The sequence below is a fragment of the Lyngbya confervoides BDU141951 genome, from assembly GCF_000817775.3.
In the GTDB taxonomy this organism is placed as follows: domain Bacteria; phylum Cyanobacteriota; class Cyanobacteriia; order Thermosynechococcales; family Thermosynechococcaceae; genus Lyngbya; species Lyngbya confervoides.
In genome coordinates this window covers 1-47833 of the sequence record NZ_JTHE03000047.1, presented here as the reverse complement: position 1 = coordinate 47833, position 47833 = coordinate 1, and the positions used below count along the sequence as shown (strand labels likewise).

Below are 47833 nucleotides of genomic sequence, written 5' to 3'. Positions count from 1 at the left end.
CGCACCTTGCGGGCGACTCTAGACATCAGAACATCGTGGTTCACGGTGTCGAAGAACTTTTCCAAGTCCAAATCCACCACCCCGCGATATCTTTGCTTGACGTATTCTTTGACCTTTTCTGTTCGTCAGCTCACAGGGTTGCCTCTGGCTTCCTCTAAACCTTTCCTCGCGGAAACGCCCTTGCCTTATGCTAGTCGTGATCCATCTCTCGGCTCCAAGACTTTCGAGCATTTGGATGGTGATTCTCCTACAGAGGACTTGCCCCCCATGAGTTCACGCCCATGCTGGGCGTACACAAGCGGATGCAGTTTCTTAACGCTAGACCCCGCCCCCAGCGTCACCTTTATCATTCCAGCATTACTTTTCAGTGTTGCCACTGCGATCCCGTTATGGCTGAGTTGCAGAGGCTTTTTAACTTATTATTGCGTTTTTCTCTAGGATGGGGGGGTTCTCGCGATACTTTGGGAGTTCCTATTCCTTGAGAGGAGCGATCGCCCCCAGCATCCAGTTTATGCCACAGCATCCAGTGTATGGCGGCGATCGATTGCTGCCTGCGTCGGGTGCTATTATCGGCAGAAGGAAATCCGGTCGCCCAAGGGGCTCACTGGAGCCGCGTCATCCCAGGCGTCGTTTCGACCATCAGACACCTCTACTTTCTGCGTTCGCAAGGTCTAAATGTGGCAACTGACCTCACCCACCACCCAAAGGGGGGTACTTAATTTCTCCGCCTCTGGGCAATCTCCGATGACGGTCAATCAGTTATATGACGGCCGTACTCAACTCATCAATGCCGTTGAGTGTGTAAACTGGGGAGAAGCGACTCTTCAGTTCATAGTTTGTGAAGCCTGTGGCTATCCCGGATGCCAGTCGCAGGGTTGGGTCGCCCTTAGACGAGCGGGATCACTGGCCTTCATTATGCCGGCCTTTCAGGCAATGGAGGATGATCACCAAGAGTACGGTCCTCCGCCATACCTTCTGGAGCAAGGCGTCCTCTTCCTGGAGCAGGAAATCTATACGCAGACGCTTTGCAATCTCATTGCCTGTCCAGACTTTGATTCCATCGCTCCATTATCTAGGTGGGAAGCCGCTAAAATTTTTCAATTTGAAGCGCCAGGTCGCATTCTGGGTGACTTGTTAACATCTCCCCATCTCCCACAGGACAGAGTGCTAGCTTCCTCAGCAGGAAATTTCATGGAGCAAACCGTGGGTTTAAATACCTTGCTCAGTGAATTATTGAGCCAGAATCACCCCGTTGAGCTTCATAAATTGATGGCGCTGGACCAGGTGGTGGAATTTTACCTAGACCTTGCAGGGATTTCTGCCTGGAAAGCACTGCGGGATGATGGGCGATACTATTCCCTGTATCTTGAACCTGGATACGTGATTGAAACGCCTAGTATGCGGCATTGCCCGGGTTAATGGCCCCCTAAGCCGCAATGGTTTCACTCCGCGGACCAATAGACGCTGCGATCGCCGCCCTTCCCCTACTCCAGGAAAATTCTTGCCCTGACGGTGAAGCGACCCTCTCAGTGGAGGTGACGGGGGAGTCGCCAGCCCCCTCCCGTGCCCAGCTATTTTTCGACTGCGCCGATCTCGATGAGACCGTTGCCCAGCTTAAAACCAAGGGCATCCACTTTACCCAAGATCCTACTGCAACGCACTGAACTAGGATTCGCCAAATCCCCCAGCCACACCCAGCCTGTGAACAAGATGCATCAAAATATTGGGATCAGCCTGAAGGGACAACATTAAGGATGGGGAAAGCTTAGGACTTTCTCTCCCTGGTGCCTGAGGCATGATTATGGTTCATTGGAGTGCCTTGCGATCGCAACGCCTTCAATGACAGCCCATCGCCAACTGTCCCGCCAGCTTGCGCTGAGCTTCTTCCCGAAGCGGATGAAATCGAACCCCTTGGGCATCCCGGAATAGCTTTTCCAGTCCAAAGGGTCGGTGGAAGGATCGCCCGCCCACGACTTCCATAGCCCGATCCACCACATTCAAGATAGATCTAGCCACCAGAGTTCGCCCCGTCATGATCTCATTGGTGACGTCAAAGCCGGGCTGACCCGATACCGATGTGGCAATCATGTGCTGCAAGATAATTTTGGCGGCGGTCAATTCATTCTCCAATCCCCCCACCTGATAGTAAACAGACTCGCGGTTACAGCCTTTACTGGCCTGTTGAACAGCCAGATCCCTGGCAGCTTCGGCAATCCCGACATACACCGAATAGATGATTGGAATGGCAATCATCGTGATCAGATGGAAGGCAGGGTGCCACTGACCCGCAGGTCGCCGCAGGGCAATCCCTGGGTCAGCAATAAACACATTGGACAACAGAATATCGTGAGATCCGGTCCCCCGCATTCCCATAGCCTGCCAGGTGGGCTCAATGCTTACCCCGGCTGTTTGCACCGGTAGGGCAAAGTGCAGCACCGTTGACCCCTGATCCGGGTCCTCATACACGGCGCTGGTCATGAGCAAATCCCCCCCTGGCGCACCACTGACAAATCTCTTTCGGCCGTTGATCAGAAACCCTCCCTCCGTGCGGGTGGCTGTGCCCGATCCGTTTAACCAATCACTGCCGCCAGTGCTCAGAAGAATAAGGCGATCCTGAACGATGCGTTTGAGTAACCCCTCCACGGGGGCCTGCTCATGTTGCCATTTCCAGGTGGGAATCATGACTTGATGGGTGTGCATGGAAAAGGCCAACGCCGTGGAGCTGCAATACCGCCCTAAGATCCTGAGGACCTCGCAGACCCTGGCATAGCTTGCGCCGCCCCCGCCCAGTTCGGTCGGAATGCCCAGGGCGGCCAGTCCAGCTTGCCGCAGACTGGCAAAATTGGGGGCCACAAAATCATCTGAGGCATCGGCGGCCCGTTCAACGGCAGCACACTGCTGCCCCAGGGTGTGGGCCAGGGGGGTCCAATCACGATCTTGCTGCCGTTGGGTGGGGGCATAGTGAACTTCCAGCATGAGGGGCTCCTTGAATCATGAAATCTTGTGATGGGTCTATTCTGGTGCCTGCATGGGTGTGGTACAAGATCAAAATCTGAACCTGCTGTTGCGGATTGTGAGTTCATCATGGGCAAAGGATATGGGCAATATTGCCCCATCGCCAGAGCATCGGAAATCGTGTGTGAACGGTGGACTCCTCTCGTGTTGCGCGAACTCATGTCCGGTAGCTGCCACTTCAATGAAATTAGCCGTGGGGTGCCGCTCATGTCGCGGGCCTTGCTCATCAAGCGTCTCAAGGAATTGGAAGCCGCCGGGATGATTGCTCGCCAGGCAAACCCCGCAGGCCAGGGCTGGATCTATCTCTTGACCCCGGCCGGGGAGGCGCTTCGGCCTGTGATTGAGTCTCTGGGCACCTGGGCAGCACAGTGGACCTGCGATCGCATTTTCCCCGATCAATTAGACGATCAGCTCCTGATGTGGTCCATGCGGCGCAGCGTGAATCTCCAGGCTATCCCGCCCCATAAACTTGTTCTACAGTTTGACCTACGCGGATTAGTCAGGGGGAAGCTCAAAGACCGGAGCTACTGGATGGTGATTGACCAGGAACAGGTGGATGTCTGCCTGAGCGATCCGGGTTTTGAAGTCGATGTGGTGATTCATGCTGACCTCAGCGCCTTTACCCACGTTGTTATGGGATACGATCCCCTAGACCAAGCGCTGGAAGCGGGAAGCATTACCTTCGAGGGACCTCAGGACTATGTGCGACAGCTGCCGGTTTGGCTATATCTTCAAGGCGAACGCCGTTATCTTTCCGGGCTGGCACCCGCGGTGGCGGGTAAGATGACCTAAGCCCATGCCTTCGCCTCTCGCCCTTGGAGATCATAGGCGAGACTCTCTCAAGAAACAAGAATCTGACCAAGCATAAATACTCATGATTCTGAGTCTTGTTTCTTTCACCCTGAAGATGCGCCAGCGCTGTGGATTGCTAACCATTAAGATAGACAAGATGAATCTAGGATGGACAGATGAGTACAGACACTCAAGCTGAGTACATTGCTGCCCTCACTCACCTACACCGGGGACTTGACCGGCAAGGCCCCGGTGACTCCCACCTCTCGCACTATATTTTGAGCACCCTCCCTCCCTTGCCCCTCCAACCCCGCATTGCCGATCTTGGCTGTGGAAGTGGTTCGAGCGCATTGCTGCTGGCACAACACTACAACAGCACAGTCCTCGCGGTGGATGCCTCCCCTATTTTTATCGACGAACTGAAGACTCGCGCGAAACAGATGGGGCTTGATGCTCTCATCACTCCAATTCAGGGCGACATGGCTCAACTCCATTGGCCAGCCGGTTCTATTGATCTACTTTGGTCTGAAGGAGCGGCCTATAATCTTGGCTTTGAGCAGGCCCTTCAACTTTGGCATCCACTTCTGGCCAGTCATGGCATTGCCGTCATTTCCGAGATGAGCTGGTTTACATCGGATGCGCCCGCCCCAGCGATCGCCTACTGGCAAACGGCCTATCCCACCATGGGAACAGAAGCGGAGAATATTAATCGGGCGCATCGATCTGGCTTCAGCGTCCTTCAGACCCATCGCCTGCCAAGTCAGGCTTGGTGGGCCAATTACTATGTGCCTCTGGGCAATCGGATGCAGCAGATTGAAAGTACTCCCATGATGGCCGCCGTCATTCAGGAAACTGAAGCAGAGATGCAGATGTTTAAAGCATTCAGCGACTTCTACGGCTATACGTTCTATGTATTGCAAGCAACAGGCTAGACAACAAACCCAGGCCGTATCTTGGTAGCCAACGCTCTTCTCAGAAACACGACACAGTTGTTAATCTCAGCACCAAACTGTAGGATTGGGGCGAAGCTAATCCGTTAGCTCCCACCCTATCCCCATCAACGACGAAGCCGCTGTTCCGCTCTATGAAAGATCTTGATACGACGTCCACCATTGACCTCCTGAACAAAATCATGGAGTTTGAGTTAGCGGGTGTGGTGCGGTATACCCATTATTCACTCATGGTGACCGGTCCCAATCGAATTCCCATCGTCGAGTTTTTCAAAGCTCAGGCGGCTGAATCCCTAACCCATGCCCAGGAAGCCGGCGAGATCATTACTGGATTGGAAGGTCATCCCAGCCAGCGTATCTCCCTAATTGAAGAAACCCATCGCCACGCCGTCCAAGATCTACTCCATGAAAGCCTGGCGCACGAGCAAAGAGCGCTGGGTCTCTACAAGGATCTATTGCACCTCGTGGAAAATGCCAGCGTCTATCTTGAGGAATTTGCTCGTACCAAGATTGGTCAAGAGGAGCTACACAATCTAGAAATCAAAAAGATGCTGCGCGACTTTATCTAGCCCCACTCCCACATCCGATCCCCAAAAGCGAGGCAACGCGTTTGCCCCGCTTTTTTTGATGCTGCACTGATCGAGACAGGCCCACCTGCCGCAAGGCCCAATGATGGGGGCAGGATCATCCTCCTCGCCCAGGCGATCGCCAAAATAAATGAGAATTAATTTCAATAACTGTGCTATGCTTTGCACTAAGGCGATAGGCGGATCTCGTCCATCGCAGGGTTGAGTGGACCTTCATCTGAGTCCAAATCGACCCATTCCTTCTCTCCATAAAGGCGCCGGATCGCCTCTTCCTCTCACAAGGGGCGATCCAGTTCTCTGCTTTTGGGGATTTCCTCAAGGATAATTTAACGATAATTTATCTCATCAAATAGGAGGGCAATGCCACGTCCTGATTGATGTCTAGAAGGATCCCTTTTCAACCTGGATGGAGGCTTCAATCCTCTTAATTTCCTTTCATCATTGCGTAACGGGAGAATGTATGACTGTAATCGGTTTGTTTTTTGGAACCCAAACGGGCAACACTGCAGCGGCGGCTGAGCAGATTCAGCAAGAGTTTGGCGGTGAAAGTGTGGTGACCTTGATTGATGTGGCCGAGGCAGAGCCCGCGGACTTTAAACCGTACGACTGCTTAATGATCGGCTGCCCCACCTGGAATATTGGCGAGATGCAGAGCGACTGGGAAGGACTGTACGATGAACTGGAGGCTGTGAATTTCGCTGGAAAGAAAGTGGCTTATTTCGGTTCTGGCGATCAAGTGGGCTATGCGGACAATTTTCAAGATGCCCTGGGCATTCTGGAGGAAAGGATTTCTGCCCTAGGCGGTCAGACAGTGGGGCAATGGCCCACCGATGGCTATGATTTCAATGCGTCCAAGGCAGTCAAAAACGGCAAATTTGTGGGCTTGGCCCTAGATGAGGAGAACCAGCCTGAATTAACTGAGTCTCGAATTAAAGCCTGGGTTTCCCAGCTGAAGCTAGTTTTTGGGATTCACTAGGGCAATGAGTCAAGGCAAGTTACTCTGGCTCTCGGCCAGTCCCAGTCTGCGTTGGCTAGATGCGCCGCTCATTCGGCATTTGGTGCAGCAGCAGGCCCTATATCTCTGGACGTATCAGCAGTCTCCAGATGAATCGGGCTCCTTGACACAGGCGGTACAGCGACTCCATGACTATTTGGTTCCGAAGACCCAGCACCCGCTTGCGGTGGAGGAGCCCGTGCATCTTATTGGCCATGGCATCAGCGGCGTAATTGGATTATTGCTGGCCCGACGGTACCCGGATCTGGTGCGATCGCTCACGCTGCTTGCCGTGGCAGCCCAGCCAGCGGCCACCTGGCATTCTCACTACTATGTGCAGCGGAATCTCTTCCGATGTTCTCAGCGAAAAACGCTGCAATATATGGTCTATCATCTTTTTCCGCAGATCTGTTCCGGTTCGCTAAATGCTCTGATCGAGGGTCTAGCCCAGGATTTAAGCCAGTCGCCCTGTCCCCACTCTCTGTTGCGCACCATTGCCCTGACGCCGGGAGGCGTGGAGATGCCGCTGCTGCTCATCGGCGGTCAACTTGATGGCATTGTCGATCCCAACACAATCTATGACTGGTATGACTGGCTTAAGCCCACGGATGGGATCTGGCTCTGTCCCCAGGGACGTCACTTTTTCCACTATGACTTTCCGGCAATGACAGGGCGGGTGATTCATCATTTTCTGCGTCAGGTGGAGAACGCCACCGGGCCATGCGCTGAGGAACCGGAGGTACCCCTGGCGATCGCCCGCAGGGAAATCCAGTAACCCCCCAGGCTTGTCCGCGAGATTCGATCCCCTGAATCCGCGGGAGGGGCCGCATGGGTGTACGGAAGGGCGCCAAGAGGGGGCAAGGCATCAGGAGTCCTGGGCTGAGAGCTTTGCGAGCTGTTCACAGGCTTTTTCGATGGCTGCGACGCTGCCTGGGTTCACCAGGCCATAGTAGTCCGCCTGATGAATTTGCTGCCTTTGAACCGCAGAGAGCTTTTGCCAAAAGGGTTGCTGCTCCAGGTTCTGCAAAGTGGTGGGTTCGGCATTGACCACGAGCAACAGGTCCGGGTCAACTTCCAGCACGTTTTCCGCAGAGAGCGTCACAAATCCGGCCATGGGGCCATCGCTCTGGAGGGTTGCGGCGGCATTCTGAAGCTGAAAGCGATTTAGCATTTCGCCAGCCCAGCTTTTTTCATTGGGCACCAGGATGGGTTGATGGCTCACCAGCATCAGTACCCTTGGCGTGGCCCCACCGCCACTGCCCCGACAGCGTTGAAATCGATCAAGCACCGTTGCGGCATCGGCTTCTAGGGCGATAGCCAGATCCTCGGTGAGGGTTTCGAGCGCGTCCCAGGTATTGACCTCACTGGCCCAGGTTTGAATCCCCAGTTCCGCAAGCCTCTTGAGTACTGCGTCGTGAAACCCGGAGGCGCCAATCACCAAATCTGGCTGGAGGGCAACGATGGTTTCTAAATTAGGTTGGGATCTCCCCTGACTCACCTGCGGTAAGGACTGAAATCCGGGCTGATTTTCTAGCAGACGACTGCCGGGAATTCCCACCAGCTTACTGGCATCCAGTCGGTGCACTAGATCTGCGGACAGAGAGGTGAGGGCAACGATGCACTGAACCGATGAATTCGCCCCAGGGTCCGGGGGCGGTTGGCAGCGGTCACAAGCTGCCGCGAATCCCCCCAGGATCAGCAGGGAAACGGCAAAGATGGGTTTAAGAAGGGTGGATTTAAACATGATCGGGGTGGCTTTGAGTAAAGATTGAAGAGAGCGCAACGCCCTCCTCACGGGGAGGAGGGGACTGGGGAACAAGCCGGTGTGGCGGCGGCAAGGGGGATCATGATCCGCCCCCTGGAGGTTTCCACCATCTCCACAGCCAGATCAAAGGCGGCGTGAATATGCTCTGGCGTAAAGACCTGGGCCACTGGCCCCTCGCACCAAAGCTGTCCCTGCTTCAGGAACGCTAAGCGATCGCTGTAGCGGGCCGCCAGGTTCAGATCATGGAGAACCGTAATCAGGGTGATCTGCTGCTGCCGCTGAAGATCCTTGAGGAGTTCTAACAGGCTGAGCTGGTGGTGAATATCCAGATAGGTGGTGGGTTCATCCAGGAGGAGCGCGCGAGGCTGTTGGGCCAGGGCCAGGGCGAGAAAAGCTCTCTGCCGCTCCCCGCCAGAGAGAGTGACCACCGGACGATGCCGCAGGGGCAGAAGCTGAGTTTGGGCCAGGGCTAATTCAATGGCTTCCTGGTCAGCCTTCGTGGCGTCCCAAGACCACCAGGGCTGATGGGGCGATCGCCCCAGGGCCACGAGCTGCTGCACCGTAATGCCCTGGGGCACTGTTGGCTGCTGGGCTAAAAAAGCCATCTGCTGGGCCATCTCCCGGCGCGTCATTCGCTGACCGGCTTTTCCATCCAGATACACCGTGCCGCCCTGGGGTGTCAGGATGCGATTGATTAACTTCAGGAGCGTTGATTTGCCAGATCCGTTTGCCCCCACCAAAGATAGCCATTGCCCCGTCGGCAACGACAAGCTGATGGGATCAATCACGGGGTTATTGGGATAGCCCCCCTGGAGATGGAAAAGCTCGATCATCAGGTCTGTTTGCTCCTAGTGGGAAACCGTAATACCCAGGCCAAAGTTCAGGCCAGGCTGAGTAATGAGGCCGCGCCGCTGGCCAAAGCTGGGATCGGCCACCGTCACCACATCATTCAGGCGACGGGCATCGGCGTAGCGTACATAGCGCGTATCCAGCAGGTTATAGATCCCGGCATTAATCGAGAACGAATCGTTGAGCTTGACATAGCCCATCAAATCTAAGAGGGCGTAGGCGTCGGGCACAAACTCGTCAGGGTTATCAGCGGTTCTGGCCTTGCCGACAATGGTGGTGAGGAGTTCTGCCCCCCAGCGATCCTCAGGGGCGTTATAGCCCAGCCCGAGGATCGCCTCAACGGGGTTGATGGTTTCCAGGGGCTGATCATTCTGGTCATCCTCACCCACGACATAGGACAGCCCCGCAAAGAGCTTAAATCCGTCGGGACCACCGCTGAAGCGATACTCGCCCTTTGCTTCCAGCCCGTAAATCCGAACGCGGTCTAGATTTTGAGACTGGAAGACCTGAATACAGCCGGGGCGAAAGGGAGGAAAGCATCCGGCAGGTTCTGTTCCGGCGGTGCTGCCCTCGGCGGCTCCAAAGATAAAATTATCAAACAGGCTATAAAAACCGGTGAGGCCAAACCGGGCTTTGGGAAATTCTCCCCGCACCCCTACTTCAAAGGTGTGGCTGGTTTCTGGTTTAAGATCGGGGCTGGCGGCGGTGCGATATCCCCCCAAAATATTGGTAAAGCCGCTGTTAATTTCCAAATAGGTGGGCGCGCGAAATCCACGAGCGTAGCGCCCCACCAAGGCCAAGTTGGGGGTGGCCTGATAGACAAGGCCCAGACTTGGAGAAAAGGCGGAGTCCGAGACATCGCTGGCGGTTGCTCCGGGCGCTTTCAAAAATAGCGCATCGGGTTGGGCATCGAGGCGGTAATAGTCAAAGCGCAGCCCCGGAATCAGGGTTAAGGTCCCGTCCCAGAACTCTATTTCATCCTGAAGGTAGGCCCCGATGCGGAGGGTCTCAGAATCGGGAAAGTCTTTGACTGGGAAGGTCTCTGGGCCAATGGTTTTAGAGGTTTCTCCCGTGAGGCGATTTATGCGCTCGCCATCTCGAAGGCGCTGGTTGAAGGTATTGGATAGGTCCAGGCCGTAGGTTAACTGGTGCTGAACGGAGCCGGTTCGGAAGTCTGTGCGGAACTGCGCCTCAGCTCCCACCCCATTTTCTACAAACTGATTCTCGAGAATGCGATCGCGCGGCACCGGAAATCCAAAGTTCAGTACATCCTGCCGCCGTCGCGTTTCCAGATATTCCGATCCCTGGTAATAGATCTGCACCCGGCTGAACTGCAAGGGGCCATCGCTCTCGGGGTTATCGTAGCGATAGGCCAGGCTAATCCGGCTGCGGCCCGTGGCGGTGTCCGTGGTATCGCTGCGCACGTCAATCCCCGGAAAACTGAGGACGAGATTGAGATTACGGGGGTCGGTGTCAAAATCACCGCGATCGCGGAAATATTCCCCGGTTAGGGTCAGGTCACTAAACTCATTCAGATCGTAGACCAGCTTCCCGAGAAAATTATGGGTTTCCCCAGTCAACGGATCGGCAATGGCGTCTGAGGTGTTGATGTCCCGCTCCTGGCGGCGGCGGTAGGTGTAACGCAGCAGCCCAGATAGTTCTTCTGTGGCCTGAACAGCCAGGGTGCCGGTGCCTTTAAAGGCGTCGGCAGCGCTGCGGTACTCCGGCTCAAACTGCATAAAATAGTCACGATCGGTGCGATCTAAAAAATCCGAGGGATTGGGAGTAAAGAAGCTGACCACCCCCCCGAGGGCATCGCTGCCGTAGAGGGCCGACGCGGACCCGCGAATAATCTCCGCTGAGCCCACGGCTTCGGTATCCAGGTAGTTGCGCCCGAGAAGGGAGCTGCCAAACTCAAAAAAGGTGGGAACTCGGATGCCATCGAGCTGGATCAAGACCCGGTTCCGCTCCAGGCCGCGAATATTAAAGTCTGTCAGACCATAGGTAACATCTCGGTTAACGGTAATCCCCGGTTCGTAGCGCACCAGGTCTTCGATATCCTGGGTGAGGCGCTGCTGAAGGTCCTCGGGATCTAAGACGGTAATATTGGCGGGCGATCGCAGCACCGGGCGGGGCGTGCGAGTTCCGGTGACGGTAATCTCCACTTCCGCCTCAGGGGCAGGGAAGGCGGCTTCACGATCCTCCAAAGCCTGGGTTTCCCGTAAAGCATCGGGATTATGGTCGAGCGCTGGGGACTGGTCGATTCTATCGGGGACGGTCTCACCCGCCTGATCTTCATCGGTCGACGGCAAAAGCCAGCGGGCTTCAGTTTTGGGAAAAGAGATCTGATCCAGGGTCAAAATGACTGACTCGCCAGGGCGAGGTTGAGCCCCAGAGGAGGCCGAATCCGGCTGGGCGATCGCCCCTGATTGGGTCACCAGCAGTAGGGCAACGCTAGTCCAGCCGCAAGGGCCTAGCCCTTCAAGACCGAAATGATTCATGGTTTCCTCACACATGAGTTGACAGTAGTGGAGTTAGAAACTCAGCACTCAGGCAACTCCTCTCTCTCGAATCGAAAAACCGGGTCGGCTTGCCCGGATCCACTCTGGCGTGGCGGTTTAGACTGAGCGGCGATAGAGCAGAACGATAAAAGTGGGGGCTCCCAGCAACGCGGTAATGGCGCCCACGGGCAGCTCCACCGAGCCCAAGCGGGCCAGACTATCCGTGAGTACGAGCACCCAGGCCCCCGCCACCGCAGAGAGGGGAATGACCCAGGTATAGTCGTGGCCCACCACCAAACGTACCCCGTGGGGCACCACCAGACCAATGAAGCCGATCAATCCGGCCACACTCACAGAACTCGCTGCCAGGAGGGCCGCGACACTCGCAATGAGCAACCGCGATCGCCCCAGATTCACCCCCAGACCCGCCGCCATTTCATCTCCCAGATTCAGGAGATTGATCAAACGGCCCAGGAAGCAGCCCAAGAGCAGTGACACCAGAATATAGGGTAAAACGGGGATTAAATCGGCCCAACCCCGACCATTAAGGCTCCCAATCAACCAATTTAGTGCGGTTTGTAGACGACTATCCTCGCTAAACAGCAGCAGCACCGTTTGGATAGCACCGAGAAATGCACTCACGGCCACTCCCGCTAGAATCAAACGCTCCACCGTAATTCCCATTGCCGTTTTCCCCAGAGAAAACACCACCAGGGAGGTGAACAAGGCGCCCACCCAAGCTGCGAGCGGGAGCCAGATCAAGAACAGGTTCAGCGTGATCAGGGCGATCGCCACGAGCCCTGCCCCCGACGAAATTCCGAGGATAAACGGATCGGCGAGATCATTGCGGAGCATACCCTGAAGCAGGGCCCCCGCCATCCCTAACGCTGACCCCACGGCCACAGCGGTTGCTAGGCGCGGCAGCCGCAGATCCCAAATCACTGTTTGGTGAAGCTCACTGCCCTGGCGCATCAGGGCGCGCATTAATGCCAGGGGGTTGATGGCGATGCTGCCAAACATCAACGCCACAAGGCAGCTGCCCATTAATCCAATCAGCAGCAGCAACAGCCAGTGCCATCGATCGAGCACCAGCCCGGCGGGAAAAGGAGGCTTCAACTGGGACACCATAGCGGTAAATCGCGGTAAGTCAAAAAAAAACAGTAAAGCTAACGATTTCGGGATCTGAGCGGGCCGCTTTCTCCGCTACTCCAGGGGAGGCTCTAAGCCGGGAGGGGGCTCGTACACAGGCTCTGGAGGAGGCTCGTACACGGGCTCTGGAGGAGGCTCGTACACAGGCTCTGGAGGAGGCTCATACACAGGCTCTGGGGGAGGCTCATACACAGGCTCTGGGGGAGGCTCATACACAGGCTCTGGGGGAGGCTCATACACGGGCTCTGGAGGGGGTTCGTACACGGGCTCTGGAGGAGGCTCATACACGGGCTCTGGAGGGGGTTCGTCAGTCTGTTCCGGGGGCTCCGACGCCGGTTCTGGAGGCGGTTGAGTGGACGCTGGTGGGGTTGACTCGTGACCGTCCTCCCTCTCCGCGCTTGGCGTGGGGGTGGAACTTGGCAGCAAGGACGGCTGATAGGCATCTGCCGGGAGCGTTTCCGGGGGCTGGGTGTTAGCAACAGGGGGAACATCCACGCCAAAGCCTGTGGTGGGGGGGCGTTGCTGATCCTGGGCCTGCCGCGCCGCCTGCCGTTCACGCTCTCGCTGAGCCGATAGCTCCCGATTTTGCCTTGCCTGGGCGCGCTCACGAGCATTGAGATCATTTTGCTCAAAGGTGAGTCGAACCGCCTTGCCGCGATCGCTTTCGGGGAGGGACTCAAGCTGCTTGCGCACTTTCTTTAAAAACTGCTTTTTGTCGGCTTCAATGGCCCGATCTAGCTCCGGATCGCCTGTGGATCGCTCCAGCTTTAGATCAATCAGTTTGCCGCTGTCGTCATAGACCGGCAAAAACCGTTCCGAGAGTCCCGCCGTGACACGGGAATCGGCATCCTTGGTGTATCCAACCCCGCCCCGCCGCGATCGCCCTTGGCCTCCCCCCTTCTCGGCCTGTGGCTTGGAGGGTGGATCCGGTTTCGGATCTGAGGACTGGGCCGCGCTGGGCCGAGAAGGGCTGGGATTATTCAGGGCGGCTTGGGAGGACGAGGGGCGGCCCCTAGCCGGTGAATTTGATCTGGGCTTGAGGGGGGGGGAGGTGGATCTCGAGGCCGGATCTGACCCGGTGAGCGACTGAGTCTGAGACTGGGCCGAATCTTGATCCGCTGTTTTGGAAGAGGCCTCCTCCTCAGGAGAGTTCTCTGGACTCGCGTCTGCAGTTGGGGTGGCCGTGGGCTCAGCTGCGGCGACGGACGCCGGACTCGATGACTCAGGAGAGGGTTCCGTGGCTGGGGTCTGGGACTCGGGAGGGGCTGCGGCCACCTCGGGTTGCGGATCGGGGGGCGGAGTGGACTCTGTGACGGGCTCAGCCTCCTTTGGTTCTATCACGGGCTCAGCCTCCTCTGGTTCAGCCTCCCTTGGTTCAGCCTGCGCTTCCACACCCTCTGGCGCTGGCGCGAGGGGATCCTTAGGCTGGGCATTGGGTTGAGGAGTCGGTTGAATCGCAGGATCGTCAAAGGTGATGGTATCGCTCTCCGCGGGCGTTTCCGGCTCTGCTGTTTCCAGCTCTGGCCGGTCTAAAGCCTCTGGCTCTGCTTCCATCAGCCTGTCTTCTGGCAGATCAGGCGCATCCACCGGGATATCCACCAGGGTGATCTCCACAGCCTCCTCCGGAAAGGACAGATCCGGCCGCTGCAGCATCGCCCCCACAATTCCCCCGAGCACAAGGACATGCAGCAGGACGGAACCCGGTACGCTCCAGCCTAAAAACTGGCGGAGCGATCGCTGTTCTCTATTGCGCTGGTCATGGGCAAGCGGACTGACTGCCATGGAATTTATTGAAAATACTTTCTTTCAAGATCTCAGTCTAGAGTAGTTTAAACAATATTAGTTTTCAATAGAGGATTTTGATAGATCGCCTGAAAAGCCGACAAATAAAGGCTTTGTGGCTAATAATCAGAAAATACATCCAGGCTTTGTCTCCCACATCCTTGAGCACTTGTTGAAAAAGGTGAAAAACTATGGTCTGATCATAATGAAATAGATTCTCATCAAACTGGACCTCCTTCCCTATGCAGGTTATTCAGCTTCTGGTCGCAGGCGGGGTGGTGATGATTCCCCTCCTGGTGCTGTCCATTGTGGCGATCGCGCTAATTGCCGAGCGGTTACGTTTTTGGTTTCGCGTCACGCGTCGTCAACGTCGCGTGGTGCGCGTGGCACTGGGACTTTACAAGGAGGCGGGGCTGGATGAAACCTTGATCTGCCTGAAGCGGAACCTTGATCTGCCCATCGTGCGAATTTTCATCGCCGCGCTTTCCCTTGACCGCCCTAATCCTGAGGAGTTTCGCCTCGCTCTGGAAACCGAAGCTCAGGCAGAGATCCCCATCTTGAAGCGGTTTACCACGGCCTTTGACACCATTGTCATGGTGTCGCCCTTGCTGGGTCTATTGGGAACGGTGACGGGGTTAATTCGATCCTTTGCTTCCCTGAACCTGGGCAATATTGGTGGCACGCAAACCTTACAAGTGACCGGTGGGATTAGCGAAGCACTCGTGTCCACGGCAACGGGTCTCATCGTGGCCATTGTGACCCTGATGTTTGCCAATACCTTTCGCGGCATTTACCAGCGTCAAACCGCTCTCATTCAAGAATATGGGGGGCAGCTTGAGCTACTTTACCGTCAGCAGTACGAGCGTCAGGAGGATGGCTATGCGCTTACCCGATGAACCAGATATCCCCGGACAGATTAATATCGTGCCGATGATTGACATCATCTTTGCGATTTTGACCTTCTTTATTATTGCCACGCTCTTTTTAAATCGCAGCGAGGGCCTGCCCGTCAACCTGCCCCAAGCGCAAACGGCCAAGCAGCAGATGGCCACCAAGCTCACGCTCACCATCGATCCGAGCGGTCAGCTTTCGCTCAACCGCCGTCCGATTGCTTTGGCCGATCTCCAGCCCCAGGTTCGGCAGGAGGCGCAGTCTGGGGATCCAGTCACGGTGATCATCAATGCCGATGAGGCAGTTAACCATGGTTTGATTGTTGCAATTATGGATCAGGTGCGGCAGGTACCAGGGGCCAAGCTGGCGATCGCCACTCAGAAACCCTAGGAAAGCCGAGGGGCCTGTGTTGATCGAGAGGGGGCTGAGGGATCTTGACGCGAACCTTGAAACAGTTGAGCATAGGGGTTGGCTAAGCGGGGTTGGCTAGCCTGGGAGTCAGACTCTAACTCTGGAAATTCACAAGCAAAAGGAGACGGCCTTGTACGTTTTGATTGGGGGGGCTGGAATGATGGGGTTGGAACTGGCCAAGGCGCTGCTCCACATGGGGTACACCGTTGCCGTGGTAGATGCAGATGCCTTAGCCTGTGACTATGCCCGTGAAAAAATTGGCGTCATGGCCTTTGAGGGCAGTGCAGTCAATACGACAACGCTGTTAGAGGCGGGGATTCGCAAAGCCAATATTGTCATTGCCTGCCTACGAGAAGATGCCCTCAATTTGGCGTTGGTGACCCTTTCAAAGCACTACCAGGTCCCGCAGATTGTGGTAAGGATGCGCGATCGCGATTTTGCGGAACCTTATCAACTCGCTGGAGCCACCCACATCATCAGCACCACTGAACTCTCCATTAACCGAGTCGTCAACGCCATTGAATATCCACAAGTGGACGCCATGATGCACTTTGAGCAGGGGCAAATTGAGGTTATCAAACTAACCATTCCCCAGGAGTGCTATATCGTTGGACGGAGCCTGGCCGAAATTGCAAAGGATCCTCATTTTCCTGTAGGTACCCTCATCATTGGCTATCAGGCACATCCTCACGAAGATCTAGTCATCCCCAACGGCAGCACCCTCCTGGAAGGAGGGTCCACCATCCTGGCCGTGACCAAACCTGAACTCGTTCGGCAAATGCTCGACTTTTTAGGACTGTGCTCTGCCTAGTCATCCCTGCTTGCTTAGCCATCCCGGCTTAGTCATCCCTGAGCGACAGTAGCTTTTCATCCAAGACCTGCAGATAGGCCTGGGTCGCTTCCTCCGACAGTAATCCCTGGCGTAAGGCATCGTTAATGGCGCCCTTTTCAGCCAGATAAAGACGGCGCAGGGTGCTATCCAGGTCACTGTGTTTTTCCCAGGGCGACCCTTCCTGATCCAGACCGTCCGCCATCCGTTGGTTGTACAGGTCCCGGAGCTCTCGTTCCGAGGCGGCAATGCGAGCTTGATAGGAGGCAAACAGTTCCTCGTGGAGAGACTTCGGCAAGCTGCCAAACTGCAACAAATGCTGGAGTTCTTCCTGGGCAGCCTTCGCCGTGATCATGGTTAGCCGCAGCGCTTCCATGCGCTGCCGGGTCGCTGAGGGTTTGGAGAGATTGAGTCGCTTGACCAACCACGGCAGACTCACCCCCTGGCCCACTAAGGACACCAGAACGGTACTAAACACCAGGGGGATCACCTCAGGTCGATTGGGCAGGGTAAGCGGCAGACTGAGGGCCAGGGCCATCGACAGAGAACCCTTGACATTCCCTGCAATTAACACATGCTGCCAGCGAAAGGGCAAGGGGCGATCGAAGAACCGCAACAGAAAGAGCAGCGGATAAATCGTCAGAATTCGGCCAATTTGATAAGCCACCACACTTAACAGGGCGGCTGGAATGGTCTGCATTAAGATGCGAGGCTCAACCTCAATGCCCACGAGCAGAAAGATGAAGGTATTGACCCCAAAACCGGCATATTCCCAAAAGTTTAACAGGGTGACTCGGGTCGAGGCTGAGGTGCCTCGAAAGCCTAAATTCCCAATCACCAGCCCCGCAATGACCACCGCAATTGCGCTGGACACCCCCAGGGCCTGACCAATCTGAAAGGTGCCCAAGGAGACCGCTACCGTCAGCAAAATATTGCTCAGGGCATCGTCTAATTGACGAAACAGCCCCACGCACAGGTATCCCAGGCCCACGCCCAGGGCGCCTCCCCCCACAAAGGCGATCACCATTTGCTCAATGCCCTCGCTCAGGCTAAAGGACCCTTGACGATGAATGGTCGTAATCAGACTCAGCAACACCAGCGCGATGCCGTCATTAAACAGGCTTTCGCCCTCCACAATGGTGGTGAGGCGGGCAGGCACCGGAATCCCCCGAAACGCCACAATCACCGAAACGGTGTCGGTAATGGTAAGGATGACTCCCACGGCTGCCGCCGTAATCCAGGCCAGGTCCAACCAGCTCTGCAACAGCACCGCCGTAATCACAGACGAAAGCAGGACGCCCGGACCCGCGAGCAAGGCAATGGGTTTGATGGTGCTCCGCAAACGGCTAATATCCGTATTAATGGCCGCCTCAAAAATCAAAATCGGGAGAAACAGGTTCAGAATGACATCGGAATTCAGGCCAACCGATTGGGGCAGCGCCTGTTTGGTGATTGCTAGCCCCGCCAGCACCAAGCCCACGACGTAGGGAATCCGGAGCCGCCGGGTAATCAGGGCAACCCCAGTGGCCACCAGGAGCAGCACAATGAGAGTGCTGACCAGACCCGTAAATTCTGTTGCTGGCATTGCGGGGGTCTGTGCTAGCGCTGAGAATTGCTGAACCTGGGGAAAAAGAAAATTGGACACACCAGTTCTTTGGGCTAAGAGGGCGCTCATCAGGTGCGATTATCTCACACCCGACAGAAGTGCGTTACCACAGCCCATCGCCCGTTGCAGGATGCGGGTCAAAGGTTTCTTGGGAGCCAGCCGGTCCCAACCAGTCCACTACTGGATGAATGATCGGGGGTTTAGTCATGACTTAATCCGCTATGCTGATTTAAGAATTTTTATCAACAATGTGATGTCGTGACCGTTAGTTTAGCGCACCGTCGGCGATCGCCCCTGCCCCTGGGCTTGGGTCTGGTTCTGGGCTGCATTCTCCTGCTGCTGTGCCTGGTGGCCAGTCTTGTCCTGGGGGTGGCCGATATCAGTCCCCAAACGGTTTATCAGTCCCTCACCGCCTTTGATGGCTCCACCCCGCAGCTGATTATCCGCACGGTTCGGCTGCCCCGCTCGATCACCGCCCTGCTCGTGGGCAGCGCGGTGGCCGTGGCGGGGGCCATCATGCAGGGGCTCACCCGCAATCCCCTGGCCGATCCGGGTATTTTGGGGATTAATGCCGGAGCCGCCCTGGCTGTGGTGGGGTCCATTGTCTGGCTGGGCACCGGGTCCTTGAGCATTTACGCGGGATTTGCACTCCTGGGGGCTGGAATTGCCGCGATCGCCGTTTACGGTCTGGGATCGCTCGGACGGGGCGGGCTGACGCCGCTGAATCTCACCATTGCTGGCGCGGCTTTAACTGCCTTGGTCTCTTCCCTAACCCTAGGATTGCTCATTCTCAGTCAGCGCGCCCTGGAAGAAATTCGCTTCTGGCTGGCGGGGTCCGTGGCCGGGCGAGACGTCGCCCTGGTGCAGCAGGTGCTGCCCTACTTGGGCCTGGGCATGCTGCTAGCGCTGCTGCTGGGCAAACAGCTCACGACCCTGAGTTTAGGGGACGACCTTGCCCAGGGATTAGGGCAGAATACGGCAGCGATCAAGGGGCTGGCGGCCCTGAGCGTGGTGCTGCTGGCGGGTGGATCGGTGGCGATCGCCGGCCCAATTGGCTTTATTGGGCTGATTGTGCCCCATCTGGTGCGCTTCTGGGTGGGAGTAGACTACCGCTGGATTTTGCCCTACTCTGCGATTTTGGGGGCAATTTTGCTGCTGGTTGCCGATATTTCTGCCCGCCTGCTCATTCAACCCCAAGAGCTGCCTGTGGGCCTAATCATGCCCCTGCTGGGGGCACCCTTCTTTATTTACCTGACCCGCCATCAAATCAAACGCTAACGGATCGCGGGCTCAGGGGACTTGCGGTCGGGGAACCTTCGCCTTTACCATTGAGAAAAAATTTTATTAACTTATCCCCAGCTTGGTGATCAGTAAAAAACAGTTCCCAAAAACTCGCTGGTTGACTTGGCGATCGCCCCGATTCTCCTTTCGGCTGGATCGTCGCGTGCCAAATGTCCTGCTGGGACTGGCCCTTGTCACCCTGATGGGCATGGTCTGGAGTCTGGGGCAAGGAGAATATCCGGTGTCACCCCTGGATGTAATCAAGACCCTGGTGGGTTGGCCCACGGCCAATTCAGACGATGGGTTCATCGTCAACACCCTGCGCCTGCCTCGCACGCTGGTGGCCTGGGGCGTGGGCGTAGCCCTGGCGATCGCGGGGACCCTCACCCAGGGCATCACCCGCAATCCTCTAGCAGCCCCCGATATTATTGGTGTTAATGCTGGCGCTGCCCTAGCGGCGGTGACCCTGATTGTTGTATTTCCTGGGGTTCCCGTTGCGCTGCTTCCCCTCGCCGCCTTTGGCGGTGCATTGACCATTGCCCTACTCATCTACTTTTTGGCCTGGAACGAAGGCAGTTCGCCGATGCGCCTAATTTTAGTGGGGATAGGGTTTAGCCTCATTGCCGGAGCAATCACCGATGTGATGATTACCTTTGGGAACATCTATAGCGTCAGCCAGGCTCTGGTGTGGCTGGCAGGGAGCGTTTACGGGCGCAGTTGGGAGCAGTTAGGGGCATTTTTGCCCTGGCTGATTGGGTTTGGTCTGCTGGCCGGGTTGATGAGCCGAGAACTCAATGCCTTGCAGCTCGGCGATGAGGTAGCCCGCAATCTCGGCAGTCGTCTTGAGCTACAGCGAGCGATGCTGCTTTTGAGTAGCGTTGCCCTGGCTGGATCGGCGGTAGCCACCGCCGGCAGCATTGGTTTTGTGGGTCTCATGGCTCCCCATCTCGGGCGTCAACTGGTGGGACCTTCCCACGAAGGGTTGCTTCCGGTCGCGGCCCTCACCGGCGGGGCGCTGGTAGTTTTATCCGATTTGATTGGCCGATTGGCCTTTGCTCCGATTGAACTGCCCTGTGGGATTATCACCGCCCTTGTGGGCGCACCCTACTTTTTATATCTCTTGATCCGCGATCGCCAGCCATGACTCTTGAACCCCAGCTCTATGAATCCCAGTCCTACGCCATTACCGCTCGGAAACTGAGTCTGGCCTACGAAGGCAACATCATTATTCAAGACTTAGATCTGGCAATTCCCCAGGGCAAAATCACCGTGTTTGTGGGGCCGAATGGCTGTGGTAAATCCACACTGCTCAAAGGACTCGGGCGACTCCTGAAACCCAAGACTGGCAAGGTATATCTCGGATCTGACTCCCTTAATCAGCTTTCAACAAAGGCGATCGCACGGCGCTTAAGTCTGCTGCCCCAGGGGCCAACCGCCCCGGAAGGACTAACGGTGCGCGATTTAGTTGCCCAGGGACGCTACCCGCATCAGGGCTGGTTTCAGCAGTGGTCCCAGGAGGATGAACAACAGGTGAATTGGGCGCTAGCGCTAACCCAGATGCAGGACTTTGCGGCGATCGCACTCCATCGTCTTTCTGGAGGCCAGCGGCAGCGGGCCTGGATTGCCATGACCCTGGCACAAAATACGGATATCCTGCTGCTGGATGAGCCCACCACCTATCTAGATTTAGCCCACCAGATCGAGATTTTAGATTTACTCTACCAGCTCAATCAAGAGCAGCAACGAACCATTGTGATGGTTCTGCATGACCTGAACCAAGCCTGTCGCTACGGCAATCACCTAGTGGCCATGAAGGCAGGGGCGATCTATGCTCAAGGCCCCCCGCACCAGGTAATCACTGAGCAAACCGTGCAGACCGTTTTTGGCCTAGACAGTCGGATTATTCCTGACCCGATTATGGGCACCCCCCTGTGCCTCCCCCTCAGTAAGAGGGGAACCATCCCTGCCGCGGTGAGCAAACCGGAGTTTTAGCGGTGACTCATCGCCCGCTGGGGCTCCATGGAATCGCTGGGGACCCCGGAGGATAAGCTACTATTGGATTAAATTTGATCGACGGAATCCGCCAAACGTACCATGACGATCGCGCAGTCTCAGTCGGCCCTTACGCTTCCGGACCATACGCAGTTACCGGAGTCTGACGGTACCTTTGTGAAAAATTTCCAAGAGCATCCTCAAAGTCTTCTGCTGACTGACTCGATCCGTCCTGTCCTCGATCGTTTACATCCCGATGGCCAATATGTCATCGGTCAAGACTGCGGCATTTACTGGCGACTTGTTGACCCCCCTGAGCGAGGTGCGGAAGCACCAGATTGGTTTTATGTGCCTAACGTTCCGCCCCTGCTCAACGGTAAACGACGGCGATCCTATGTACTGTGGCAGGAGATTGTGGCGCCACTCATTGCGCTTGAGTTTGTCTCTGGAGATGGATCTGAGGAGCACGATACCACATCGCCACTTGCAGAAGACGGATTGAAAGCAGGTAAGTTTTGGGTTTATGAACAAGCCATCCGAGTTCCTTTCTACGGTATCTACAATGTCGATCAGGCCTCAGTGGAGATATATGAACTCGTGGCCAATCAGTACCAGCGCTGCATGCCCAACGAACGGGGACATTTTCCAATTCCTCCCCTGGGATTAGAACTTGGCATCTGGCAGGGTTCGTATCTCAACCAAACACTACCCTGGTTGCGCTGGTGGGATAGTCAGGGAGATTTGCTACTGAGCGGTGATGAGCGGGCTGAGCAGGAAAAGCAACGGGCTGAGCAGGAAAAGCAACGGGCGGAACAGGAAAAGCAGCGGGCGGATCGCCTGGCAGAACGACTGCGATCGCTGGGCGTGGATCCAGACCATCTGTAAAATCATTCATTCCATGGCTGCGATTCCTACCCCCTCCAGGGACGGGTGTTTGCGGCCAATGGGCTAGTGCTGCAGAGTCTGGGGGCGATCGCCGCCCTCATCGCTGGACCACTGGCGGAGCAAGGGTTTGCCCCCTGGGTGGAATCCACGGCCGCGCGGGGATGGCTGCAATTGATTTGGGGCAGCATCCCGGGAATGGGTTTAGCCTCGATGTATGGCTTGACCGCTATTATCTTGAGCCTAGTGGGACTAGGGGGCTTTTTCTGGCCAGTTCTGCACCGTCCCCCGCCCGACTCCACAGGAGCCGTCAAGTCTGCACAGCTCTGATGAGACTGGGGGGCTCTGCCGGCCCCGCTTCAGGTATGATTCGGAGCGCGCCCCTCAGCAGGCATTGCATAATCCGCTCATGTGAATCCAACTTCTACGAATCCAACTTTCTCGGCCTGGCGATGAATAATAGTCAATCGATGTCCAAACCACCCACTTCAAGGATTGCGGCCTTACTCTGGCGGATGGTGGCTTATGCCCCACGGCTCTACCTGCTCGATACGCTACTTTGGATTTTCATTGCCGGACTGCCGGCCATTCCTGGACTGCTAATTCGAGAATTCTTTAATGCGCTCACGACCCCATCGTCCGTGCGGCTGTCTCCGCAGGTTCTGATTGCCCTACTCCTGGCCACAGGACTGGCCCGCATTGTGGTCATCTTTGGGGGACGATTCACGAAAACCCAGCATCGCTTTACCATGAGCGCCCTGATTCGCCGCAATCTGCTGGAACGGCTGCTGCATCGACCGGGGGCGTTGCCCTTGAGGAGCGCAACGGGAGACTCGGTGTCTGGGGGCGCCATCCTTAGTTTTTTCCGAGAGGATGCCCAGCAGCTTGAAGATAATGCAGTGGGGACCAACGAACTTCTGGGGGAGGGAATGTTTGCCCTGGCGTCCCTGGCGTTACTGGTGCACATTAATGCCCGCATTACCCTGCTGGTGTTTTTACCCTTGATGCTGATTGCGGGATTGATTCAACGGTTAACCCAGCGAATTAAGCGCTATCGCCGCAACCAGCGGCAGGCAACCCAGGCGGTGACCGGCTGGCTAGGGGAGATGTTTGGGGCGGTGCAGGTCATTCAGGTAGAAGGGGCTGAAGTACAGGTGATCCAGCATCTTCAGCAACTTTGCGATCGCCGAGAGCAGGCCGCCATCCGCGATCGCATGTTGACTCAACTGCTGGAATCCAGCTTTAGCAACCTCGTGAGCTTGGGCACCGGCGGCATCCTGTTGGTGTCCGTGGAATCGATGCAGCAACAAACCCTGAGCGTGGGGGATTTTGCGTTGTTTGTGTATTACCTGGCCTATGTTACCTATTTTCTCGGTTTTTTTGGCGACTTTCTGACCTTGACGAAGCAAAGCGAAGTATCCTTCGAACGCATGGAGCAGTTACTAGACTGCACCGCCACCGATCTGGTCGCCCATCGTCCGCTCTACTTGCCCCCCCTGCTGGGTGGAGTGTCGCCTCTGCCTCCGGTTCATGACCGTCCTGAGAGAGTGCCCCTGCAAACTTTTAGCGCCACCGGGTTGACCTATCACTATCCCGGCAGTTGTAGCGGCATCCGTAATATTTCCCTGCGGATTGAGCGCGGCACTCTCACCGTGATTACTGGCGCGGTGGGCTCAGGCAAGACAACCCTGTTGCGATCACTCCTGGGGCTTCTGCCCCTAGAGGCCGGGGATCTGGCCTGGAATGACCGGCATCTTAACCGGCCTGCACAATTTCTGGTGCCGCCCCAGGTGGCCTATACGCCCCAGGTTCCCCACCTGCTCAGCTGTAGCCTGCGAGAAAATCTCCTCCTGGGACAGGCCGCGTCAGAGGCGGATTTAGAAGCTGCGATCGCCCTTGCAGCCTTAGAGACAGATCTGGCCCAGTTTCCCCTAGGGCTGGACATGCCGATTGGCGTGAACGGCATGCGCCTCTCCGGGGGGCAAGTGCAGCGAGCGGCAGCGGCCCGCATGCTGATCCGCCAGAGCGAACTGCTGGTCTTTGACGATCTCTCCAGTGCCCTGGATTTGGACACGGAGCAGCGGCTCTGGAGTCGGTTGTTTAACGCCCAGGGAGAACAAACCTATCTGGTGGTGTCCCACCGGCCCCAGATTTGGCAGCGTGCCGATCAGATTCTCGTGTTGGATCAAGGCCAGATTGCCTTTTTGGGGCCGCTGCAGGCGCTACCCGAGTCCCATCGCGAATTCCTGGAGGCCAGGCATCCAGCGCCATAGGTCCTCCAGCCCGACAAGAAGATAGAGGGTGAATATAGATAGATGGTAAATATTCTCAACTAAACTATAATGAGGGCACCATTTGGGTTGCTGCTTTGAACACCTTAGTATCCATGCCCCTGACCCTCTCCCAGCAAGACTACCAAGACCTCTTTACGCGAGCTGAGCAGCACCACTATTCGCAGCCCCACTGTTCCCAGAGCTTAGATTCCCAGGGCTTAGATTCCCAAGTCCTAGATTCTCAGGCCCTAGAGTCCCAGACCCCCAATTCACCCCTGCACCTAGCCCCGTTTAATCGGAGCATTCCCTATCCAAAACTTCTGGGGACAGGACAGTTTTGCTCCCTAGATCTGCGTCCAGGCCTGTCGCTCTCCATTGAAGACTATCAGCTCCATGGGCCAGTGGTGGTCGAGTCTCCAGCGCGATCGCATCCCATTGAATATACGTTTTTATGCCAACCAGGCCCTTCCGCCACCGCGTCCCTGGTGCCGCAACAATACTGGCTCTACGGCAGCGGCACTGCCCCTGCGGAGCGGGTAGAGATGCCTGGTCAGGTGCGCACCCTGGCGATTAATGTCCATCTGGATCCGGCGACCTTTCAAGACTACCTTGGGTCCACGACAGACCTAGCCAGTGCGGGCTTAGCCCATCTGGTGCAGCCCCTGGGAACAATTTACTACCAGGGGTCCGGAGTCCCCACCATTGCCATGCAGACGACGGTGCATCAACTGTTGGACTGTCCCTTTCAGGGGATGAGCAGAAAGATGTACCTGGAGAGCAAAGTGTGGGAGTTGATGGCGCTGCTGCTGGTCCAGGAAACGGCGGGTTGCTCGGCGCCACCACTCCGGCTAAAAGCCGACGATATCGAACGGATTCATCAGGCCCGACAGATTTTACTCAGCCGCGTTGAGAATCCCCCGTCTCTGCTTGATCTGGCCCGGCAGGTGGGGTTGAACGATTGCACCCTTAAGCGCGGATTTCGAGAGGTGTTTGGCACCACAGCCTTTGGTTGCCTACACGAGTACCGCCTGGAACAGGCCCGCCAGCTGCTGGCAAACCGGGAGATGAATGTGTCCGAGGTCGCGCACAGCGTCGGGTTTCGCAGCGCCAGCAGTCTCTCGCGCGCTTTTCGGAAAAAATACGGGGTCTCGCCCAAGCAGTACAGTCGCTGGAAGGCGCAGCCGTTATAAAGTTCCGTTTCCGGTTCTTTTTATTCCGTCTCAGACAAATTTTATCCGCTGTCGCTGGACTGAACCTGATAAAGTGCCTTACTAGGAATTAAAGTCAATAAATAGGCCGGACTGGTATCTCAGGGGATATCCGCGGCGGTTAGGTGTGAGCGAGGCAACATGAGACAGCAGGACAAACGGGGGGCAGGACAGGTTTGGGCGATCGCCAGCCTTGTACTGGGCACCGGGATGATTATCGATTCAGCCCAAGCCAACGCTGAAAATTTCGGCTTTGCGGGGTTGGATGTAGGCCATCTGGCCGTCAGCAGCGATGATCCAACCCATCATTCAACCCATCAGCCCACCGCGATCGCCCAGGGGTTGCCCCTGGAAATTACAGCGGTGCAAATCATTCCCCAAGAGGCTGGACTAGATCTGCGCCTGGAAACGAGCGGGGGCGACCTGCCATTGCCGATCTTTGAGCGTGCAGGCAACGAAGCGATCGCTGAGATTCCCAATGCCCGACTGGTACTGCCTGAGGGAAGCAATCGAGAGGAGCGCAATCCCATCCCCGGCATTGAGCGGGTTCAGGTGAACAATCTCCCTGGCGATCGGGTACAGATTGTGCTGGTTGGCACTGACGCGGCACCCCAGATTCAGCCGCTGACGGAGGCCGGACAACTGCAGGTTCGCATTGTTCCCGGAGAACCCAGTTCCGCCGCGATCAACGAGGCACCCGTAGACGGCGATGAGATTGAAATTACGGTCACCGCCGAGCGAGATCCGGCCTATAATCCCCGATCTAGCAGCACCGCCACGGGCACCGAGACACCCTTGCGCGATGTGCCCTTCTCAGTGCAGATTGTCCCGGAGGCGGTGATTGAAGATCGCAACGCCCTGGAGCTAGGCAAAGCTTTGGAAACTACGCCAGGGGTCATCAATGCAGGCGGCCGGGGCACTAGCGTCTTTGGCCCTGGGTTTCTGATTCGCGGGTTTGAAGCCAACGATGGTATCTTTCGAGATGGAATTTCCACCTTTTCCCTCTCGCCCCTCAGTACCAATGACATTGAACGGGTAGAGGTGCTCAAAGGGCCAGCATCCGTCCTCTTTGGCCAGGGAGAACCTGGGGGGATTATCAATCTGGTTTCCAAGCGTCCCCTAGACGAGCCATTTTATGAAATTTCGGGCACCATCGGCAGCTTTGAGACCTATGCTGGGGCCGTGGATCTTTCGGGGCCACTCAATGCTCAAAAAAACCTGAAATATCGCCTGAATCTCTCCTACGAGAACTACGGTAGTTTTCGTGATTTCGTTAACGGCGAGCGGTTCATTGTCTCCCCTATTCTCACCTGGGAGATCAACGACAAAGCCAGCCTAGATGTGTTTGGGCAATATGCCTACAACCGGGAAACCATCGATGAAGGTCTGCCGCTGTTTAGCCAAAGCCCCACGCAAAATGCCATTATCGATCTGCCTCGCCGGCGATTCCTCAATGAAGACTTTGGCGAATTTTCCCAGGATGAATTTAAGGTGGGGTATCGCTTCAACTACGATTGGAACGAAGACTGGTCATTGCGTCATTCATTGCAGTATTTGCAGTACGACCCCCAGCGACTTGCACCCCTATTCAACGATTTTGTGCAGCTTCCCAGCGGTGATTTAGAACGCTTGGAATACTTTGCCGGGGGCAGCTACAAACGTCTGTTTACCAACGGGGAGATCATCGGTCGGTTCCAAACTGGCCCCGTGAAGCATCAACTGCGCTTTGGCGTTGAATATCGCCATGATGTGGAAAAGCCAGAGTTCCAGTTTGATAACCTGTTTGCGCCCATCAATGGGTTCAATCCGGTCTACACCAACGTCCCCTACGCGATCGATCCCACCTTTTTCCGCGATGACCAGGTTGATACCTTCAGTCTCTATCTCCAAGATCAAATTGAGTTTATCCCTCAGCTCAAGCTGCTGGCAGGCCTTCGCTATGACCGCGTCAGTCAATTGCGCACGACGCGCGAACTGGGCAATCCCCGCGAGGAATTTCGCCTCACCGATGAGGCATTCACGCCGCGGGTGGGGTTGGTCTATCAACCCATTGAGCCAGTTTCGCTCTATGCCTCCTACACCACCTCCTTTAACCCGGCCTTTGGGGCCAGCCGCAATGCAGATGGTAGCCCCTTTGAACCGCAAACCGGACGTCAGGTTGAAGTGGGCATCAAAGCCGATCTCAGCGATCGCTTCAGCCTCAATCTGGCCGCCTTTGATATTCGTAAGCAAAATGTGGCCACGGACAATCCAGACACCCCCGATCCCTTTGATCAGATCCAGGCTGGAGAAGTGGCCAGTCGCGGCCTGGAACTCAACCTGGGGGGTGAAATTCTACCGGGCTGGAACCTCATTGGGGGCTACACCTATCTCGATGCCTTTGTGAGTCAGGACAATACCATTCCCGTGGGCAATCGTCTGGCCAATGCCCCGGCCCACCAGTTCAGCCTCTGGACCTCCTATGAAGTTCCCTCAGGGGATCTGGCCGGATTAGGGGCGGGATTAGGCTTGTTTTATGTAGAGGATCGCCAGGGCGACATTGATAACAGCTTTACATTGCCGAGCTACTTCCGCACCGATGCAGCCCTCTTCTACAAGCGTGATAACTGGCGCGTGCAGATCAATCTGGAAAATTTGTTCAATGAACGCTACTTTACAGCCTCCAACTTTGGCTTTAGTGCCAGCCCCGGCGCGCCGTTTAACGTTTCTGCTTCCTTCGCCATCACCTTTTAATGCTCGATGATCTGGACTGCCCATCGCCCGTTAGTTAGCCGTCGCTCCGTCTGGATGGCTGGGCTGTGGGGTTTGTTGCTAGCTTTCGGAGTGGCCGCTTGTCAGCCCCAATCGGTCACGGATCCGCCAACGGATCCAACCTGCCGCTGGGTGGATCATGCGGCCGGGAAAACCTGTGTTCCTGGTCAGGTGCAGCGGCTGGTGACCCTGGATACGGTGTCGTTTGAACATGCGATCGCCCTGGGCCTCAAGCCCCTGGGAACCGTGGATGTGCAGCGCCTGGATGCGCATTTGCAGTCCCATCTAACCGACGTGGTGGATGTGGGCCAGTCCGAGGGCGTCAATTTAGAACGGGTGTTGGCACTCAAGCCGGATTTAATTCTGGGGTTGGACTACCACCAGGAGATTTACAACCGGGCCACTCAGGTTGCCCCCACGGTGTTAATCAACTTTGAGCACAGCGGCCAGTGGAAAGATGTGTTCAAAACCTACGCTCAGGTGTTGAACCGCGTCAGTCAAGGTGAACAGGCGCTGCAAGCCTACCGCGATCGCATTCAGCAGTTTCAGCAGCAACTGGCATCCCAGCTAGATCCTGACCCCCTGTCATCCTTGCAGGTCTCCGTGATCCGCATCTATCCCGATAGCGTCAATCTCTACTTTCGAGACTCCTTTCCCGGAACCATCTTGCAAGATGCCGGCCTGTCCCGCCCCCCCGCCCAAAACCTATCGGCGGATGAGGCCAACCGTCGCTATCAAAATCCGATTCAGGCGGCCCTTAGCCTGGAACGCTTTGATCAGGCCGATGGGGATGTTCTCTTTATCTGGACGGCAGAAAATACAGCCGAAGCCAACCAGGAAGCCCGGAGTCAGTTAAGCGAGCTCCAAAGAGATCCACTCTGGCAACGGCTCAAAGCCGTTCAGCGCGATCGCGTTTATCAGGTGCCCAGCTATTGGATTGGCAGCGGTCCGATCGCCGCCACCGCCATCGTCGAGGACTTGTTTCAAGTTCTGGTGAACCGTGAGCCGACCGGGCGATCAGACCGCTCCCGCTTGCCGGAACGGTTGGGCGGTTAGGTTTGTGTTTCAACCGATCGCATCTCGGCTTCCGAAAGGCTCAAAGCCGCTGCAATTTGCTCGTCGCTCAAGCCGAGCGATCGCAGATTGGCCACTGCCGCCAGCCGAGCCTGCCGCTCTTGCTCAGCCCGCTGCCGCTCTTGTTCAGCCTGTTCGGCACTCCACCGGAGTAAATTTCCATCGGTGTCCCACCAGCGCAGCCAATGGGTGGTGATGCCCAAGCGCTGGCCAAACCAGATGCCTAAAAACAGCGATAGCTCTGGTATCCACCACTGTCCCTGTTCATTAGCGCTCTGGAGCACATACCTGCCATTTTGCAGATGACGCACTTCGAGCTTGGGTTCGTAGGGATCGTAGGTGACGTAGGTGGGCACCTGGAGAATCTGCTCGTAAAAATAGAGCTTGCCGTAGGGAGGAGTGGATCGCACCGACAGCTCCCCCCCGTCCTCATCAGAGAGAAATTCCATCACCACCCCCACGCCACTGCCCTGAAGATGGGGGGTGTAGCTGCGACGAATCACGCCGGGGGCCACCGGGTGAACCTGGGGGACGTAAAACCAGTCGGGAGCTTTGACCACGATTTTGCCGTTGACGGTGGCCACCAGCGCAAAGTTAGAGCCAATTAGCATCTGCGCTTGAATCAACGCTGCGCAGCCAAGCGCATCGGTTAAGGCCGCCGCCAGGGACGGTTGTTGAATATTTTCCACAGGGTCATCGGGCAAAACAAAATCAGCGGGGAGCGCTTCCCAAGTTACCTGGAGTCCGGTGGTAGGGGTTCGGGGCAAAACCATGGGTAATCTTTGGCGCTTCAATACTCTGGCGCGACGATCCAATCATAGCCAATTTTATCGGCATTCACTTTGATGACCAAACACTCCTAGATTCGTGCATGCGTGGGTGTACATGCTGACCTCTGCCATTTTCGCGGAGTTAGGAGTTCAGCAGACTGCCCAGTCCAATTCGTGTTGGGCGTAGGCTTGCAGAAAATAACAAATTCCGGATCAGGATAAAAAAAATCCGGCTCGGCCTCAGATCAAGGTGGAGTCTACCGAAGGTAGCGCTTAGTTTTAAGTATGGCCCTATTGCGTTGTTGTTTCCTGGAGCCTGAGTGAGCCGCCCATGTCCAAAGCAGTCTTGTTTGTCTGTCAATCGTGTCGAGTTTCATCGGAGTCAGATCAGGCGGATCAAGCCCAGATGCAGCCCTGCGAAAATAGCCAGGCAGGTGCCAACCTACTGCGACAGCTGCAACAGCTGCAAACGCAGCATCAGAGCTGTCCCCACTTGGCAGATCTGGATATTCAAGCCGCCGGGTGCCTTTGGACCTGCGATCGCCCCTGCGCCGTTGCCTTCTGCGCGCCGGGAAAACCCACCTATCTCTTTTCTGCAGTCGCCGAAACAGCCGCACCTGCGTTGCTGCAGATGGCAGATCTCTATCTGACCCGCGCGACGGGGCAGATTCCCTGGCCGCAAATCCCCGCCGCACTGCAAAGCGTCGATGCCGCCAGAATTCCACCCCTCGTTGCCGCCTCAGTGGCCCTTGAGTCCTCTACACCCGATGCGATCGCGCCCCTTCCCCTTGACCCTGCCCTGGAAGCTTCCCCTCCTGTTTAAACAGGCTGGACAGCTCCTCTACGACGCTCTCTATCCCCAGCGAAAACAGGTGCTGGGATTGACCGTTGTCCTGTTCAGCACCATTGGCCTCCAGATCCTCGACCCGCAGATTATTGGCTACTTTATTGACACCGCGATCGCCGGCGGCTCCCAGCACCTACTCTGGCGCGCGGCAGGGCTTTATCTGGCCATCGCCCTGCTGATTCAGGCCGGAACAGTCGTGACCACCTACCTGAGCGAGAGAATTGCCTGGCAGGCCACCAACCGGTTACGCCTTGATCTCGCCCATCATTGCCTGCACCTTACCCTCCCCTTTCATCACCAGCATCCTCCAGGATCGCTAGTGGATCGAGTGGATGGAGACGTAACCCTTCTGGCCCGATTCTTCTCACAATTTGTGATTCATCTGATCGGGAATCTGCTGCTGCTGCTGGGCATTCTGGTTGTCCTCTGGTTTCAACACCCCCTGGCCGGAATCATCCTGACCCTCTTTTCTGGCGGAACCCTGGCCTTTCTTTGCGGTCTGCATCGGATCGCCCTGGGCCCCTGGGGACGCTATCTCCAAGTGAGCGCCGAATACTTCGGCTTCATGGGAGAGGTCCTCCAGAGCCGCGAAGATCTGGTGGCCAATGGGGCTTCTCGCTACGTCATGCATCGCTTCTATCAGATCTTGCAGCGTTGGCTTCCTCTCTACCAAACCGCCCGTCTGAGCAGCACCTTGCTCTGGGCCAGTTCCGTGGGCAGCTTTACCCTGGGGCACGGAATAGCGCTAGCCCTGGCGGCTTACCTCTGGCGTCAGGAAACCCTCTCCCTGGGCAGTGCCTACCTCATTTTTCACTACACCCAACTGCTGAGCGACCCCATCGAGCGAATTCGCGAAGAACTGGAGGGCATCCAGCAGGCTCTGGCCAGCGTGCAGCGCGTCCTCGATCTGCGCCACACCCCTCTACCGCGCCATGCCGTCGATCCAGTCCCGATTCCCGTAGCCCCTTGGAGCATTGAATTTTCGCAGGTTGGATTTCGCTACGACACAGCGGAACAGCCCTGGGCCTTACAGGAGGTCTCCTTTCAATTGCCCGCCGGACAGGTGCTGGGTCTTTTAGGACAAAGCGGCAGCGGCAAGTCCACCCTAGCCGCCCTGTTATTGGGGCTATATCAACCGCAGCAGGGTCAAATTACCCTCGAAGGCATTCCCCTCAACCACCTGTCCCTTCCAGCCCTCCGTCAACAGATGGGGGTGGTCACTCAATCGGTACAGCTTTTTCAGGCCAGCCTTCGGGATAACCTGACCTTCTTTAATCCCGTCATTTCCGATCAGCACATTATGGCAGCGTTAGATCATCTACATCTGGTGGATTGGCTCTTAGGACTGCCTCAGGGCCTCGATACCATGCTGGGTGCCAATGGGGAGGGAATATCGGCAGGTCAGGCCCAGATGCTCGCCTTTACCCGTATCCTGCTTAAAAATCCGGGTCTCGTCATCTTGGATGAAGCGGCTTCCCGACTCGATCCCACCGCTGAGCAATGGATGGGACAGGCCCTTAAGTCTCTGTTACAGGGACGAACTGGACTCATCATCACCCATCGCCCGCAAACACTCCAGCAGGCTGATCAGATTTTAATCCTCCAGGGGGGGAAAGTGGTGGAGTACGGCCATCGCTTGACTCTTTTGAGTCATCCCCAATCTCAATACGGTCAACGCCTGCGCCAGGATGGACAGACGGGCAAGTCAGCGGGGCAATTCTAGGTGTTTAGCGTTTTCTCGTTAGCTCGTGGCGCTAGATTCTCGGCTGCGCTGTTTTACCCTATAACCGAGTTCTGGGCTGACCGGCAGGCTGGCCTCCCCACTGCGCCCGGCGACTCATAATGTGCTGAGCCGCCTCCCAGAGATAGCGTGGAATTTGAGGGTCAGGGCAGTTTTGATTCAACAGGTCATAGCTATCATGGAGCGAGAAATGGAGGCCGACTCTGGAAGCACTATCTAGCACGGACTGCCGCTCCGGTGACTCTGGCGTCACGTGGCCCACAAAAAAATCAGTCCAGCGATCGCCCTTGATCCGCTGGACTCTAATTGAGGCTGACTGGCGCCGAGGGGGTAACGCTCGGCTGAGACCAACAAGATTCCAGCCAGGAGGCCAGTTGAGGGCGCTTTGCCAAAACCTGACGAACGACGCTGTGGATCTGGACAATCTCAACTCCATTGCTTACCTCAACGACTAGGTTTCCAGCACGGTCACAGTAGGAAGGAATAGACAGATCCGATAGGCGACGCTGGATGTGCCAGCGATCGCAGCGCGGCACATCCAAAATACCTTGCATACTCTTCGCGCAATAGCTACTCTTTCCCATCGCACAACTCCAGCATCATAAACTCAGCTTATTGAAAATTTTAATCAACTATCGCAACTGCCCCTACCGTAACAGCTTCTCCTTACAGATGCAACTAATTATCAACTAAGAAGCTCTGGACCACTCTGGGACACCTATTGAGAATCTTTATTAGAGAATAGTCCCTGCGTCTGCCGGACTCCCCAGGGCCGCATGGACCAGGGTTTGAGGATTGGGGCGCGTGAAGATTTGCCCCGTGGGCTGTAACTGGACGGCAGGCCCCCCCTTGCATTCCCCTAAGCAATCGGTGGAGATCACGCGCAAGCGAGAGTCGAGCCCTGCGGACTGGATTGCCGCCGTGATTTGCCGCTGCAGCTGATTGGATCCCCGTCGCCCACAGCCTTTTGACTGGCAGACCGCAATGCAATCTGGTGTGGGCATCTCCAGAGATGGAGGTAAAGACCCAGCACCGGGACCCACTGCAAAGGCTTTGATCTTGACTTTTCCGGCTTTCACCGTCTTTAAAATTGAGATCTCAATTGATTCTCCAGGCTGCGGAGACCACTGGGGGACAAGGCGAAACCACTTTGAGGCTTTAATCGTTTGGGAACCTTGCGCCGTTTGCAACTGAATCGCCGCAATTCGCCCTGCTTTCTTTTGCTGAAAGGCAATAAATGTTCCCCCGAGGGTCAGAGATTGACAACCGTAGAGCATGGACCTTAATAGTTGTGTGACAAGGACTGAGAAGGATGAATTTAAGCTGTGATAGCCTTCTAACGGAAGTGGTTATATGAAATTAATTTGCAATAAAATTCATTATAGCGGTCCGAAGGAATTCACGAACTTGCCTTCCAGGATGGGGGTTCTCCCTGCACCGCGGTGGGAATATGGGCAGCAGACTTAATGAACAAACCATAAAGGAATAGCCTCCCCCAAAGAATTAGCGCTATACTCTGAGCTGTGCAGAGGGAGAAATTTGCCCCGGATTTCAATTCACAGGCAGGATTCTCACTGGCATCCATCCTGCATACATCAGGATCTATAGAAATTCTCAAAAGCTGGAGCAAATCATGTCAACCCAAACGGGGATCGTTCAAGAATTTGGGGTTGTTGTTGCCAATCCCTTAGGCTTGGAACATTCAACAACAGAGCCTATTTGCGAGGGGATGAATGTCTTGCTTGCAAGTTTCCAAGCCCTTTACTTGCAGTACCAGAAGCATCACTTTGTGGTGGAAGGCGCAGAGTTTTATCAGATCCATGAATTTTTTGAAGACTGCTACGACAAAACCCAAGGGCATGTGCATGACATTGGGGAGCGTTTAAACGGATTAGGGGGCGTTCCGGTGGCTAGTTTTCAGCGCCTGGCTGAGCTCTGCTGCTTTTCGCCAGAGGCCGATGGCAGCTTTGACTGCCGAACCATGATTGAGCATGATTTGGCCGCAGAGCAGGCCGTGATTGCCGTCTTGCGTCGCCAGGCAATTCAAGCGGAAAGCCTGGGCGATATGGCCACCCGACACCTCTACGAACAGATCCTCCTCGAAACTGAGGAACGGGCCTATCACCTGAATCATTTCTTGGCCGATGACACTCTGGTGCGTCTGCCCTAGTCTCCCCTGGGGCTTCGGGTTTTGTGTCCGTCTTTATGTGTCCGTCTTGATAAGAACTAGCGGTTGACCCTGGAGCACTGCCAAGGGCAGTGGCTCCAGGGTTGCCAGAGGAGCCGTTGACAACATCTAGGGGCCTGCAGACACTGCAGGTCATCCGTTGAAGAACTGGGCGGCACCTCCTCCCAGAGCCCCCAGGAGCAAAACCCAGGGGGGGCGCACCTTAAAGCCAAAAATGGCAATCATGGCGACTAGCGCCAAGGCAAGCGTCACTGGACTGACCACCGCTGTGCGAGCCAGGGTGTAGGTGACCCCCACCATGAGTGCGAGAGAGGCCACATTCACTCCATCTAAAAATGCGCGCAGGCTGGGGTGAGTGCGCAGGGTTGAAATCCAGGGCGTTATCAAGCCCACGAGCAGAAAGGCGGGTAAAAAGATACCAATCGTCGCGGCAATTGCGCCAGGAAATCCCGCCACTAGGTAGCCAACGAAGGTGGCGGTGGTCAGTACCGGACCAGGGGTCATTTGGCCAACCGCGATCGCGTCCAGGAGTTGTTGAGCGGTGAGCCAATGCCAACGCTCCACTAGGTCACGTTGCAAAAAGGCAAAGAGCACGTAACCGCTGCCGTAGAGCACCGATCCCACCTTCAGAAACACCCAAAAGACAGCGGTCCACTGGGGAGAATCCGGCGCCTTGGGCAGGGTAGCCCAGGGCGAGGTGCCCAGGGGGAACAGCAGCCCCGGCCAGAACCTGGTCTGCCCGAGGCGCACCAACAGTACGGCAATACCGCAGATCAGCAGCAACAGCAGTTCATTGATCCCCAGGGCGAAGCCTACCAGGGCTGCAATTGCCACCAGCGCTGTCGTTCGGTCTCGCACAGCTTTGCGCCCCAAGGTCCAAACCGCCTGCAAAATGATGGCAATGATGACGGCCTGGATACCAGATAGCCAGCCAGCCAGTTGGGGCACCGTTTGATAGCGCTGATAGAGGACAGCAAGGGCGCCCACGAGACTGACCGCTGGCAGCATAAAGCTAATCCCGGCTATCCAGAGTCCTGACCATCCGGCCCGACTGTAGCCGATGTGTATCGCCAGTTCCGTGGAGTTGGGGCCAGGAATCAAGCTAGTCAGCCCCATCAGATCTAGCAAGGTTTCGGGGGACATCCACTGGCGTCGCCGCACCACCTCTTCGTCCATCATGGCGATATGGGCCGCAGGTCCCCCAAAGGCCAGGGTCCCCAGCCGCCCAAAGACCCAGGCCAGCTCCACTAATTTGGCCCAACCTCTGAGCTCCCCCGGCTGAGACGCTCCAGGGTCAGGAGAGGAGGCTGCCGAGGCCGCAGAGGCGGGCTTCAAAGAGGGGTCGGAAGATTCGGTAGACACGATTTTAACAATCCGTAAACTGGCTCCTTGAGCCAAACTGTAGACGGTTGCTAAATCTCAACACAATAGCGAGGAATACAAATTATTCGTCACACTTTATCCGTCACACTTTATCCGTCACACTGGAGAGTTTCGCGCGTCGGACGGTGGGTTGTGGGGTTCGTGCCTGCGGCGATTTCACACAGGGCGGCGCGGGCATCGTCTCGCAGTTCTACATCGGTAAAGTCTGCCCCCTGGATTGTGGCGCCTTCAAACTGGGCGCTGTTGGCAAAGGCTCCCTCCAGATTGGCATTGTTGAGGTTAACCCCCACCAGCTCTGCAGAATCCAGGGTGGAATGACGGAGGTTTGCCCCCTCCAGATTGGCGCCCCGAAATTTAGAGCCAAATAGACTCACGCCCTCCAGATTGCTCTGGCTGAGATTGGCGTTGCGGAGGTTGGTGAAGGTGAAGCTAGAATCGGTCAAGTCCTGACCAGAAAAATCTGCATTGGCTAAATTCACCCGATCGTAGACCTCTGCCCAGGCTGGCCTGGCCCAAAGATTCAGCCACAGAACCACCAGTGCCCCCAAAAGGAGCAGAAGACTCAGCAGTCGTCCGCGCGATCGCGACCGAGAAACGCGCCGGGGCGTGGGATCAAATACAGTCATGGGGAAAAGGGATGGTATCGCTAATGTCCTCATCATCGCAAAAAAGCCTACCTTCGGAACTGCCTTCGGAACAAAATGGCGGGGATTGATTCGGTCTGTCCTCAGTCGCGATCGCCCATGACAAACAGTCCCAAGCCCAGGGCATTGGGGGAAAGCGCCTGGGTCCCCAAAATCGCCACAAAATCCTTTGCCTGCGGTTTGCCGCGATTAGCGCCAGTGACGCCTCGTGCAATAGCCAAAGCACAGCAGCCTTGGGTGACTTGATTCCGCTGGTCCCATTTGCGGCGTGCTTGAATATGGACCGGAGAAGATTGGAGGTATTCTCCAAACAGGTTAAATTTGCGATCGTGCGTATAAATGACCCCAAGATCCATGCGCTCTTGGGCAAATTCATCAAAGCCCTCCAGAAAACCAATGCCCGCCAAGCCGCTATGGGCTTCCAGGTCAGCCAGGATTTTTTTCGCCTTCGGCAAGGAGGTTTGCACCATGACCACGGGCAGCCCCTCCCCGGTGCCCACGATCTCCGCCTCAACCCCCTGCACCTTCGGCGCCAGGTCCTCATAGAGCCCCCAGGGCAACATGCCAATGGAAACCAGAGCCTTATCAGGAATCAGCGTATCTTGAATACTGAGCTGATCATCTAAAAGCCCCATCAGCTCTGCGGGGTCTAGATCCTCAGCCTCCGGTGCCGGCACTGCCAGATCCAGCAGGTTCATCGAGAGGTCGGGCAGCGTTTTCAAGGTAACCTTGCGGATCAGATCGGGCTGCTTGGGCAAGGGCTTGATTTGATAGGTCCCCTTCAACTCCGGAAAGTCCTCCTGGAGAAACCGGCGACGGGAGCGCTGCAGAAACTTGAGGAACCCCTCCAAACTGGCCAGCATGGCCACAGCCTCCTCCTCTTCCAGAAACGGACGGAGCCCTTCTAAGGGATGGATGGTGCCAAGGTTGAACTCGGGAACCCTGGCCAGGAGAGGCTTGCTCTCTGGCCAGGAATCGGGGGTATCGTAGTTTAGAAACAAACAGTCCTGGCTGAGAAAAATTGATTCTAGATCTTCCTCCTCCGCTTGCTCGAACTCGAGATTTTGTCGATCACAGGCTGCCTGCCGAAATTCTCGCAGAGAGTCCAACGATCGATAGAGCAGCAGCCCGAACTCCATGCCCATTTGCCCTAGACAGCACAGGTAGTAGGTTTCGGTCTGTTTAGGAGAATTGGGATCTTGGAGGGTGATCTCAATGATGTGGTGATCGGCTAGATCCGTCCAGGGCGCCGCTGCCCAAATTCTCCTGGCCAGGGACTCTAGCGCCTTTTGAGATTGGGGCGGAAGGGCCGATCCGTAGGTGGAGGACATCACCTCCATACTCTGAACAATCTCATCAATGAGCGGTAGCTCAGGGTTGTAAAGAATATCGATGGCTAAATCCTGAAGGGCTCCGCGCAGAAAAAACTGCTGCTGGCGATCGCGCACGTAGATTTGGCGTGGGCAGACCGGAGCCGCAGGACCATGGGGATATTCAATGGCCTTGATCAAGGTGCGAACCAAAACCTCTGGCCCTGCCGTGGCCGGAACGATATCCATCGCCCGAATCACCTTGGCATCGTCAACCCAGAGAACCCACTCCGACTCCCCGGCCAGATCAACGCCACCGCGCCCTTTAAAAACTGCCGGTAGCGGACGGCGATCGCCCTCCCAAATGCCTTCGTCCTTGGGTAAAGATTGTAACCGCCGCACAGTTGAGGAGCTGAGTAAAGCCATACCACCGATGAAAACTAATGACCCGCCGGTTGGAGAACCGTTGAACTCAATTAACCGAGCCATTATCTCTCATGACTTTGGGCCATGGAGCGAGTTCGATGCAAAAACACACGTTTTCAGCGTTTAAGTTGCGTTTTGTAAAGCTGAGGGGCCAGTCTCCTGGGGGAGGTTGGATCCCCGATGCTTTGCCAGCAGCCCCAGGCATCCAGCCTAGGCCGGACGTCGCTCAAACTCTCCCCAAATGGCCAGGGTTAAGCCGGGGTGCTGCAGATTGACAAACATCGTCAGCGGATCGGTGGAAAAGCAAACGCCCGCAAACTCTGAATTGTTAAGGGCGTTGCGGGCAAAGGGATAGAGATGGCCCTGGGCATCCACCCCGCGCAGATATTGATCGCTCGCTCCGTCTTCGCACACAAACAAATCGCCAAAGGGTGCCACCGTAATATTGTCAGGAAAGTCCAGAATCTCCTGCTGGTTGGGCTCCACAAACAGGCTAAGGGTACCGCCTTCTTCTGGATGGGATCCGGGCAGGTAGCGCCAAATTTGGCCGGTGCGGTTTGGTCCACCGTCGGTACAGGTCAAGTAGAGGCTCCCATCGGCATAGACCAATCCCTCCCCGCGGGAAAACTGGGCAGCGCCCTTCTGAAACCCTTCCTGGCGAACGGTGTCGGTGGGCGGGTCGGGCTGGTCAATGGCGACCCACTCAACGCTGTGGCTTTGACCCACCTGGAAGCCCGTGCGGGTGATCGCCTGGGGCTGCTGACGAATCTTGAGCGCTTCTAGTCGACCGCCTGCGGCCAGGTTTTCAGGGGATTGGGGAATAAATCGATAAAAGAGGCCATCGACTCGATCTTCGGTTTGATAGACTATACCGGTTTTCGGATCTATGGCTACGGCTTCATGGTTAAAGCGGCCCATGGCTCGCAGCGGCTCTGGCACGACCGGCTCCTGGGCAGAGGCCGGGACTTCAAAGTTATAGCCGTGGGGACGGCGGACTGCATGCTGCCCCGGCATGGAGACATCTTCCTCGCAGCTGATCCAGGATCCCCAGGGGGTTGGGCCGCCCGCACAGTTACGACAGGTTCCCACCAGGGAGCTGTACTGCTTGACTAGCTGGCGATCGCGGTTCACCACCAGCGTGGTGGTTCCCCCAGGGCAGGCCCTGTCGTAGGCATTAGGACCCAGCACTGCCGGGGTTTGAGCCGGACTCAGTTCATGGTTACACACCAGCACAATTGAGCCATCGGCCTGGGCAAAGGCCGCCATTCCGTCCGGTGCACCCGGCACGGGGTGGCCATCGCTCATGGGATCGCCCGTGCGGGAAATCACTTTATAGGCAAACCCCTCAGGCAGATCTAAAATTCCCTGGGGGTCAGGGAGGAGGGGGCCATAGCGCAGGGTTTCAAAGGCTTTTCCCTGCGCGAGCCGAGAGGACAGTAATCGCAACGGATCGAGGGTTAGCACCGAGGCTATCCCCAATCCAGACCAGGTCAAAAACGCACGACGAGAAAGGGCCAAGTTCTCCTCCTAGGGCTAACAATCTTATAGGGGGTTAATAAGATGATTGGACTAGAGTACCCGCGAATTGAATTCCAGTCATGATACGCCCAATACATGACCGAGTTTCCCTCCATTGCCTCGCTGGGGTCTAGAATTCAGGTTTGCAAGCAGCGGATCTCACGCAGGACCCATCTCATCCAGGGCCGCAGTACCCAGCGTTGACAGGATGGCTTAGGATGGACTACAGCATGTTTTCTGTCAGATGGCACTAAACCTATGGCCCTTATTATTACGGGTAAGAAATTTATCAAGGATGTAGAAACCGCCGGGGCAGTTGGGGCCTACGTCCCTCTTGAAGGTGGATTTGAGGGACGCTATAAGCGGCGCCTGCGGGCCGCAGGCTATGCCACTCAGTTTGTGTCGGCACCGGGTCTTGGGGATGTCTCCGCCTTTATGACCGATGTACACGGAGTCCGGCCTCCTCACCTGGGCAAGCAGGACCTGCGCCGGTTTTTTCTGCCCCCATTTCTGACCTATCACCTGGAAAATTTACCGCCGCGGGCCAAGGGACTGGTGCTCTGGCTCTACGATGGCAAAAAGCTCACCCAGCAGGAGCTGGCCTATTTTTGTGATCTGACTCAGCAGGAGCCCCGCCTGAAGGTGGTGGTGGAGCTAGGGGGCGATCGCAAGTTTTCCTGGAAGCCATTGCGCTCTGCGCTGGAAGCGGCCTAGATGCTGGATCTTAAGGGGTGACAGGCGATGCGAGAGCCCACGCCCCTCCAGGCCCTCCGAGAAGGTCACTGGTTTAAACTGATTTGCGGGGCGAGCTTTCAGCATTTACCCTCAGTGCGCACCCTTACCCTGGCCTATGCCATTGCCGGAGCTGACTGTATCGATGTGGCGGCAGATCCAGCGGTGATTCGCATTGCCCGCGAAGCTCTAGATCTTGCCCAAACCTACAGCGCCAATGCGCCCTGGCTGATGGTGAGCGTCAATGATGGGGAAGATCCCCACTTTCGCAAGGCCCAGCTTGATCCGCGCCGCTGCCCTGGGGACTGCTCCCAGCCCTGTGTGGATATCTGTCCGACGGAGGCGATTACGCCCCGATCCCTTGCCCAAATGGGCGTAATTGAGGACCGCTGCTATGGATGCGGTCGCTGTTTGACCCGTTGCCCCATTGACCAAATTGTGGCGCAATCCCATCAGGTGCATCTAGCCGATTTGCTGCCCGATCTGCGATCGCTTGCGGTTGATGCGCTGGAAATCCATACCCAGGTTGGGCATTTCGAAGCCTTCCAGCGGATCTGGCAACAGGTGAAGCCCCTGTTGCCTCACCTCAAGCTGTTAGCGATTAGCTGTCCTTACGCGCCAGGGGTACTGGACTATTTGCACTCGATCTCTGCCATCCTGCCCCCCCTGCCCTGCCCACTCCTGTGGCAAACGGATGGTCGCCCCATGAGCGGCGATATTGGCGGAGGAGCGACGCGAACCACGGTCAAGTATGCGCAGCAGGCCCTCAGGGCGAATCTGCCTGGATATATTCAGGTTGCTGGAGGCACCAATGCTCACACCGTAACGAAATTAAAGGCCCTGGGCCTGTTTCAACCCTTGAGTTCCCTGGCCCCCACTCCTCGTCGCGCCAGGGACGGGTCCCCGGACTCATCCTGCTCAAGGCTGTCCGATCAGACCAGTCCGATCCGCCGATCCGCCGTTTCAGGTCTGGCCTACGGCAGCTACGGGCGATCGCTCCTGGAGTCCATTCAGGCCGATCTGGATCAGCTCACCTACGGTTCCCCTCGCCTAGAGGACGTGCCCCCGCTCATGGCGTCAGCCATCGCCAAGGCGCAGTCCCTCGTTGCCCCAGTGAAATCAAGGTAGCGATTAAGATCTTGGATGAACTGGGGCGGGTTTGCCCCAGCCTTCAGAGCAAATTGCGTTAGAGTATCGGCAGGACCATCCTTGACCTCTCCCGTCAACCTGTTCCGCCCCTTGACAGTTGCTCCTTGAAAGTTCAGTTCAGTCTTCGCATGGTGGATTTTAACGTCCCTTCCCTGTCTCCAGAAGTTAGTGATCTTCCCAAACTGCTGACGATTCTGCCCATGCATCTTCAGCAAGCCCTTGAGCGCCATCCGGATTACCACCAGCTCATTGAGGTTATTTTGGATCTTGGCCGTCTGCCGGAGGCCCGATTTCCCCAAAAAGCGGAGTTTCTCTCCGACCAGGTGATTCGCCGCAGCGACCTTGACTATTGCATTGAGCGCGTGGGTCAGTTTAGCGGGGATAATCGTGCCGGAATTGAGCGCACCCTGCATCGCATCAGCGCCATTCGGAATCGTCAGCATGAAATTATAGGGTTGACCTGTCGGGTCGGGCGCTCTGTGTTTGGCACCACCAGCATGATTCGAGATCTGGTGGAAAGTGGTCGCTCAATTTTAATGCTGGGGCGTCCTGGGGTGGGAAAAACCACTGCCCTGCGAGACGTTGCCAGGGTGTTAGCCGATGAACTAGACAAACGCGTTGTTATTATTGACACCTCCAATGAAATTGCCGGAGATGGGGACATTCCCCATCCCGCCATTGGGCGGGCGCGGCGCATGCAGGTGGCTCGTCCTGAGCTACAGCATCAGGTAATGATTGAGGCTGTGGAGAACCACATGCCCGAGGTGATTGTCATTGACGAAATTGGTACGGAACTAGAAGCGTTGGCCGCTCGAACGATTGCTGAACGAGGCGTGCAGCTCATTGGAACCGCCCATGGCAATCAAATTGAAAATTTAGTCAAGAACCCGACCCTGTCAGATTTGGTGGGGGGCATTCAATCGGTCACCCTTGGTGATGATGAGGCGCGGCGGCGCGGCAGTCAAAAAAGTATTTTAGAACGTAAGGCGCCTCCGACCTTTGATATTGCGGTGGAGCTGACCGAGCGCTATCGCTGGGTGGTACATCAAGAGGTGGCAGAGACAGTGGATCTGCTACTGCGAGGGCGACAGCCCCATCCCCAGATTCGCTCCCTCGACAAGAGCGGTAAGCTGGTGGTGGAAAATCCCGCCCCCGCTCCGGCACCAGTAGCCGCAGAAGATCGAGTGACGCCGCTCTCGTTGGCGGGCTGGCAGATGTCAGGGCGGATGACGCCTGTTTCAGCGGCCTATCGCGCTTCCAGCTCAGACGCATCCCAGTTTCAGCAAATGCTAGAGGATTCATTCCAGGAGCGCGATCGCTTTGGGAATCGGGCTCACCAATCAGGCCCCAACGGTGAGGATCTGCCCCTTCATGTGTATCCCTATGCGGTGAGTCGATCCCAGCTAGATCAGGTCATTACCAGCCTGAACTTGCCCATTGTGCTGACCAAGGACTTAGAGCATACGGACGTGATTTTTGCCCTGCGATCGAACATTAAGCACCATGGCAAGCTGCGTCAGATTGCCCGAAATCGTCAAATCCCTATTCACACCATTAAGTCCAGCTCCATGCCCAATATTGCCCGCGGGCTTCGGCGATTGTTGAATATGGAGGAGCCTGGTAAATCTGAGCTGATTGATTTCCAGCTCATGACCACGGGCAAGGAACATGATGAACTCGAAGCGCTGGAGGAAGCGCGGTTAGCCGTCGAGCAGATTGTGATTCCGAAGGGGCAGCCCGTGGAGCTGCTGCCACGTCCTGCAAATGTGCGGAAGATGCAGCATGAGCTGATTGAGCATTACCGATTGCAGTCGCGTAGCTTTGGCGACGAACCCAACCGTCGGCTGCGGATATATCCAGCTTGAGGTGCTGGGGCTTAAAACGGCAGAAAACCGCTTCAATATGCTGGTGCTTGCAAAAAAACCTAGTGATCAGGTGAAGTGAGAATTGGCGTGGACGTTCCCATTTTTTTGTCGGTATTTCTATACAACTGCCGGTTACTTCAGGAATGGTCACAGACTGCCGACGTGCCGCTGAGTTTCTCTCGGAAGATGACGAGCAAGATGATGAGACGCTGAGGCGATAGGCTCACCAGGAGGCTAGATACCCAACTGCGATCGCCGTCTTGAGGAGCGGGGCGATCGCCCTTAGTGATGCAAAATATTTTGGTCGTAGGAAAAGTATGGGCTGAGGTACAAAACCAACTTTAATTTTATTGGTTCAGAGTACTTGGCGAAGCACCTTCAGGGGATTGGAGGGGCTGATGATTCAGCCATGAGAGAAGACCTAGTGATTCGGCTGGCCTCCCAATTGAGAGAGTTGGCGCGGGGCGATGGTCTGCGACCGGCCTGCGGCCATCGCTGGGTAAAGATCTGATTTCAGGCCAAAGGTGATGCCTCTGGAGCGGCCTAGGCGATCGCTGAGTGAATTCGCAGGGCAGTGAGGTTTGGAAGCAGAGTAGGGCGCTGTTGGGGCGATCGCTCCATCAATCAATTACAAGAATCTAGGGGCGATCGCACTCCCTTTCCCCCTTTGTTGAGAACAGCGTTTGTTCATGGAGGTGATGCCGTTTGACTCGATGAGACATCGGATCGAGCGATCGTTTATGAGATGGAAACACGTATTGCCACCCCCAGGTGCGTCCTAAATTAGGATATTTTTGGGCGAGGGCATAGGGAAGGGATGCCTCTCCATAGCCTTGGCTAAGATCAAACTGGAAAAGCCGCTGGGCAAACTGAAGCTGAAGTTGAAGGCCAGCAATCAACGATTGGGGAAGCATCGTTAGGCGATCTTTGTAGCCCTTGCCATCCCTCACCATAATTTGTCAATAATCAAAATCCAGATCTTTAACGCGCAAGTGCAAGCATTCATTCAGACGTAGCCCTGCTCCATAAAGCAAACTCGTCATGATGTAAAAGACTCCTCCCAAATTTGCCAAGATCTTTTGCACTTCTTCACGGGAAAAGACAACAGGCAACCGCTGGGAACGATGCGGTCGTTCAATTCCTTCAATGAAAGGCACCTCGATTTGTAAGACCTGCTGATAGAGGAACAGGAGGGCACTCAAGGCCACATTTTGAGTGGATGGAGCAATATGCTTGTGGAGCGCAAAAGATGACAAATAATCACGAATTTCTGAGACGCCCATTTCTCTTGGATGGCGCATGTGGTGAAATCGGATGAAGTCACGAATGTAATAGAGATAGGACTTTTCCGTCTTGAGACTGAAATGTTTTAGTCTAGCTGTAATTGTTATCTGTTCAATTAATTTTGGCGCATGAGAATCAAGTGAGGAGGCTGGCATGACTCAGAACATGTAAAGAAATGAAACACTCTATTTCAGGAAACGGGGATCCTCAGTACCAATAATAGTACACATATACCATATTTAAGTTGGTATAACACCCCTCCATTGGGATGTTAAATTTCAGAAATATTTCTAACATCCTGATTAAAGGGTGTTAAACTTAACAGCCACGCTTAACATGACTTTTAGGGGAGTTAGACGTCATGATGATGTCTAAATCATAGTTATACGGCTCTAGGCTGTCGGTCTGGACGCAAGCGGAAGATCTTGCTGAGGTAGCCCTTCTCAAATTCCGCTCCTAGTGAGTTTGTAAGAGTCGAAATTGTTAGAGGAGGAGGCAGGGATGATGTCAAAGAGGTTGATACAAGCTCCTTAGCACCAAAGCACTTGCCATTCTTGGTGAATTTAGGGGAAAACTGAGATGTGGCATTCATTACTCTGACCAATGGTTATCCAAGCATACCGAACACAACCCTACATGACGACGCATGAGAACCGTATATTTGATGCGTTGCTAGGCAAGTTAGAAGAGATCTGGGGTAGCTCAGAAGAGATTGTTCTCCTTCTGGGTAATTTTCAATGCCAAGGATCTGAAATTGATGCAGCGGTTTTGAAGAAAAACAGTATCACCGTTATCGACTTCAAAGACTATGGAGGACTGATCAAATTCTCAGAAAATGGTAGATGGCTTGCAGATGGAATTGAAATCAAGGGAGGAAACAAACCAAATCCATTTATTCAAATCAAAGATAATAAGTTCGCATTACTTAAAGTCTTAGAAAAAGTCCAATTTTCTTCGGGTAATCAGCCAAATCTAGGTCATATATCTGGGCTGGCACTTTTCCATAAACCTATTAAATTTGACGAAAAACAACTACCTCCTAATATTGAAAGGTGGTTTCATGTAGTTGATTTTGATCATGCAGTAGAGCGACTGTCACAAATCACAAGTCGAGAAATTAATCTTTCCAATCAAGATTTAGAACGAATTTCAGAGGCGCTATCTATTCCCGAATACGTTCCAGTAGGCTCAGGTACTAAGGCTGCAACATCCTCTGTGAAAGGATTCGACAGAGAAAGGATAGAATTTCCTGATTCTTTGCACCATGCAATCTCTCAAGTTGAAACGTTTCTAGAATCACCAGAGAGAATCATGATTCTTACTGGAATGATTGGAACTGGTATAGAGCAGGTGATGATTGCCACTGCCTCTGTAGCACTGAAGAATGGTCGGAACTTCACTATTCTTGCTCCTAATCATCGTATAGCATTGCGTTATGAAATTGAAGCTGACAGCATTTACACTCATATCTATTCAGCAAATCCAAAGCTTGATAAAGAAAAATTTGTCTATGAACTGCTAGAGAATAAGGAGGTTGGCAACCATCTATATATTGTTGGCGATGCACATTTGATCTCAGATTCAATATTTGAAACAGATGATTCACGTTATGGTAGTGGTCAACTTCTCACAGATTTTTTGAATTTTTCTGGAATTTCAGATTCTGAACGACAAATCATATTTTTGGGCGATCCCTTTCAACTAACACGTGGCAAGGCAGATGAGTCTGCACTGTGTAATGATCGGTTGCAAGCCATCACCAGCTTTAAAGTAAACGAAGTCTATCTTGATCGTATTCTTTCCGATCAGGAAAACAGTTTGTTTGTTATTAACTGTCTAAGATTGGCACAGTGTATTAAAGAGGAAGCATTTAATCAGATTCATATTGCCACAAACACTTCTCAAGTTATTGAGGCTCCATCTGAGCAAATATCTAAACATCAAATACTAGAGAAATTATTTATTGAAGACCCGAAGTCCACAAAGTTTATTTCTTTTACTCATGCAGAAACTAATCAAATAAATAATTGGATAAGGAGAAAGGTTTTTGGACGTGCAGATAACATTTCTCCAGGTGATATCGTGCATATCCACAATAGTTTCTCTGTACGAAATAAAGATGACCTAGAGCGTCCTATTTATGTCTCTAATGACTCATTTGCTGAAATTATTGCAGTCAGGGAAGATGTTGAACCGGTAGTACAATCCCTGAAAGGACGTGATAAACCTATCACAGTTCACTTCTTGAAGATTCAAGCTCGATTATTTCATGACTTTAAAGAGGTTGAGTTTCTTTGTCTGAAAAACTATCTGTATGCAGGGCACCTCGAAAAATTGGCTTTCTGACCTGAATAGTCTGTATCAGCGGTTAATTGTATAACTTGTCAAGGAGAT

General features: G+C 55.3%; 43 protein-coding genes. 26 read left to right on the top strand and 17 right to left on the bottom strand.

Features of this window, described 5'->3' with window-relative positions; genetic code table 11:
- The first annotated feature begins 675 nt into the window (after window positions 1-675).
- Together QQ91_RS08820 and QQ91_RS08815 are read left to right on the top strand one after the other, a co-directional pair.
- Window positions 676-1419, top strand: a complete 744-nt coding sequence (locus QQ91_RS08820) for a hypothetical protein (protein ID WP_166281629.1) — start codon at window positions 676-678, stop codon at window positions 1417-1419.
- 17 nt (window positions 1420-1436) lie between these two features.
- Window positions 1437-1664 carry a VOC family protein gene (locus tag QQ91_RS08815; protein ID WP_166281627.1) on the top strand — a complete coding sequence of 76 codons (228 nt, stop codon included), beginning with the start codon at window positions 1437-1439 and terminating at the stop codon, window positions 1662-1664.
- A 172-nt stretch (window positions 1665-1836) separates the two neighbouring features.
- Here the strand turns inward: QQ91_RS08815 and QQ91_RS08810 are convergent, their stop codons facing one another.
- Entirely contained in the window at window positions 1837-2976 is a 1140-nt protein-coding gene (locus QQ91_RS08810; RefSeq protein WP_166281625.1) for an acyl-CoA dehydrogenase family protein, read from the bottom strand.
- Window positions 2977-3084: 108 nt separating this feature from the next.
- On the opposite strand from QQ91_RS08810, the gene QQ91_RS08805 reads away from it, so the two are divergent.
- The 5 genes from QQ91_RS08805 to QQ91_RS08785 all read left to right on the top strand — a co-directional run bounded on the left by QQ91_RS08805 (window position 3085) and on the right by QQ91_RS08785 (window position 7113).
- Window positions 3085-3807 (top strand): winged helix-turn-helix transcriptional regulator, encoded by a 723-nt coding sequence (locus QQ91_RS08805; protein ID WP_166281623.1) that lies wholly within the window; start codon window positions 3085-3087, stop codon window positions 3805-3807.
- Window positions 3808-3983: 176 nt separating this feature from the next.
- A complete protein-coding gene (locus QQ91_RS08800; protein ID WP_166281621.1) occupies window positions 3984-4739 on the top strand; it encodes an SAM-dependent methyltransferase in 756 nt (251 codons plus the stop codon).
- A 152-nt stretch (window positions 4740-4891) separates the two neighbouring features.
- Window positions 4892-5326, top strand: a complete 435-nt coding sequence (locus QQ91_RS08795) for a ferritin-like domain-containing protein (protein ID WP_166281619.1) — start codon at window positions 4892-4894, stop codon at window positions 5324-5326.
- A gap of 478 nt (window positions 5327-5804) precedes the next feature.
- Window positions 5805-6320, top strand: coding sequence for a flavodoxin FldA (gene fldA / locus QQ91_RS08790; protein ID WP_166281617.1), 516 nt, complete (start codon window positions 5805-5807; stop codon window positions 6318-6320).
- 4 nt (window positions 6321-6324) lie between these two features.
- On the top strand, window positions 6325-7113 hold the full coding sequence (locus tag QQ91_RS08785; protein WP_166281615.1) for an alpha/beta fold hydrolase: 789 nt from the start codon (window positions 6325-6327) through the stop codon (window positions 7111-7113).
- A 90-nt stretch (window positions 7114-7203) separates the two neighbouring features.
- On the opposite strand, the gene QQ91_RS08780 is transcribed toward QQ91_RS08785, so the two are convergent.
- From QQ91_RS08780 to QQ91_RS08760, 5 genes are all read right to left on the bottom strand, one after another.
- Entirely contained in the window at window positions 7204-8082 is an 879-nt protein-coding gene (locus tag QQ91_RS08780) for an ABC transporter substrate-binding protein (RefSeq protein ID WP_166281613.1), read from the bottom strand.
- Window positions 8083-8129: 47 nt separating this feature from the next.
- Window positions 8130-8936 (bottom strand): ABC transporter ATP-binding protein, encoded by an 807-nt coding sequence (locus QQ91_RS08775; protein WP_201277386.1) that lies wholly within the window; start codon window positions 8934-8936, stop codon window positions 8130-8132.
- 15 nt (window positions 8937-8951) lie between these two features.
- Entirely contained in the window at window positions 8952-11453 is a 2502-nt protein-coding gene (locus tag QQ91_RS08770) for a TonB-dependent hemoglobin/transferrin/lactoferrin family receptor (RefSeq protein ID WP_236096125.1), read from the bottom strand.
- A 117-nt stretch (window positions 11454-11570) separates the two neighbouring features.
- A complete protein-coding gene (locus QQ91_RS08765) occupies window positions 11571-12581 on the bottom strand; it encodes a FecCD family ABC transporter permease (protein WP_166281609.1) in 1011 nt (336 codons plus the stop codon).
- A gap of 75 nt (window positions 12582-12656) precedes the next feature.
- The gene (locus QQ91_RS08760; protein WP_166281607.1) at window positions 12657-14384 is read right to left on the bottom strand and encodes a hypothetical protein; all 1728 of its coding nucleotides are present in this window, start codon (window positions 14382-14384) and stop codon (window positions 12657-12659) included.
- A 242-nt stretch (window positions 14385-14626) separates the two neighbouring features.
- On the opposite strand from QQ91_RS08760, the gene QQ91_RS08755 reads away from it, so the two are divergent.
- From QQ91_RS08755 to QQ91_RS08745, 3 genes are all read left to right on the top strand, one after another.
- The gene (locus QQ91_RS08755) at window positions 14627-15280 is read left to right on the top strand and encodes a MotA/TolQ/ExbB proton channel family protein (protein WP_166281605.1); all 654 of its coding nucleotides are present in this window, start codon (window positions 14627-14629) and stop codon (window positions 15278-15280) included.
- Window positions 15264-15665, top strand: a complete 402-nt coding sequence (locus tag QQ91_RS08750) for an ExbD/TolR family protein (RefSeq protein ID WP_166281603.1) — start codon at window positions 15264-15266, stop codon at window positions 15663-15665. The genes QQ91_RS08755 and QQ91_RS08750 overlap by 17 nt, the downstream gene beginning before the upstream one ends.
- Window positions 15666-15816: 151 nt before the next feature.
- The gene (locus QQ91_RS08745) at window positions 15817-16497 is read left to right on the top strand and encodes a potassium channel family protein (protein ID WP_166281601.1); all 681 of its coding nucleotides are present in this window, start codon (window positions 15817-15819) and stop codon (window positions 16495-16497) included.
- A 28-nt stretch (window positions 16498-16525) separates the two neighbouring features.
- On the opposite strand, the gene QQ91_RS08740 is transcribed toward QQ91_RS08745, so the two are convergent.
- Window positions 16526-18160 carry a cation:proton antiporter gene (locus QQ91_RS08740; RefSeq protein WP_349306862.1) on the bottom strand — a complete coding sequence of 545 codons (1635 nt, stop codon included), beginning with the start codon at window positions 18158-18160 and terminating at the stop codon, window positions 16526-16528.
- 219 nt (window positions 18161-18379) lie between these two features.
- Here QQ91_RS08740 and QQ91_RS08735 point away from each other — a divergent pair, with 219 nt between their 5' ends.
- The 9 genes from QQ91_RS08735 (at window position 18380) to QQ91_RS08695 (ending at window position 29564) form a co-directional block, all read left to right on the top strand.
- Entirely contained in the window at window positions 18380-19399 is a 1020-nt protein-coding gene (locus QQ91_RS08735; RefSeq protein WP_166281597.1) for a FecCD family ABC transporter permease, read from the top strand.
- An 85-nt stretch (window positions 19400-19484) separates the two neighbouring features.
- Window positions 19485-20546: a FecCD family ABC transporter permease gene (locus QQ91_RS08730; RefSeq protein ID WP_250833306.1), complete on the top strand. Its 1062-nt coding sequence runs from the start codon at window positions 19485-19487 to the stop codon at window positions 20544-20546.
- On the top strand, window positions 20543-21394 hold the full coding sequence (locus QQ91_RS08725; RefSeq protein WP_166281595.1) for an ABC transporter ATP-binding protein: 852 nt from the start codon (window positions 20543-20545) through the stop codon (window positions 21392-21394). Before QQ91_RS08730 ends, QQ91_RS08725 begins: the two co-directional genes overlap by 4 nt.
- A gap of 102 nt (window positions 21395-21496) precedes the next feature.
- A complete protein-coding gene (locus tag QQ91_RS08720) occupies window positions 21497-22279 on the top strand; it encodes a Uma2 family endonuclease (protein ID WP_166281593.1) in 783 nt (260 codons plus the stop codon).
- 45 nt (window positions 22280-22324) lie between these two features.
- Window positions 22325-22606 carry a hypothetical protein gene (locus QQ91_RS08715; RefSeq protein ID WP_166281592.1) on the top strand — a complete coding sequence of 94 codons (282 nt, stop codon included), beginning with the start codon at window positions 22325-22327 and terminating at the stop codon, window positions 22604-22606.
- Between the two features lie 140 nt (window positions 22607-22746).
- Window positions 22747-24549, top strand: coding sequence for an ATP-binding cassette domain-containing protein (locus tag QQ91_RS08710; protein WP_201277385.1), 1803 nt, complete (start codon window positions 22747-22749; stop codon window positions 24547-24549).
- Between the two features lie 95 nt (window positions 24550-24644).
- The gene (locus QQ91_RS08705) at window positions 24645-25739 is read left to right on the top strand and encodes a helix-turn-helix transcriptional regulator (protein WP_166281590.1); all 1095 of its coding nucleotides are present in this window, start codon (window positions 24645-24647) and stop codon (window positions 25737-25739) included.
- A 159-nt stretch (window positions 25740-25898) separates the two neighbouring features.
- Window positions 25899-28490, top strand: a complete 2592-nt coding sequence (locus tag QQ91_RS08700; RefSeq protein ID WP_236096124.1) for a TonB-dependent siderophore receptor — start codon at window positions 25899-25901, stop codon at window positions 28488-28490.
- A 72-nt stretch (window positions 28491-28562) separates the two neighbouring features.
- Entirely contained in the window at window positions 28563-29564 is a 1002-nt protein-coding gene (locus QQ91_RS08695; protein ID WP_250833305.1) for an iron-siderophore ABC transporter substrate-binding protein, read from the top strand.
- Here QQ91_RS08695 and QQ91_RS08690 read toward each other — a convergent pair.
- Entirely contained in the window at window positions 29561-30355 is a 795-nt protein-coding gene (locus QQ91_RS08690) for a Uma2 family endonuclease (protein WP_166281586.1), read from the bottom strand. The two genes, QQ91_RS08695 and QQ91_RS08690, sit on opposite strands and share 4 nt — an antisense overlap.
- A 328-nt stretch (window positions 30356-30683) precedes the next feature.
- Between QQ91_RS08690 and QQ91_RS08685 the strand changes: the two genes are divergently transcribed.
- Both QQ91_RS08685 and QQ91_RS08680 read left to right on the top strand, forming a co-directional pair.
- On the top strand, window positions 30684-31175 hold the full coding sequence (locus QQ91_RS08685) for a DUF1636 family protein (protein ID WP_166281584.1): 492 nt from the start codon (window positions 30684-30686) through the stop codon (window positions 31173-31175).
- Window positions 31120-32922, top strand: a complete 1803-nt coding sequence (locus QQ91_RS08680) for an ABC transporter ATP-binding protein (protein ID WP_166281635.1) — start codon at window positions 31120-31122, stop codon at window positions 32920-32922. Before QQ91_RS08685 ends, QQ91_RS08680 begins: the two co-directional genes overlap by 56 nt.
- A 58-nt stretch (window positions 32923-32980) precedes the next feature.
- On the opposite strand, the gene QQ91_RS08675 is transcribed toward QQ91_RS08680, so the two are convergent.
- The 3 genes from QQ91_RS08675 to QQ91_RS08665 form a co-directional block, all read right to left on the bottom strand.
- Window positions 32981-33202 carry a hypothetical protein gene (locus QQ91_RS08675; RefSeq protein WP_166281582.1) on the bottom strand — a complete coding sequence of 74 codons (222 nt, stop codon included), beginning with the start codon at window positions 33200-33202 and terminating at the stop codon, window positions 32981-32983.
- A 40-nt stretch (window positions 33203-33242) separates the two neighbouring features.
- Entirely contained in the window at window positions 33243-33524 is a 282-nt protein-coding gene (locus tag QQ91_RS08670; RefSeq protein ID WP_166281580.1) for an Asr1405/Asl0597 family protein, read from the bottom strand.
- Between the two features lie 150 nt (window positions 33525-33674).
- Window positions 33675-34217, bottom strand: coding sequence for a (2Fe-2S) ferredoxin domain-containing protein (locus tag QQ91_RS08665; protein ID WP_166281578.1), 543 nt, complete (start codon window positions 34215-34217; stop codon window positions 33675-33677).
- Window positions 34218-34573: 356 nt separating this feature from the next.
- Between QQ91_RS08665 and dpsA the strand changes: the two genes are divergently transcribed.
- Window positions 34574-35110, top strand: coding sequence for a DNA starvation/stress protection protein DpsA (gene dpsA, locus QQ91_RS08660; RefSeq protein WP_166281576.1), 537 nt, complete (start codon window positions 34574-34576; stop codon window positions 35108-35110).
- A 150-nt stretch (window positions 35111-35260) separates the two neighbouring features.
- On the opposite strand, the gene QQ91_RS08655 is transcribed toward dpsA, so the two are convergent.
- From QQ91_RS08655 to QQ91_RS08640, 4 genes are all read right to left on the bottom strand, one after another.
- Window positions 35261-36490, bottom strand: a complete 1230-nt coding sequence (locus tag QQ91_RS08655; protein ID WP_250833304.1) for a chromate transporter — start codon at window positions 36488-36490, stop codon at window positions 35261-35263.
- Between the two features lie 110 nt (window positions 36491-36600).
- On the bottom strand, window positions 36601-37137 hold the full coding sequence (locus tag QQ91_RS08650; protein WP_166281574.1) for a pentapeptide repeat-containing protein: 537 nt from the start codon (window positions 37135-37137) through the stop codon (window positions 36601-36603).
- 101 nt (window positions 37138-37238) lie between these two features.
- Window positions 37239-38954, bottom strand: coding sequence for a DUF6930 domain-containing protein (locus QQ91_RS08645; RefSeq protein ID WP_166281572.1), 1716 nt, complete (start codon window positions 38952-38954; stop codon window positions 37239-37241).
- A gap of 147 nt (window positions 38955-39101) precedes the next feature.
- On the bottom strand, window positions 39102-40409 hold the full coding sequence (locus QQ91_RS08640) for an alkaline phosphatase PhoX (RefSeq protein WP_166281570.1): 1308 nt from the start codon (window positions 40407-40409) through the stop codon (window positions 39102-39104).
- Between the two features lie 258 nt (window positions 40410-40667).
- Between QQ91_RS08640 and QQ91_RS08635 the strand changes: the two genes are divergently transcribed.
- The 3 genes from QQ91_RS08635 (at window position 40668) to QQ91_RS08625 (ending at window position 44155) form a co-directional block, all read left to right on the top strand.
- Window positions 40668-41123, top strand: a complete 456-nt coding sequence (locus QQ91_RS08635) for an NAD(P)H-quinone oxidoreductase subunit N (protein ID WP_166281568.1) — start codon at window positions 40668-40670, stop codon at window positions 41121-41123.
- Between the two features lie 27 nt (window positions 41124-41150).
- Window positions 41151-42269: a circadian clock protein LdpA gene (gene ldpA, locus QQ91_RS08630; protein ID WP_166281566.1), complete on the top strand. Its 1119-nt coding sequence runs from the start codon at window positions 41151-41153 to the stop codon at window positions 42267-42269.
- 149 nt (window positions 42270-42418) lie between these two features.
- Entirely contained in the window at window positions 42419-44155 is a 1737-nt protein-coding gene (locus QQ91_RS08625) for a R3H domain-containing nucleic acid-binding protein (protein ID WP_166281631.1), read from the top strand.
- A 638-nt stretch (window positions 44156-44793) separates the two neighbouring features.
- On the opposite strand, the gene QQ91_RS08620 is transcribed toward QQ91_RS08625, so the two are convergent.
- Both QQ91_RS08620 and QQ91_RS08615 read right to left on the bottom strand, forming a co-directional pair.
- A complete protein-coding gene (locus QQ91_RS08620; RefSeq protein ID WP_236096123.1) occupies window positions 44794-45108 on the bottom strand; it encodes a site-specific integrase in 315 nt (104 codons plus the stop codon).
- Window positions 45109-45114: 6 nt separating this feature from the next.
- The gene (locus QQ91_RS08615) at window positions 45115-45594 is read right to left on the bottom strand and encodes a phage integrase N-terminal SAM-like domain-containing protein (protein ID WP_236096122.1); all 480 of its coding nucleotides are present in this window, start codon (window positions 45592-45594) and stop codon (window positions 45115-45117) included.
- A gap of 481 nt (window positions 45595-46075) precedes the next feature.
- Here QQ91_RS08615 and QQ91_RS08610 point away from each other — a divergent pair, with 481 nt between their 5' ends.
- The gene (locus tag QQ91_RS08610; RefSeq protein ID WP_166281564.1) at window positions 46076-47785 is read left to right on the top strand and encodes a nuclease-related domain-containing protein; all 1710 of its coding nucleotides are present in this window, start codon (window positions 46076-46078) and stop codon (window positions 47783-47785) included.
- Window positions 47786-47833 lie beyond the last annotated feature (48 nt).

Coding starts and splice junctions, on each gene's coding strand:
- QQ91_RS08820 (WP_166281629.1), top strand. CDS start 676: ATGTGGCAACTGACCTCACCCACCACCCAAAGGGGGGTACTTAATTTC.
- QQ91_RS08815 (WP_166281627.1), top strand. CDS start 1,437: ATGGTTTCACTCCGCGGACCAATAGACGCTGCGATCGCCGCCCTTCCC.
- QQ91_RS08810 (WP_166281625.1), bottom strand. CDS start 2,976: ATGCTGGAAGTTCACTATGCCCCCACCCAACGGCAGCAAGATCGTGAT.
- QQ91_RS08805 (WP_166281623.1), top strand. CDS start 3,085: ATGGGCAAAGGATATGGGCAATATTGCCCCATCGCCAGAGCATCGGAA.
- QQ91_RS08800 (WP_166281621.1), top strand. CDS start 3,984: ATGAGTACAGACACTCAAGCTGAGTACATTGCTGCCCTCACTCACCTA.
- QQ91_RS08795 (WP_166281619.1), top strand. CDS start 4,892: ATGAAAGATCTTGATACGACGTCCACCATTGACCTCCTGAACAAAATC.
- fldA (WP_166281617.1), top strand. CDS start 5,805: ATGACTGTAATCGGTTTGTTTTTTGGAACCCAAACGGGCAACACTGCA.
- QQ91_RS08785 (WP_166281615.1), top strand. CDS start 6,325: ATGAGTCAAGGCAAGTTACTCTGGCTCTCGGCCAGTCCCAGTCTGCGT.
- QQ91_RS08780 (WP_166281613.1), bottom strand. CDS start 8,082: ATGTTTAAATCCACCCTTCTTAAACCCATCTTTGCCGTTTCCCTGCTG.
- QQ91_RS08775 (WP_201277386.1), bottom strand. CDS start 8,936: ATGATCGAGCTTTTCCATCTCCAGGGGGGCTATCCCAATAACCCCGTG.
- QQ91_RS08770 (WP_236096125.1), bottom strand. CDS start 11,453: ATGAATCATTTCGGTCTTGAAGGGCTAGGCCCTTGCGGCTGGACTAGC.
- QQ91_RS08765 (WP_166281609.1), bottom strand. CDS start 12,581: ATGGTGTCCCAGTTGAAGCCTCCTTTTCCCGCCGGGCTGGTGCTCGAT.
- QQ91_RS08760 (WP_166281607.1), bottom strand. CDS start 14,384: ATGGCAGTCAGTCCGCTTGCCCATGACCAGCGCAATAGAGAACAGCGA.
- QQ91_RS08755 (WP_166281605.1), top strand. CDS start 14,627: ATGCAGGTTATTCAGCTTCTGGTCGCAGGCGGGGTGGTGATGATTCCC.
- QQ91_RS08750 (WP_166281603.1), top strand. CDS start 15,264: ATGCGCTTACCCGATGAACCAGATATCCCCGGACAGATTAATATCGTG.
- QQ91_RS08725 (WP_166281595.1), top strand. CDS start 20,543: ATGACTCTTGAACCCCAGCTCTATGAATCCCAGTCCTACGCCATTACC.
- QQ91_RS08720 (WP_166281593.1), top strand. CDS start 21,497: ATGACGATCGCGCAGTCTCAGTCGGCCCTTACGCTTCCGGACCATACG.
- QQ91_RS08710 (WP_201277385.1), top strand. CDS start 22,747: ATGTCCAAACCACCCACTTCAAGGATTGCGGCCTTACTCTGGCGGATG.
- QQ91_RS08700 (WP_236096124.1), top strand. CDS start 25,899: ATGAGACAGCAGGACAAACGGGGGGCAGGACAGGTTTGGGCGATCGCC.
- QQ91_RS08690 (WP_166281586.1), bottom strand. CDS start 30,355: ATGGTTTTGCCCCGAACCCCTACCACCGGACTCCAGGTAACTTGGGAA.
- QQ91_RS08685 (WP_166281584.1), top strand. CDS start 30,684: ATGTCCAAAGCAGTCTTGTTTGTCTGTCAATCGTGTCGAGTTTCATCG.
- QQ91_RS08680 (WP_166281635.1), top strand. CDS start 31,120: ATGCGATCGCGCCCCTTCCCCTTGACCCTGCCCTGGAAGCTTCCCCTC.
- QQ91_RS08670 (WP_166281580.1), bottom strand. CDS start 33,524: ATGGGAAAGAGTAGCTATTGCGCGAAGAGTATGCAAGGTATTTTGGAT.
- QQ91_RS08665 (WP_166281578.1), bottom strand. CDS start 34,217: ATGCTCTACGGTTGTCAATCTCTGACCCTCGGGGGAACATTTATTGCC.
- dpsA (WP_166281576.1), top strand. CDS start 34,574: ATGTCAACCCAAACGGGGATCGTTCAAGAATTTGGGGTTGTTGTTGCC.
- QQ91_RS08650 (WP_166281574.1), bottom strand. CDS start 37,137: ATGACTGTATTTGATCCCACGCCCCGGCGCGTTTCTCGGTCGCGATCG.
- QQ91_RS08645 (WP_166281572.1), bottom strand. CDS start 38,954: ATGGCTCGGTTAATTGAGTTCAACGGTTCTCCAACCGGCGGGTCATTA.
- QQ91_RS08635 (WP_166281568.1), top strand. CDS start 40,668: ATGGCCCTTATTATTACGGGTAAGAAATTTATCAAGGATGTAGAAACC.
- ldpA (WP_166281566.1), top strand. CDS start 41,151: ATGCGAGAGCCCACGCCCCTCCAGGCCCTCCGAGAAGGTCACTGGTTT.
- QQ91_RS08625 (WP_166281631.1), top strand. CDS start 42,419: ATGGTGGATTTTAACGTCCCTTCCCTGTCTCCAGAAGTTAGTGATCTT.
- QQ91_RS08620 (WP_236096123.1), bottom strand. CDS start 45,108: ATGGTGAGGGATGGCAAGGGCTACAAAGATCGCCTAACGATGCTTCCC.
- QQ91_RS08615 (WP_236096122.1), bottom strand. CDS start 45,594: ATGCCAGCCTCCTCACTTGATTCTCATGCGCCAAAATTAATTGAACAG.
- QQ91_RS08610 (WP_166281564.1), top strand. CDS start 46,076: ATGACGACGCATGAGAACCGTATATTTGATGCGTTGCTAGGCAAGTTA.